Consider the following 57,671-nt stretch of genomic DNA (forward strand, 5'->3'; position numbering starts at 1 on the left):
GGGGGTTTGGGACAATGGCACAAGCTGCTACACATTTGCCTAGCATCAAGTACCTTGGCCATGCCAGCGTGAGGATCAAGACCGCTCAGAATGTAGTCATTTACATCGACCCTTTTGCCGGAGATGACTATGGCGAGCCGGCCGACCTCATATTGGTCACGCACGACCATGGTGACCATAACAGGGTTGATAAGGTCACAAAGAAACCCGGCTGCAGGGTAATCACCCACCGGGAAGCTATCAAGAACGGCGTGTACCAGGCTTTTACAGTGGCGGGCGTACATATTCGGGCGGTTGCCGCATATAACCGTAATCATAAGAAAGACGCCTCGGTCGGCTACATTTTGGAGTTTGACGGCATAAAGCTCTACCATGCTGGCGACACCTCAAAGATCAAGGAAATGGCCGATCTAGCTTCAGAAAATCTCACCTACGCCCTACTGCCCATGGATGGCGTATATAACATGGGCCCTGAGGAAGCGACTGAATGCGCGGAGCTGATTAAAGCCAAATATTACATTCCCATCCACACAGGTCCCAACGGCGTATTCAGTGAGGCCAATATCGCCAAATTCAAGGCCCCAGGCAAGGTCATCATGAAGCCGGGTGAGACGCTTGATCTAAAGGGCTGAGCCCTGAGACGGAATGTTTTGTCTCTCGGTGAGGACAATCACTGCGCGGGCCTCTCGATGCTCGAAAAGACCCATTATGGCGGATATCGAACGAAGGGAGATGATGTACCCGTGACTTTCGCTGGCAAAGTCGTTATAGTCACAGGAGCCGGTAGAGGAATCGGGAAATGTATTGCCATGACATATGCATCCCATGGGGCAAAGGTCGCTATAGCGGAGAAAGATTCATCACTCGGTGAAGGAACCCTTAAATCGATAAGAGAATCCGGTGGAGAGGCCATTTTCTGTCCGACGGATGTGACAAAGCCTGGGGATATTCAGCAGTTGGTGAAAAAAGCCGATGAGGCTTATCAGGGAATTGATATTCTCATCAACAATGCCGGCATTTCTATACCAAAATCTCCCTACGAATTAACCATCGAGGAATGGGATCTTGTGCTGAATACCAACCTGCGCAGTATCTTTCTCTGCTCTCGCGAGGCGGCAAAGGTCATGCGAAGACGGGGTAGGGGAGCGATCGTAAATATCGCTTCTACGCGGGCTTTCATGTCTGAACCGAATACAGAGGCCTATGCAGCTTCAAAAGGCGGGATTATCGCATTGACCCATGCTTTGGCAGTCTCGCTCGGGCCGGATCATATTCAGGTGAATGCCATCAGTCCGGGCTGGATTGAAACAGGAGATTACAGTCAGTTACGCGAGATCGATCACCTTCAGCACCCAGCCGGGCGGGTTGGAAAACCTGAAGATATAGCCAGGGCCTGCCTCTATCTCACTGATGAAGAAAATGATTTCATCACCGGAGCCAATATCGTGATCGATGGGGGAATGACACGCAAGATGATCTATGTCCCTTGAGTCTTTCATTCATTGATATACAAGCTCGACCTTGGAAGTTGCGCCCGGCACGGAAGATATACGCAAGGAGAGTGACGGCAGCATGCCTAAGCACGGAAGAGGCGCAGATTCTCTGCTAACTGCCTTATTCCATATAATGGGGGCTCTATACTAGCTGAAGGCGTGGAGAAGGGGATCAGGAAGGGTGGAATCTCAGCGCAAAATGCCATATTAGGCGCGCTGGAGGAGCGATTTGGTCTTGCGGGAGAAGATGCTCAGGGACAGGTTCAGGCGATCAAAGACCTAGAAACCTTATGCTAGAGGATGCAATTCCCATGCCATAGACTAGGCAATAAGCATGTGTTCTATGTCGCGGCTAGGAATCATGGATATGAGCGTTGTCGAGGCAATGATATAGCCGCCAGAGTTGGCGGCAAAGTAATCAACAAAATGGTGCGGCGTACTAGAATCGAACTAGTGACCTCAGCGATGTCAACGCTGCGCTCTAACCATCTGAGCTAACGCCGCACATTGAATGGAGGCGACACCCGGAATCGAACCGGGGAATAGCGGTTTTGCAGACCGCCGCCTTACCGCTTGGCTATGTCGCCAGATATATTTGGAGCGGAAGACGGGATTTGAACCCGCGACCCTCGCCTTGGCAAGGCGATGCTCTACCCCTGAGCCACTTCCGCACCGAATTTCGAAGAAGATTTTTGAGCCGACTAGATATCTCAAGTAACCATTCTTAGTGTAGCATAGAAAGGGGAGATGTGCAAGGGGGTATTGGGCAGAATGTCTATGGAATTGTGAAGGAGATATGTGCCATACGGCGAATTTCATCCTTTGGCATGAGTTGAGAGATGAACTCATGGCTGACGAAGTATTCAAGAATATGTCGATCTGTTTCTATAGATGACCAAGCTCGAATTTAGAAATATGAGCTGACCGTATGCGGCGTGACTGGCAACCGCGCGGTGACATACCGCGCGGTGACATAGCCGGGTTATCTTTCAACTCTGGACTTGGCGATCTATAGAAAAGGAATATCCCGATCTCAAAGGGGGAATATGCCGTGACCCCAAGACCATTGATCCTGGCGCACAGGGGCGCATCGCTCGAGGCGCCAGAGAATACGCTGGCTGCATTTCGGCAGGCCATAGAACTGGGGGCTGATGGGATCGAGCTGGATGTGCATCTGTCCGGGGATGGGGAGTTGGTTGTAATCCATGATGAAAGAGTTGACAGAACCACCAACGGCAAAGGGTGGGTAAAGGATCTCACTCTTTCCCAGCTCAAATCGCTAGATGCTGGTTCATGGTTCGATCCCGCATTCAAAGGAGAAAGGATACCCACCCTCAGGGAAGTCATCGACCTTGTTTCAGGCAGGTGTAAGCTGATAAATATTGAGATAAAGAGTGGAATTGTACTCTATCCAGGTATTGAGGAAAAGGTCTTGCGGGAAGTGGAGGCGGCTGATCTCTTGGGGAAGGTTATCATGTCCTCCTTCAACCATTTCTCACTGAAAACCATAAAGGAAATGAATCCTGACGTAAAGACGGGCATCCTTTACATAGAAGGGCTTGTGGACCCCTGGATTTATGCCCGTCACGTGCCTGCTGACGCGCTTCATCCGATTTTCCATGCCGTCACCCCCGAGATAGTAAATGGAGCGCATTCTGCCGGCCTTGGGGTTCATGTATGGACCGTTGACAAGCCTGAGGATATAACCCGTATGTCGGGGTATGGTGTCGATGCCGTAATCACCAATGATCCTGGGACGGCCGTTCACCTCGGAATGGATAGATGAAGGAAAAGAATGGAAGAAGGGAGTGGGGCGATTTGTCAAACTGGAAGGATATAGAGGCGATTTGGCGGCCGGCGCCATTTTGGAGCTGGAACGACAAGCTTGACGCGCAGGAGCTGCGACGTCAGATCCGGGAGATGGCAGCCAAAGGATGGGGTGGGTATTTCATGCACTCCCGGGTCGGTCTGGTGACCGGATATCTTTCGCCAGAATGGATGGAGATGGTTCGCGCCTGCGCAGAAGAGGCGCGGAAGACAGGGACCTATGCCTGGCTCTATGATGAGGACAAATGGCCTTCTGGCTTCGCGGGCGGGGAGGTACCCGAAGCTGACCCACGTTTCCGAAGCCGGGCCCTGGTTCTTCTCAAGGAAGGACAGGTAACCGAGAACGATACGGTTCTTGCTGAGACTACCGAGGGTGGAACAAAATACTTCATTTGTCGCCGCATAAGCCCCCTTGGAAACCTTTGGTTCAATGGGGCCAGCTATGTTGACCTCATGAATCCGGAAGCAGTTCGATTCTTCATTGAGTCGACCCATGAACGCTACAAGAATGCCGTGGGGGAATATTTCGGCAAGGAGATTCCCGGCATCTTCACAGATGAGCCGTGTTATCTAATGGAGGGGCATTATTCTTGCCCAGCTGTTCCATGGTCTGATTATCTGCCTGAGTATTTTGCGGACCGGAATGGCTATCGCATCGAAGACAATCTTGTGCAGCTATTTTTCGATGTTGGAGATTATCAGCGGGTGAGATTCGATTTCTATGACGCAGTGACCCGTCTCTTCCGAGAGAATTTCACCAAACAGTATTATGAATGGTGCGAAGCCAATGACCTCAAGATGACAGGGCATTTCATGGCAGAGGACAATCTTGCTTACCAGACCCAATGGATCGGCGCGGCAATGCCGCATTACGAGTTTATGCACTGGCCTGGTATTGATAAACTGGGAAGACATATTGAGCAATTGGTCACGGTGAAGCAGGTCTCGTCTGCTGTCGACCAGCTTGGCAAGGAAAGGGCCTTCTGCGAGGTTTTTGGCTGCGTAGGTCAGCAAGTCAGCTTCTACCATCGTAAATGGATCGCCGACTGGGAGGCCGCGCTTGGGATCAGCTTCGTGAACCACCATCTTTCCCTTTACTCCATGCGGGGGGAGCGCAAGCGTGATTACCCGGCTGACCTTTTCTACCAGCAACCCTGGTGGGAAGAGGAACGCGGATTTGCTGACTACATCGGGAGGCTCTGCAAAGCTGTGACAGTTGGGCAAAGAATGGTCGACATCCTGGTGATCCATCCCATAGGCAGCGTCTGGAGCGAGTATTCGCCGCTTCACAAGCAAAATGGTCTTCCTGTCGAGAATGGGATGTATAACAGGCCTTTTGAAGAATTGTCGAAGGCTCTGATGGCGGCGAAGCTGGATTTCCACTATGGAGATGAGATCATCATGGAAGACCACGCCCGCGTCGAGGGTAAAAGGCTGCGCATCGGAGTGCATACATATGGGACTGTCATCGTGCCGCCTGTCTTGACTCTGAGAAAGAATACATTGTCTCTGCTGACCCAATTTGCGGCTGCCGGCGGGAATCTCATCCTCATCAGACCTTGCCCCGTCCGATGTGATGGCAGATTGGCGCTGCCCGATCTTCCTGGTGCGGCTAAGCGCCTTGACAGTGTGCGGGAGGCAATATCTTTCCTTGATACGCTTTATCCAAAACGCGTGAAGATCATTGATCAGATGACCGGCGCTAACGCAGAGAAGGTTCTTTGCCATGGACGCCGCGCTGTAGAAGGTGTTTACTTCCTGATCGCTAATACAGATGAAAAGCGCGAAGTGAGGGCAACTCTCTCTTTCCCTGCTCTCGATGGCATTGCCATGGTTCCGGCGCTCATAGACCTGAATACAGGGGATGAATATAGCGCTCCAGGGAGGGCGCAGGATGGGATGTGGACGTTTGACGCCAAGTTCGCTCCAGCGGGGAGCCTTTTCATATTCTTCCCCAGTTTGGATCAGCCTCAGATCAATGTGATTTCTGAATCGACAATGGCGCATAGGCTACCCGCGGCTCCGCCATTCCTAGCAAGTGGTGTCACGCTCGAGGAGAAATTGGTCATGGTAGTGGATGAGGCAGAAGGGGAATGCCGCGAAAGTGTGGAAATGGCTGGTCCCAGGATCACCTCATGGATGGCGCGCTCTCTGGAGGAAAACGTCCTCCCTCTCGGCCGGGTGAGTCTCGAGCTCAACGGACAGAGGGTTCTCCAGGATGCCCCTGTAGCCAAGGCCTGGCATGAGTATTTCTATAGGGTGCCCGATGGAACCCCATTCCGGGCGGAGTATACCTTTGAGGTGGAGAATGTCCCAGAGGGTGAAGTGTCTTTCGTGATTGAAATGGCGGAAAATCTGGACCGGATTCTCTGTAACGGAACTGTCCTCCGGCCGCTTAAGACTCGGGGAGAGATGGGAGCATTTGATCCCAGGAGAAGCTGGAAGGATGTCAATTTCACCAGAGTACCAGCCGGCAACAGCCTGCGACCGGGTGTCAATATCCTTGTCTTGGAAGGGCGTAAAGTGAATAACATAACGGGCCCTGGAACGCATCGTCGAGTCAAGGATTTCCAGGCCCACCAGGCGACTGAAGTTGAGACTGTATACCTTGTTGGGGATTTCATTGTCCATGACTTTGATCACCGCAAGTTCGTCATCGATGGGCGAGTTGCGCCGCCCGATGCGCGTGACCTGACGAAGAGCGGTTATCCCTTCTATGCTGGCCTTGCCGAATTCAGCAGCCGTATCGATTTTGCAAATGCTGCGCCGCCACCGGGGAAGCGAATCTTCCTTGAGCTGGGAGCAGTATCAGCTGCGGTGGTGGAGGTGCGCATCAACGGTCAGAAGGCCGGAGTTCGCTATTGGGAACCATATGTGGTCGAGATAACAAACCTCGTCCAGCCTGGGGAGAATCTTGTTCAGGTCGTAGCGGCTACAACCCTTTTCAATCTCATGGGCCCCAATTGGATAGCCGGGATTGAAGAAGACACAGGCGTGAGCCCCTGGACCTTCGTAGATTTCCGCCGCTACACAGACAAATATGCGCTGCGTCCGTTCGGCATAGGGGAGGCGCGGATACTATTCCTCTAGGATAAGTCGATGGTTGAGCTAGGCACATTACGGGCTATGCTGGCGCCCTGCATCATTCCATCCATGCCGGAAATACTAAGATAACGGAAATAGTCTTTCCCATGGCCACACCATCAGAAGGATGGAAACGGTGGCCGTCTATTTTCGGGGTAGGTGAAATCGGCGAATGGTCAGGAAAATGCGGGGTGCCCCTGCGATATTTTATGTCATTCTCGGGATTCTCATAGGCATGGCCGGAATGATGGTATCTCCAAGGACCTATGATTCCATTCTCAGCTGGCGTTTCCTGGGAGGGTTTAGCCTTGGGAGATTCAACCCAGGATCCGAAAAAATCCATAGGGTCCCCGAGCCAGCTGATCTTGTGAAGTTATACCCTGATGTGGTGGTGAGGCAATGGGCGCCCAAAACTCCTTCCGTCGCCATCACTTTTGATGATGGGCCTGACGATAAATACACCCCAAAAATATTGGATATACTCCGGGACCACAGAGTGAGAGCTACTTTTTTCCTGATCGGTTCCAGCGCCGAAAAGTATCCTGATATAGTCAAGCGTATTATAGCTGAAGGTCACGAGATAGGGAATCATACTTATCATCATGTCAATCTCGCCAACATGGCTCCATGGCAGGTGGTCGCCGAATTGAAAAAGGCCAATACAGCCTTGTCGCGAATCGCAAATAGATGGCCGATGGCAGTGAGGCCACCTTATGGCGCTATTGACCCCCTTGCCGTTGAGGCGATAGCAAAGGAAGGCTACAGGGTGGTGCTGTGGACAATAGATTCTCTTGACTGGCATGGCCTCTCAGCGGAGAAGGTGCTAGATAATGTAATGCCGGCTCTTAAGAGCGGAACCATAGTGCTCCATCATTCAGCAGGTGGCCCCGAGGAGGATCTTTCGGGCATGCTAGAAGCCCTCCCAACTATTATCAAAACCCTTCAGTCGCAGGGTTACTCCTTCCTCACCATTCCCGAAGTCATCGAACAATATGAGGCTGAGAGAAAGGCCGTTCATGCTGGCGCGCCCGAGGAGTGACAATCCCATCTAGTAAGCATGATCGGTATTGACAGATCCTCCTTTCAAACATATATTAATATTAAACGCATGCTTAATTGATCAATATTTGAGCGAGGTGGGAGGGGCGATAACCATGAGCAAATACTCCTATGAAAATGGGGACATTTGCGATGAGTTCAATCCCTCTACGGACGCGGCATCGGGGCTCAAGGATGCGCTCCTTGAGGTGGCGGGCCTCTCGGAGCTATTCAGGGTTCTCGGGGATGAAACTCGCACAAAGATCCTGTATCTTTTATCCAGGCAAGAGCTCTGTGTATGTGATATCGCACAGATTCTGGAAATGAGCCTACCAGCCGTGTCTCATCATTTGAGGCTTCTCAAGATGATGAGACTTGTGAAATACCGGAGGGACGGGAAAGTAGTCTATTATTCCCTCGATGACGACCATATCTTGAGCCTGATCCATCAGGCCCAGGAACATTTTGCCGAGGATAGATGAAGGGAGCGGGGATGTCGAATGGAGGAACATCACAATTATGATGCGCGGCATATGGATTCGCATCCGACCCCGGAAGAAGAGCCTGGCGAAGATATGGCGCCTGATAGAGAGTCAATCAGAAGGGTGGTCACCCTCGTCGGCGCTCCGGCTTTGCTCTTCATACTAGGGATAATATTTCAGACGGATCTTCACGACACACCCCATGCCTGGGCTGAGTATGCGGTATTCCTCGCAGCGTATTTCCTCGCTGGTGGAAGCATAGTCTGGACCGCTATAAGAAACCTCCTTCGGGGAGAGTTCTTCGATGAGAACTTCCTGATGACAGTTGCAACTGCCGGAGCGATAGCTATCCATCAAATGTCCGAGGCCGTAGGAGTTATGCTCTTTTACCGTATTGGAGAATTCTTTCAGGATTTGGCCATCGGCCGCTCAAGGCGTTCCATAGAGGCATTGACGGATATCCGACCTGACTATGCCAATTTGAAGGTGGGCGACGATGTAAGGCAGGTTTTCGCGAAGGATGTTGAGGTCGGTCAGATCATCGTTGTCAAGCCCGGCGAACGAATTCCGCTTGATGGACGCATTGTACAAGGGACGTCCTTTGTAGACACATCAGCATTGACTGGCGAGTCAGTGCCAAAGAAAGTTGAAGCCAATGAGACGGTATTGAGCGGGATGGTAAACGGCGATGGGCTTCTGGAGATAAAGGTTGAAAAGGGGTATGCTGGTTCCTCCATATCTAGGATTCTCGATCTTGTCCAGAACGCCAGCGCTCGAAAAGCAAAGACCGAGCAATTCATAACGAAATTCTCGCGATATTACACACCTATAGTCACCTTTGGAGCTGTGGGGCTTGCCATCATCCCGCCTTTGATCATCCCGGGGGCGTCCTTTGAGACATGGATCTATAGAGCGCTTATACTCCTTGTCATCTCTTGCCCTTGTGCCCTTGTAGTCTCAATCCCCCTTGGATATTTCGCAGGCCTCGGCAGTATTTCACGACACGGCATTCTTGTAAAGGGCGCGAATTTCCTCGAAGCCCTCACAGAGCTCCATACAGTCGTGTTTGATAAGACTGGCACTCTCACAAAGGGCGTATTCCGGGTCATAGATGTGATGACGCGAAATGGCTTTTCGAGGGATGAGCTCCTCAGGTACGCGGCGCTGGCTGAAGTGAATTCAAATCATCCTATCGCGAAATCTATCATTGAAGCCTATGGCCGTGGAGTTGAGGCGAACAAGGTGGCTGAATACCAGGAGATCTCGGGCCACGGCATTAGAGCCAGGGTGAATGGGGATGAGGTCATAGCCGGAAATGATCGCTTGATGCACAGAGAGGATATCGAGCATGATTCATGCGATGTAGCGGGCACTGTCGTATATGTGGCTGTAAATCGCGTCTTTGCCGGGTATATCATAATCTCAGATGAAATCAAGCCTGATGCGGTGGCTGCCATTCAGGCTCTCAGGGAGTTGAGGGTCAAGAGAATAATGATGCTGACAGGCGATGACCAGGCTGTCGCTGAAAAAGTGGCAGAACGGCTCGGGCTGGATGGGTACTTTGCGGAGCTTTTACCTGAGGATAAGGTGAAGAAACTAGAAGATCTGGAGTCAACATTAAATCGCAGAGATGGACAGAAGCTCGCCTTTGTGGGCGATGGTATCAATGACGCGCCTGTTATTATGAGGGCAGATGTAGGAATCGCAATGGGCGGATTAAGTTCGGACGCTGCCATCGAGGCCGCCGATGTGGTGCTTATGGAGGGTATGCCGTCGAGGCTTGGAGCGGCCATCAAGATTGCGCGTTTCACCAAGAGGATAGTAATCCAGAATATTTCCCTTGCCCTGGCAGTCAAAATGGCTTTCATCGCTCTCGGGGCTATAGGTGTGGCTACCATGTGGGAGGCTGTATTCGCTGATGTTGGCGTTGCCATATTGGCGATTTTGAATTCTACCAGGGCTCTGGGGAAAGCGTAGAAGTTAGAATAAATAGTGGAGACCCTTTGAAGGAATTCCACATTTCATAGAGAATGAATAGTCTGAAGAGTGCCTGATCATCGATCCAGATTCTATCGATGGTCAGGCGCCTGTCGTTTCTATGAGGATTCGACAAAAGCAGCTAGGGCTCGACTGCGAATACATATTGAAAGCACGAACCTATATTTTCTGAAAATATCCTAATACTCTGCGCTCGAATTGCATTTTCCCAGACATTTTCTAATGAGAGGGGGAATAGAATATAGCATCTTTGTGTTCTAGAAGCTATGCCAACTGCATAGGCTTATGAAGTGACCAATGCTAATCAGGCCAGCGGACGATAGGGGGTGGGGTCGTAACGATGGCTCTGGAATCTTGGGCCGTGTATGGGGCGTGCACTCCCAGTAGAAAAGGGGTGCACGACCGAATGTCGTTTGAGCACATACTAGGTTCTAGTCAATTGATCATGGAAGCCAAGAGGCTTGCGCAATTTGCGTCAAGAGGCGATTCCAGCGTTCTTCTCCTTGGTGAAAGTGGCTGTGGTAAAGAGGTATTTGCAAGGACAATCCACTATGAAAGTAAGCGTGGGAACCATCCGTTCATAGCTGTGAATTGCGCTGCCATTCCAGATGCTCTTATGGAGTCTGAACTGTTTGGATACGTGGAAGGCGCTTTTACAGGGGCTGTGAGAGGAGGCAAACCAGGGAAGTTTGAGTTGGCCAATGGCGGCACTATTTTCCTTGACGAGATCGGCGACATGTCCATGCCACTTCAGGCGAAAATGTTGAGGGTCCTGCAGGAAAGGGTTGTGGAACGAGTAGGCGATACAAAAGTCATCCCTGTGGATGTTCGCGTTATTGCCGCGACCAATAAGGACCTCTTGACATTGGTGGAGCGAGGTCGTTTCAGGCAGGATCTGTTTTATCGTTTAGATGTGATCTCCATCAAGATTCCACCTTTACGGGAACGTCCGGAAGATATACCGGCGATTGCAAATGGTTTGCTCCAGCATCTCAATCGAATATGCGGCACGCATGTCCAGAAGATCGCGTCTGATGTGTTGAAGATATTCGCTCACTATGAGTGGCCGGGCAATATAAGGGAGCTCGAAAACGTGCTGGAATATGCTTTGAACTTTGTAGAGGCTGATGAGGTAAAGGTATGCCATCTGCCTCCGCGTTTCTCGCAGATCTCGCAACGGGTGGTACCGCCAAGATCTGGAGCCTCCTCCCGGAAGACACTGATGGAATTTCTCTCAGAGTTTGAGCGGGAACTCATTCGAGATGCCCTCAAGGCCTGCGGCGATAACCGCGTGCTGGCAGCAAAGCGCCTAGGAATATCTCGATCCGCGCTTTATAAGAAGATGGCGAAGTATTCAATGGAATAGTCGCGGTGCCATAGATTCGCCCATTCTCCCATATTTCATTAAGGATGAACATCTGCCCCTATTTAACGAATCCCTCCGGTGAATAGGGGCGATTTCTTTTGCATCATGTTCGTTGCGGCGGATTTCTTTGTCTCTCAGGCGCCGGCCCAGCGGGCATGACCAATGCACCGAGACGAGGCGACGAAATCCACAGCGTTCGCCTTTGATATTTCAGGAGTCCATGGATTGATACACTGATAAAAGACGTGGACATAGGGATAACTCCTTGGGATCCTGCCGCAGTCTCGGTCTCCTCTTATCATCCCTCAGTATCCCTTCATTCATATGTCTGAGATTGTTGACACCATTTTCTGCAATCCGCTTTACTCAATTCCTAAGATGCATGTCTCTCAAAGAATCCAGCCTGCAAGACCAAATGACGATTCTGGCACGGCCCTTGCACATTACTGGATGTCGAGCGCGTGAGGCAATGTCTCAGATGACTTGCGCGCTCCACAGGAATTGATGCCCCCGCATCACGAAATGTGATGCCCCATACACGGTCGGGCCGGAAATGTCACCGGCCCGTCCAAACTGGCAGATAGGTTTGGAGCTGCGCGGGGAAGTGGTTCAAAAGAAGGCGTATTCCTTGATGGTGACCTGGATCCGATGGCCCCGGAGGATTACAGGGCCAGCGCCTATGATTCAATCATTACCGGGTGATGAATGGGCCCATACCTGGCAAGAATCCCATCTTAGAGCTCGAGATGGATGTTTGGATTGAGCAAGGCTCTGATGGCCTCACAGATCCCCAGGTGATCGCCGGAAAACTCAGAAGTCTCTACCCGGGATATGGCTTCTTAAGAATGCTCCTCGTGCGGCCCTGATTAAAACAGGAGGTGCAACTACATAATGAAGAGGATCCTTATCGTTGTTCTCGCCGCTCTTGCGGCCATGATGGTGGCTCTCCCGGTAGCGGCCTCGACACAGGGTGCAATAGCTTTTCTGTATGAGCCATACAGCTGGGATTGGTATGATGTAAGATATGACCTGCTCGATGAGAATGCGTTCCAGAATGCGGCAGGCATCACGACAGTCCAGCTCTCAACTGGTAATGGTAACGTGCTTCAAGGGAACACCCGCATAGCCCTTGCCAACGCCGATGTGGATGATCTTGTCAGCACGATGGTTGAGGTAGTATATCCGGACTCGGAGGATGAATATTACGAAAGATACGATCTCGTTACCGGGAATGTGTTCCAGAATGTCGCCGGGATCACTACTGTCCAGATGAGCTCCGGCAATGGAAACGCGTTACAGGCTAATGTGAATATCGAAGTAAAGCCCTGGTATTAAAGAGGCCATCGGCAAGGCGGGAAGCATCCCGCCTTGCCATATTGGTGAGGGAAGCTTCCCTCCAGAAGGGAGGGGGTATCAATGACTATTCTGAAGAGACATGGCCCGCGACGTTTTATCTATGGCATCTCTATGGCATTTTTCCTTTTCACCCTTTCCGTATATACTGGGGCAGCCTGCGCGGGGGAAATCTCTTTTAACAGCGCTCTATCCGGAGTAAAATTCAGGACCCAGGTCGAAAGCGCGGCGGAGTTGCAGCTTAAAGACGTGGTAAGACAGAAACTTGATATAAGTTGCGGTTCCGCCGCCTTGGCCACGATACTGAGATTCTACTATGGCGACATAGTATCTGAAGATGAAATAATCAATGAAATGGTAAATGGAAGGACAAGGGAAGAGATCGTACAGGGCAAAGGATTTTCGCTGCTGGAACTCAAAAAGGCCGCTGAAAAATTGGGATATAAGGCCCATGGGCTCAAAGGAAATATCGAGGCTCTTAAGTATATTCGGGTCCCGGTCATCGTCCTGCTTGACTCTGATAAGTTCCCACATTTTGTTGTTGCGAGGGGTGTAGTTGATGGAAGGGTGGCCCTGGCAGATCCGGCTGTAGGCAATATAACCATTGGGATAGAGGATTTCCTATCGCGATGGAATGGGGTGTTCCTGGCCATAGAAGGTAATGGCAAGGGAACTCAAAACGACTTTGCGGTCGAACAGTATATGCCTCCGATCGCTCCTGGTTCCGGAACTGTCAACAGGTTCCTTGAATCCAGTCTGAAGAATTACCCGTTTGATCCGATGGAGTTTTAGAGAAAGGATATCTGTTGCATCGAGAAGAGATACTTCGCCGGGCAAGAAATTCGGCGCAATGATTTATGAAGGAGGTCGGTTAGATTGAAGAATCTCCTAATAATGGCGGTAGTCCCGATATTCCTTGTGACTATTTTTCTGATATCCCCTGTGGCGTTAGCATTCGCTTCCGGCTGTATACAAGTGTCGGAAGATGAGCTTTCCGGTATCGCGGGGATGGGCGCGAGGGATATCGCTATTGTCCCCTGCGATTCGGGAATAAGTTTTACCTATAGCGAGATATCAGGCAATGCTTTTCAGAACGCTTCGGGGATCATCATAGTCACACCTGTGCCAGGTAATGGGAATACGATTTCATACCTTATAGATTTTGATGTCACCATATATATGGTGACTATCAATGGAGATACAGTTGTCAATCTCAACATATACTGAGTCACAAAACCACCCCGATGCCATAGATGATAAGAGGAATTGGGGCTTGGGGCCCGGTCGTCGAAATTATCACTTCGATGAAACAAGTCCGAAGATTCCGGTTGAGCCAATTTTCTTGAAGGGAGAACAAGATATGAGGAGGACGGCCCCATTTTGGCTTACTGTCGTTATTTGTCTGGCATGCGCATGTTCCTTGGCGCCAGCGGTTCTTGCGGATGAGCCCGAGTCTCTGACATTGACTCCGCCAAATGAAACTGAAGTTGAGCTGGGATTCCTCTATTCACATTTCTCAAAGAATCGCCTTGTCGTGAATGGCTATAGTTTCTATGATGTGATCATCATCGGCCGTCTTCAAGTAGATGAGGTAAGAAGAGAGATCATAATCCCTTCAGTTACGCTCAGGTATGGCTTATCCCCAAAGGTCAATGTTGAGGCTATGATCCCGTTGAGGTATAGGATAGACAATACTCTCAAATATGGAAGTCAGCAGGGCCAGATGGGATTGCCCACCGAAGAGACATATAGCGCAGTCGGGCTCGGCGATATAGAACTGGCATTGAACTTTGACACGAGGCTCGGGAGTAAGGATGGCACGCCGTTCATCACCACATTCGGTGTAAAGACGGCCACTGGCATTGATCTGTACAGCGTTTCCAATGATCAGGTTCCATTGGGGACAGGACATTGGGGAGCAAGGCTCGGTTTTGCCACAATGAGAAGATTAGACCCCGTTGTTGTTTTTGGGGGAGTCAGTTATTTCTGGAACATAGCAAGAGATGTTAAGGGGTATGGCACAGTGGATCCCGGCGATACGATCCAGTATTCGCTGGGTATAGCATACGCTCTGAGTCAGAGATTTTCGTTGAACGCGAGAGTTGAGCAGTCCTTTACCGGCAAAACTATCAAAGATGGGGTGGGGCAATCAGGCTCCGATATGAACGCAGCCACTCTCTACCTTGGCGTAAGTTACGTGACTCAAAAGGGAAATGCCCTGGACTTTACGGTGGGTTCAGGACTTACAGAGGATTCCCCTGATCTGACCGTGAAAATCGGATGGCCAATAAAGTTCTAGATGAAATGACAGGAGGAGCCCTTAAGGGCTCCTCTTGTCATTTCGCCCGTCGTAACCCTAGATCTAGCTATAGAATATACGGGAATGATCCTGTCCAAGGGCGGCAGTGGGATCCTCGTAATATAGTCACTCTTTGGCCCTCCCCCTGACAGGTTGTATGCCGAAACCTCATAGGTGACCTGATTGAGATGATAGGGCGACTATCATGGCGGGGAGTTCGATGTATATTGCCGAAATAGACGTCTTGCAGCATGCAGCGAATTAAGGCTATTATATATTCAAATGGAATGTCTAGATAGGCAGGTAATTTGCGCCTATATGGATGAAAATACTGGTAAGCAGGAATCTTTGCCGCGGCTGAATGTCGCCACGCGCAAGATGAGATGCAATTTGGCAGGGGGAATCGAAATGCGTCATAGAGTGACCCTTATCCCCGGGGATGGGACAGGTCCAGAATTAATGGATGTAGCAGTTAAGGTGCTTGAGGCCACCGGAGTCGAGTTTGACTGGGATGTGCAAGAGGAAAAGGCTGCGCGACGGCGGGCGCGGAAGGCTGTGATGTGTAAGCGCGACAAGATGGAGGGGAACTGAGATGGAACCTGTTCCGGCGGAGATTGTTGAGGCTACGTGGCAGGAAATAGCGGGCATGAGCGTAGAGGAGTTTGCCCCGCTGGCAGAGCGGTTCGTCCGCGAGCAGCCATATCTGCGGGATTTTCTAATGGATGATGGCCCGGGTATGCTCAATGCTGAAGAGCAGCAGCTCTTGTTGTATATGGGATTGGTCATCTGGCAGATGATGGAGAGGGTGGCAGGCAAACGTCTGCCCATGGTAACACCAGAGTCTCTTGATCATGCAGATGAAAGGAATTTTAGAGCCTTCGAAAGGTTGGTCGGCAAAAGTCCGGCTGTCCTCACGCGCGAGGCAGAGAAAATCGTGCATAAGTGCAATCAAGTGGAAGTGCTCAGGTATGTCACGGAAACCCTGGAAGAGGACTTCAATGAAGAGGACGACGGCATCACCGAAATCGGAAAAGGGTTCATCTTCATCTCCCTTAAGACTGTGATCGAGGCCCTTGATATGCTGTAGCTCGGAGGAGTCTTCGACATAACTACCACCTGGTTCCATATGCTCTCTTTAGTCTTTGGAAATGGCCATTGACAACTATTCACCATTATGGTAAGCTCCAAGCAATATCTTTTGTCTACCATGGTAATTCCTCATGCTTTCCAGAGGCGATGAAGGGGATAGTAGGCTTGTGCGGGAGATTGCAGAGAGCCGCTATCAGGTGAAAGGCGGTATTTCCTGGCGAGCTGAATCTCACCCCAGAGCTGTCGGCTGAAAGTCTTGTTCGGTTTCTGATCTCAGCGCACCTAAATTTTAGATTTGGTTTACCGATGACGGGAAATGGGTGAGCGGATGCTTGGCCAGAGACGAGTAAGCCCGACCGGGTTTTGGGCCCGTTAGCGCACAAGGGCATGATAAGTGCCCAAAGAGGTTCTTGCCGTGAGGCAGGACAAACGAAGGTGGTACCGCGAGGAATTTGCCTCTCGCCCTTCAGACTCGCATTTCGCGGGTCGGAGCGAGAGGTTTTTGATTTATCAGGCGAGGAGGAATCAGCTGTGTCTCGCAGGATTTATATATTTGACACGACGCTGAGAGATGGCGAGCAGTCGCCGGGCGCGAGCTTGAATGTCAAGGAGAAGGTAGAGATCGGCCGGCAGCTTGCGCGCCTCAATGTGGATGTAATCGAGGCCGGATTTCCGGTGGCATCACCCGGGGATTTTGAGGCGGTAAAGAGAGTCGCGGAAGAAGTCCATGGCCCCTGTATCGCGGCTCTTGCAAGGGCAGTCGAAGGGGACATTGTGAGGGCGGCAGAGGCTATCAAGGCTGCGGCGCGCCCACGTATTCACACCTTCATTGCTACTTCCGATATACACATGAAGTATAAGCTGAAAAAGGACCCGCAGAAAGTCCTTGAGATGGCCGTTGAGGCAGTGCGCCTCGCCAAGTCGTATGTTGACGATGTTGAATTCTCTGCTGAAGATGCTACACGGAGCGATCCTGAGTTCCTGAGAAAGATATTTGAAGAGGTCATCAGGGCGGGAGCCATCGTGCTCAATGTCCCAGATACGGTAGGCTATGCAACTCCTCCGGAATTCGCTGGCTTGATTCGGTACCTCAAGGAAAATGTGAAGGGAATAGACGATGTCATCTTAAGCGTTCATTGCCACAATGATCTCGGGCTTGCTGTGGCAAACTCCCTTGCGGCTATTGAAAATGGCGCCGACCAGGTTGAATGCACAATAAATGGAATTGGTGAGCGGGCGGGGAATGCCGCTCTTGAGGAAATAGTCATGGCTCTCTCCACCAGGCGGGATTATTACAAGGCGGAAACCGGTATCACAACTGAGCAGATATATCGAACAAGCCGGATGGTGAGCACATTCACGGGGATCACTGTCCAGGTAAACAAGGCGATAGTCGGGGATAATGCATTTGCCCATGAAGCTGGAATTCACCAGGACGGAATCCTGAAAGAGAGAACCACATATGAGATCATGACACCAGAATCTATAGGCCTTGCCAGGAGCAGGCTTGTCCTCGGGAAGCATTCAGGCCGGCACGCTTTCAAGAAGAAGCTGGAGGAGCTGGGATATGAATTAAAAGAGGAAGAGATCAACAAAGCCTTTGAAGAGTTCATCGCCCTGGCTGATAAGAAAAAGGAAGTTTCCGACAAGGACATCGAAGCCATCGTGGAAGGGCATCACGTTCCGGCTGAGGATAGATTTTCACTCGAATATCTGAATGTTGTAAGTGGCAACAAGACGATACCAACGGCTACCGTCAGACTGCATAAAGATGGCGAATTGATCCAGGAGGCGGCGTGCGGAGATGGCCCGGTGGATGCTACTTACAGGGCTATAGACAGAATAACCGGCGAGAAGACCCATCTTGTGGATTATTCTATCCGCGCCGCAACTGGCGGCAAGGATGCTTTGGGCGAGGTCACGGTACGGATACGCGACAATGGGGCGATTTTCACGGGCCGAGGCGTCAGCACCGATATAATCGAGGCCAGCGCAATCGCGTATCTGAATGCTGTGAATAAGATGGTCGCCAGCAGGCGAGAAGAGAAGAAGCCAGAACAAAAAGAAGCAGGGCCTGCTGTATCTTCATGAGCGGACCACATTTTCATGCTAGTAGGTGAGAAGGAGATGGAGAAAAGGAGTTTTCAAATGGCAGGACCTCCAGCCGCCCGCGAAGTCAAGATCTATGATACGACCTTGAGGGATGGCGCCCAGATGGAAGGGATATCATTTTCTGTGGAAGATAAGCTCCTTATAGCCCGCCACCTGGATGCTTTGGGAGTGGATTATATAGAGGGCGGGTGGCCTGGGTCAAATCCCAAGGATGCGGAGTTCTTTGAGCGGGTGAAGTCCCTCCAGCTCAGCAAAGCGACGATAACGGCCTTCTGCAGTACACGGAAGGCAGAGTTAGATGCCTCAGATGATCCGAATCTATTGGCAGTCATAAATTCTGGGGTGAAGGCGGCCGCCATTTTCGGCAAGACATGGGATTTTCATGTAATTCATGCCCTCAGGACCACGCTGGACGAGAACCTCCGGATGATAGAAGAGTCCGTGAGATTTCTCAAGGGGCACGGTATCGAAGTGATCTATGACGCTGAGCATTTTTTCGATGGTTATAAGGCCAATCGCGATTATACCATGAAGACTCTGGCTGCTGCGAAAGAAGCAGGAGCTGATGTTATCGTTCTTTGTGACACCAATGGGGGCACCTTGCCTATGGAGGTCGGTTCAATCTTCCAGGATGTCGTCGCGACTCTGAATTGCCCAGTCGGGATGCATGCGCACAATGACTCTGGTGTCGCTGTCGCAAATACTCTCATAGCGGTTCAACTGGGAGCGACTCATGTCCAGGGCACAATCAATGGATATGGAGAACGCTGCGGCAATGCTGACCTGTGCTCGGTGATACCGTCCCTCAAACTTAAGATGGGAATAGACTGCGTGACGGATGAACAATTGGCTGAACTCACCAGTATCTCCCGGCTGGTGGATGAAACGGCGAACTTGAGGCCAAATCTATACAGGCCATTTGTGGGGCGGAGCGCTTTTACCCATAAGGGCGGGATCCATGTGAGCGCGCTCATGAGGCACCCTGAGACCTATGAGCATACAAAACCCGAGCTTGTTGGAAATAGCAGGCGGGTAGTGATTTCTGAACTTGCAGGCGCAAGCAATGTTCTATACAAGGCCCAAGAATTCTCTATACCCGTTGAACGTTCCTCGACTGGCACGAAGGCGATAATCAATATGGTCAAAGAGTTGGAGTATCAGGGATACCAATTTGAAGGGGCGGAGGCTTCTTTTGAGCTTCTCTTGCGACGTGCCATGGAAATGCACAAGAGCTTGTTTGAGCTCGAGGGCTTCAGGCTCATTGTCGAGAAGCGGGAATCCAACGGCCAGCCGGTGGCAGAAGCAAGCATCAAGCTCAGGGTAGGTGACCGGGTGCTGCATACTGTCTCCGAGGGGAATGGCCCGGTCAATGCCCTGGACGGAGCGTTGCGAAAGGCGCTTGAGGACGTATATCCCGAGCTCAAGAAGATCCGGCTGACCGACTACAAGGTCCGTGTCATAGATGAAGCTTCAGGCACCTCTGCCAAGGTCAGGGTCCTGATCGAATCCGCTAATGACCACCGCACCTGGGGAACTGTGGGGGTGTCTACCAACATAATCGAGGCCAGCTGGCGAGCGCTTGTGGATAGTATCGAATATGGCCTTTTATATGCTTCCGTGCCGTCAGACCTTGAGCCTCCGTCTGTCCGGAGCATGTAGCAGGAAAGTCAACGTGCCAAGAAGCGTAATGGCAGCGCCTATGCATTCCGTCATGCTCGGAAATTCTCTGAGCAAAAGGGAAGCTATGATAATGGCCGCCACAGGCTCTGAAAGCGAAATCATAGAGACAAGGACAACGGCGCTCGCCACGCTGGTATACTTGACAGATAGAACCCAGGTCATGAAATGAATGGCCAGGATCAGTCCTGTCATCAGGCAAAGGATCCAATCCTTTCGCCCGATTTTCGTGAAGATCTCCCTGTTTCGTCCAAATGAAACGGGCCCGAGGATCAAAGAGGCAATGAGCAGGCGATATGCCGCTATGATCACGGCTGGCGCCATCGATAATCTTATCAATGTCGCAGCGCTGGATGCCGCCAATATGCCCACAAAGAACACCAAATACGGAACGGCATTTCCGGTCAGGGGAGACTGCAGCGCGTTGCGCGAGGATAGGTGGCGTTCAGTGCTGCCGCATGTCGCGATGCCAGTTGTTGAATCGTTCAATTGTGAGGTCTTCCTTTCCAGGGGATTGCCGTGTGGGGCCAAAGCCGGGCCTGCATTTTCGTTGGCGCGACCACGCGCTGCGCGCCAGGTTTGCCACGAAGCATCAATGCCCCTAGGAGTGAGACAGCGGCAGTAAAGACAAATACATAGCGAAGGCCAAGCAAGCCTCCGATCATGCCTCCTGCAAGGGGAGCGACGAACCCACCCATGGTCCCAGCAGCTTGTTGTATGCCATAGGCACGTCCGCGGAAAGATTCATCCACCTTGGTGGCGATAAGAGCCGCAGCGCATGGCGCAATGGCAGCCATAAACACTCCGCTCACAAAATAAAAGATCGCAAATTGCCATATATTTGTGACCAGAGCTAATGCGAAAACTGAGAGGCCGGTCCCAATAAGGCCCCGAAGGAGCGCTCCATAATAGGATATTCGCTCGCCGAGACAGCTCCATCTGTAGGCTGTGAGAAGGAAACCCAGCCCCGGGAGGGAAAACACTATTCCGCTCAACCAGTGCGCTTCCACTGAAGAAAGTTGTTCGAGGTAGATTGTCAGGATGGGTTGAATAGCCCCTGAGACGATCCACGCTATCATCGTAGTCCCCATAACTACCAGGAGAACCGGGTTCCTAACCGCGATTCTGAAATCCTCCAGCAAGGAAGTCTCTACATTGATGCTCGCCTTGTTAGGCTCCTTTACGATCCAGATGACGAGAAGAGTAGAAAACAGGACTACGACGCCGGAAATCTGCATCGCGCCTCGAAATCCAAATAGACCTGCCAGCGCCCCGCCAATAGCCGGGCCAATTATCCCGCCCGTCGCTGACGCCGTCTGAGCTATGGCTACATAGCGGCCTGATAATAGCTCTGGAGTATTTGTGGCGATCAAGGCGATGGAACCGGGGATGAAACCCGTGAGGGCGCCATTTAAGAAGCGAAAGATGGCGAGCTGCCATGCTGTCTTGCATATGCTCATCCCCATATAAATGAGCACAAGGCAGATTCCCGCCCTCACTACCATGGGTTTTCTGCCGAAGCGGTCGGCGAGCTTTCCCCAAAGTGGCTGCATCACTATTCCTGAGACTGACTGCATGGCGAAAATGATGCCGGACCATTGCGCCAGGTCGCTATCAGGCACTCCGAGGTCGCGGAGGAATATGGGCAGGAAAGGGACGACCTGGTTCCAACTTACCGCAGCCAAGAAAATGGTAAAGGACAATACGTAGAGATTTCGCTTGTAGTAGGGCAGATGATAGGGTACCGATCTTCCTTCCAATTCGCTCGATTTCGCCTTTCTAATATTTTACTCATTCGATGAGGGAACTAGTTTTTTATTCGTGAGAAGAGCTGGTTTTCCTGCCTTGTGCCAGGTATTCTTCCTTGATGATTCCCATGATGATTTCATCCCAGTATTTGCCATTGTAGTACCTCTGATCGCGGATTCTGCCCTCTTCCTTAAAGCCGCATGCGGCATAGCAGTGCCTTGCCCGTTCATTGTATTCATAGACTCGCAAATTTACCTTGTGCATGTTGAGGAAATTGAAGGCAAATCCCAGGACCATCTGGATTGCTTCCCTTCCAATGCCCTTTCCAAGGAGATCTTCGCGACCAATGACGATACCGAGTTCACAATGACGGTTGCGATAGTCTATACGATGCAGCCCAATGGAACCTATATATTCAGACTTCGGGTCGTCCTTCAATGCTATGACGAAAATTCCTTCGTTCGGCGCTCCCTTTTTATGAAGTTGTCGCTCTACAAATTCCGTTGTTTCCTCGAGGGTTTGAGGAAAGAGCGGAAAGGCCAGATATTTGATGATATTCTCATTATTGACCCACCGCTGAATAGGCTCGATGTCATCACGCCGAAATTCTCTCAATACGATCTTTTCCCCCTGGAGCATGTCAGCCCCCTGCCTTTCGCCTGAATATTAAGCGACATGATATCATAGTTACAGGCTGCAGGCAAGGGAAAGTGAAAGAGAAATTTCACCCATGGCAGGTGGGCTTGTGGTGTTCTGGACATGAAAATGGATCGCGGAGTATAATGCCAGGGGAACCATGGAGTGGCGATTTTTCGATCTCAGAAGCCCTGCGCAGCTCTGCTGCGCCCAAATAAAGCAGGTATTGCTACGGATCTGTGGAATAATCCCACAAGAATAAGAAGGCAATTCGCGACGGACCGGAGAGGGGAGAAAGAGTTCTATAATGGGAGGGGGCGGGATGCAGATGCAGGTTGCGGTGATTCTAGCTGGGGGCAGGGGGACTAAGATGTGGCCGTATTCTGAGGTGAGGCCCAAAGCCTTGATCCCGATCTTGAATCAACCTGTCCTCGGAATGCTTCTCAAAAGTCTCAGAAATCTGAACACCAGCACGATAATCGTCACAGGCGGCTATCTTGGCAGCCAAGTTGAGGCGTATGTTTCGGGGCAAAGCGGGGTCACCTATGTGGACACCGCAAATTGCCTTGGGACAGCTTACGCATTGAAAAAGGCTCTTGCAGGCGTCACATGGGATGAATGCCTTGTGGTCTATGGAGATATAGTCGTAGATGAGGCTGATCTCAAACGTCTCGTGCAATTCAGGCGAGATTCCGGCGTCGCTGCCGCTGCCCTGGTGACCCCCATAGACGGGGAAAGACCCGGTGATTGGATCTGCGCTTCGGTTCAAGGTTCCAGCCTCAAGGAGGTCATTGGGCATCCAAGGGGCGCCAGTCACCGGATGTGCGGTATTTATGCAATTACAAAGGAAGTGTCCCAATATATCTGGTCCGCGTCAGGATCATTCAGAAATGTCCCGGTAGGCATGATGCCGCCGGTTGAATCTGAAATTGGAGATTCAATCCAGGCGATGATCGAGGCGGGCGTGGACGTGGGCGCGGTTGAGACGCAAGGTTATTTCGTTGACCTTGATAAGCCATGGCATATCCTCGAGGCGACAATGGCCCTAGGCAGGTATAGGTCAGCAGCCTTGAAAGAGAGTTCTATCCACCCGACAGCTCGTATATCTGATAAGGCGGAAATCAAGGGCCATGTGGTGATAGGCGAGAATAGCGTAATTGGTCCGCGCACCGTGATAAACGGCAATTTGTGGGTCGGTAAGGATACGATCATCGATAATGGTCCGATCCTTGGCGGTGGGGTGGTGATCGGAGATGGGTGCATCATCGATGATTACTGCAAGATCAATGATGGAAGTGTCGTCGGGAATCGGTGTAAGGTGCGTCATGGTGCGGAACTATCCGGGGTGATCATGGATAATGTTTACCTTTACCATTACATGATCATCTCTGGCGTTGTGGGCGTGTCCACCGATATAGGCGGGGGAACCATGTGTGGTGGGCTGAGGTTTGATGATGGGGAGACGGTCCATGTGGTGAAGGGCCGAAAGGAAATCCCGAAAGAGTTCGCAAATGCCGTATATATCGGTGATTATTGCCGCACCGGCATAGGCGCCATGATCATGCCGGGATGTAAGATCGGCTCATACAGTATAGTCGGTTCAGGGGTAATTCTTTATGACGATCTGCCATCAAGGACAATGGTGCTGGCTAAGCAGGAGATCGTGACAAAGCCATGGGGCCCGGAGAAATATGGATGGTAACTCAGGCGCGCTTAACCACGTAACAGGGTTTTTACATTGCCGGTTTATTCTGGTGAAGTATTGAGGCCTGGTTGGACGTCAAAGGTGTTGAAACAGATATGGTCAGGCTCAATGATGTTGGAAAGTGGGGGATGGTCGTTTGAAATCACGATTGGCGGTGTTCTTCATTTTGGTTTTGGGGATGATGTTTTCCATGGCAGTACCAGCATTTGGCGTCAGGCCCGGTTCTCCGCTCATTCCATATACAAAGGTGGTCCTGGAGAATGGGCTCACCGTGGTTGTGAAAGAAGTCCACTCGGCCCCAATAGCTGCGGTGGATATCTGGGTCGGGACAGGAGCTAAAAATGAGGATCCGGCGGACTCGGGCATATCCCATTTCTTTGAACATATGCTTTTCAAGGGCACGGAAAAGCGCAAAGTCGGGCAGATAGCGCGCGAGATCGAGTCTATGGGTGGATACCTCAATGCTATGACATCGCTTGATACTACCCACTATTTCGTCGTAGTTCCCAGCGAGGAGATAGACTTCGCCCTCGACGTGCAGGCTGACGCGATCATGAATTCAACTTTCGACCCAACTGAAATAGAACGCGAGAGAAAGGTGATACTCGAGGAACGAAGCCTTCAAGAGGATAATCCGCAGAGTAAATTGGGATGGATGGCTTATCAAAAGGTATTCGCTGGAACCCCGTATGCTAATGATGTGCTGGGGACTGTTGAGTCTCTCAATAGCATCAATCGCGATACCTTCCTAAAGTATCATCAGAAGTATTACGTCCCAAACAACATGGCCGTAATAGTAGTCGGGGACGTTGATACGCAAAAGGTGATAAGCAAGGTCAGGTCCTTGTTTAGGGATTTTAAGCCCAGGGAAATAGAGCCTGTGGCTCATTTTGAGATTCCCAGGCTCAAAGAGATACAGCGGGTCGAGGCGGAAAAGCATGTAGACCAGACATATCTTTATTTCGGCTTCCCCGGCCCTTCAAAGACTGCAAAGGATACGCCCGCCCTTACGGTGCTTGGGGTAATACTCGGTGGCGGCAGGAGTTCGAGGCTTTACCAGAGCCTCAGGGAAGACAAGAAGCTGGTTAACGCTGTTTCCGCAGGGTACCAGCCTCTCCAGGATATTGGGATGTTCGCGATCTATATGCAGACCAAGGATACCGACATCTCGACCCTGGAGGAGGAAGTTCGTCGTGAGCTTAAAAGCATAAGAGATAAAGGAGTAACGCCAGAGGAGCTTTCCCGCGCGAAGGCCATTGTCAGAAGTAGTTTCGCTTTTGCTTCTGAGACGAATGCGGGCATAGCCTCTCTGTTAGGCGAGTTTGAAGTGAGCGGTAGCGCTGAAGATGCTACTGAATATGAGGCGAGAATTCAGCAAGTCACAGCCCAGGATGTCCAGCGAGTCGCCAGGGAATATCTCGATCCGGCGGGGTATGTTCTCTCAATAGTAAAACCTCAGGGGGTGAAATAGATGATGAACGCGGTTAGGGTCCTTGGAAGTAATGTAAAACCCCGCCCCATGGTTTTCCTCCTGTGTGCCATGATATTAGGTTTGGGGGTATTGATTTTGGCTTTGCCTTCCTGTGCGAAGGATTCCGCGGATTCTGCCCGAACTCATGCCTCTATCTCTAAAACAGTCTTCGATAATGGTTTGACCCTGCTCGTCAAGCCAAATCCGGCAAATGAAGTGGTGGCAGTCAATGTCTTTGTGAGAATGGGTCTTATGTATGAGCCCCTCCAGAAGGCAGGATTATCGACGCTGACTCAGAGAGTGTTGACAATGGGAACCACTTCCCGAAGCGCGCAAGAGATCGCAAACGAGACGGAATCAGTGGGCGCTCATATTGGAGCAAGCGCCAGCCATGATTATGGAAATGTAGTATTGCTCACCACCCGCGAGGGGTTCGAGCGATCCATGAAGGTATTTCTCGATGTTCTCCAAAATCCTACCTTCCCCCAGGAAGAGGTGGAGAAGGAGAAGAGTATGCTTTTGCAACAAATTGCTACCATGGAGGATCAGCCATTCAATGCTGCATTGATAGTCTTCCTGAAAAGTTTCTATGGAGACCATCCATATGCATACCTCCCGACAGGGACTTTGGAGACTGTGTCAGCTCTGAAACGAGAGGATCTTGTGGATTGGTTCCGGAAGGTATATGTGCCCAATAATATGGTGATCACAGTGGTGGGGAATGTAGACCCCGCGGAGGTCTCGAGGCTATTCGCCGATAGCCTTGGCAAACTCCCCCGGGGGAATCCCCTGGAGCCTGCCAGGGTCGCGCTTTCCACCAAGGCGGGGAATATAGAGTCATATAAGCAAAAGAATACTCAGGCCCTATTCTTTGTCCTTGGATATCCTGGACCTGACATTCTCAACGAAGACGCCCCGGCAATGGATGTGCTCAATACTATCTTGGGCGCGGGCATGAGTTCCAGGCTTTTTGTGGAGCTTCGGGACAAGAAGGGGCTTGCCTATGCTGTGAGCTCTGGATATTTACGGCAAGCTGGGCCCTCGTGCATTTTCGCCTTCATGGCGACTGCTCCCGCAAATTATAAGGCCGCAAGGGATGGGATGATAGCTGAGTTCGAAAAGCTCATGAAGGAGGAAGTGAGCCCCGATGAGCTTATGTCGGCGAAGAAGTTCGTGAAAGGCATCTATATCATGAGCCACGAAACCAATTCTGCCCAGGGCTCTTTCTTGGGCAGATATGAGATGTTGGGACTCGGATATGAATATGATCAGAAATATCCTGAGCTCATTGAAAAGGTTACAGCAGCGGACATAAAGCGGGTGGCCAAAGAATACTTCGATTACTTCACCATCGGGGCTTTGTCCCCAGTTCCTTTGGGAGAATGAGCGACACAGAAAGAGCGGGCAACTGGCAATATACAAAACGTCAAGCAATAAGCTAGTGTATCTAGGGAAATCGTCCGGCGTTAGCTCACCGGACGATTTCCTTTTGGAGGAAATATCGCGTCAGCGAAAGTCTTTCCATTGCCGGGATGCGTCTTGATTTCGGGTATCTTGATTATCAAAGCCACCTCATCACAGTTAGGGAATCTCGGGCAATTTATGCAATCCTTCCAGACCTTTTGCGGGAGCTGTTCCTTTTCGATGCGTGTAAAACCGCATTTTTCGAAGAAGACAGGCTGGTAGGTCAGGGCAAAGACATATGGTATCCCAAGATCTCTGGCCTCTGCTAAGAGGCTCTCAACGAGCCTTCTTCCTATCCCCGTCCCGGTCTTATGCGGGGCTACTGCCAGAGCGCGTATCTCAGCAAGATCGCTCCAGATAACATGGAGCGCTCCTGTGCCCAATATCTCTGGCTTTCGCGATCCATCAGCGTTTTCCGATATATTAATATCCTCGGCGACCATAAATTCCCTAAGACTCTCATAAAGCATGCTGAGCGATCGCGGCAGCATAAGTCCCTTGTCTGCATAATTATTCACTAATTGTTGAATATTTTCTACATCAGTAATTCTAGCCTTTCGAATCGTCACCAATGCGAGAAGCCTCCTTTTCAGGGATAATTCGCTCTTTCTCCTTGATCTCCTTCAATCCATGGGCCGCATTTTAATGAAATTTTATGAGAGGTTTAATTTCCTGCTGGACTATGCTAAAATACAGACTGGTAATCTTGGGGGCCGGCTTAAATCGCTTCGATTGTTTATCGGGTTTCTAGAAAAGTAGGAGGACCGTTTCATGAGGAAGATGTGGGGCATTATTCTTTTCATGGGGCTATGCTTTGTGGCCCTTAGCCTCGTTCTGTCCGGTTGTAAGGGCAAAAATCCAGCTCCGGCAGGATCGACTGGAACATCCCATAAGGTTCTCACCATTGCAGGCTCCACCTCCGTTCAGCCCTTTGCAGAACTCCTGGCAGAAGATTATATGAAACTCAATAGCGGAGTTGTGATCAATGTTCAGGGCGGAGGGTCGAGCGCGGGGGCTCGGGCTGCCATGAATGGGGTGGCCGACATTGGAGCCATGTCGCGTGATCTTGCGCCGGAGGAAAGGACTTTGCAGGAAATCGTGATCGCCCGTGATGGTATAGCTATCATAGTGAATCCCAAAAACCCCCTGAGTGATCTCTCTCTTGAACAGGTGAGAGGAATATTCTCCGGCAGGTTCACCAGATGGAGCCAAGTTGGGGGAATGGACAAGCCAATTCATGTGGTCACCAGGGAAGAGGGGTCCGGCACAAGGGGCTCATTCGATGAGATGGTCATGCATGGCGAGGACGTCACACCAGCTGCGGTAGTTCAGGATTCTAACGGCGCTGTCAGGGAAACGGTAGCTGGCGATGTGGCTGCCATCGGATACATCTCCCTCGGCCTTGTGAACGCGAGGGTGAAGGGGCTCGCCATTGATGGGGTTGAACCCACGGTGGAGGCGGTCACGGAGGGGCGGTATTCCATAGCAAGGCCGTTCCTGTTTGTGTCGAAGGAGAAGCCTGCGGGACTTGCGAAGGATTTCATCGATTTCGTCCTCAGCAAGGAGGCCCAGGCGAAGCTCGCACGGGAAGGACTTGTGCCAGTCAGATAGGGTAGGAGGCGGGTACGACTGATGAGACCCTTGGAGAAGGTGATTGAGAAGATCCTGCTAGTGACAGCGCTGTCTGCTATTGCGGTGCTTGCCTTGATCACGATCTTCATCTTTAAAGAAGGATGTCCCATTATGTTCAAGATAGGAATCCCGGAGTTCATATTTGGCGGAAAATGGTCGCCTAGCAAGGGAATCTTTGGGATATTCCCCATGATCATAGGGTCATTATGGGTTACATCCGGTGCATTGGTGGTAGGGCTTCCGCTGGGATTGGCTTGCGCGATCTTCCTTTCCGAGATGTCACCTGAAGGGCTGAGCGCCATACTAAAGCCCGCTGTCGAACTGCTCGCCGGTATTCCGTCAGTAGTATATGGATTCATAGGACTTGTGGTATTGGTGCCATTTATTCGCGATTTCCTCGGCGGCCCCGGATTTTCTGTGTTGGCGGGCGCCCTAGTTCTCGGGATCATGATTCTTCCCACCGTGACCAGTGTATCATATGATGCCATAAAATCCGTTCCGAAAGCATATCGGGATGGGATGCTTGCCCTAGGAGCGACCAGGTGGCAGACTATCAAGATGGTCCTGCTGCCGGCTGCAAAGCCTGGTATAGTTGCAGGTGTGATTCTTGGCATGGGACGAGCTGTGGGTGAGACAATGGCTGTCATAATGGTTGCAGGGAATGCCACGATAATTCCAAAATCGATCCTATCACCAGTTAGAACTCTCACCAGCAATATCGCGCTTGAGATGGGCTATGCCGCGGGTGATCATCGCCAGGCGCTATTTGCGACAGGTGTCGTTCTGTTTGTTATAATCGCTGTTCTGAATCTTCTTGCGAGGTGGATCGCTGTGGGGAGGACCGCCCGATGAGCGTCTTATCTTCTAATGAGAAGCTTAGAGATTCAATCATGACAAAGATATTCTTCTTTGCTACCATGTTGACCATTGGTCTGCTCGTGTTTATCGTTTTTTACGTGTTGAAGAATGGCCTTCATGTGGTGACGCTGCGTTTTCTACTGGAGTCACCCGCGGAAATGGGGCGTTCAGGCGGCATCTACCCGGCTATCATTGGCACCATAGCTGTAACCGGGCTCAGCATTTTGATCGCAGGGCCGATAGGCGTAGCTACCGCCATATACCTTACCGAATATACACATGAGGGCGCTATCTCCAAGGTCGTTCGTTTTGGCACCGAGAATCTTGCGGGGATACCTTCGATAATCTTCGGGCTTTTTGGATTTCTCTTCTTTGTAGTTTACCTGGGTCTTGGGTGGTCTATATTATCAGGCGCGCTCACTCTATCAGCGATGATTTTGCCCACCATAGTGCGAACATCTGAGGAATCCATAAACGCGGTCCCAAAGGCTTACCGGGAGATTAGCTATGCGCTGGGAGCGACACGCTGGCAAACGGTGACAGGAGCGGTCCTGCCTTCAGCGCTTCCGGGAATTGTCACCGGGATCGTGCTGGCCATAGGCAGGGGGATTGGTGAGACCGCGGCGGTGATCTTCACTGCCGGGGCATCTCTTGGGGTGCCTTCCTCGATTTTCGATCCAGTGAGGACGCTTCCGGTTCATTTCTATATTCTGGCGCGCGAAGGAATTTCCATGGAGAACGCGTACGGCACCGCGGCAGTCTTGATAGTGGTGATCCTTGTTATCAATATCCTGGCATACTGGGCGATGCGTAGATTTTCGGCCAAGAGCACTGTTTGACGCCCCTTTGTCCGGTAGCCGTCGTGATGGGAGTGGCTTATTTGGTGCAAAGAACAGATGACTCCTCTCAACAGGTAAAGGTTTCGGTAAAGAACCTGGAATTTTATTATGGTAATCTCCAGGCCCTGAAGGGTATCAGCACTGAAATAAAATGTAATGAGCTCTTTGTAATCATGGGCCCGTCCGGAAGTGGCAAAACTACCTTTTTGCGGACGCTCAATCGCCTTGGGGACATAATCCCCGGGACTTCGGTCAAAGGGAAGATCTTGATAGATGGCAAGGATATTTACGGGCCACAGGTGGATGTTGCAGATCTCAGGCGAAGGGTTGGTATGGTCTTTGCCCTGCCGATCGCTCTTCCTATGAGCATCTTTGATAATGTAGCTTATGGACCACGAAAAAGGGGGATCCGCAGGCATTCTGCGCTGCAGGAGATAGTGGAGCGGGCTCTAAAGGCGGCTATTCTATGGGATGAAGTGAAGGATAGGTTGCATGATCATGCAGGACGCCTTTCCGGGGGACAGCAGCAGCGACTTTCCATCGCCCGCGTGTTAGCTGTTGAGCCCGAAATCATTTTGTTGGATGAACCCACATCCGGGCTTGACCCTATTTCAACCCTGCGTATCGAGGAATTATTGCATGAGCTTGTCAAACAATACACTGTCGTCTTGGTGACCCATAATCCCTTGCAAGCGGCCCGCGTGGGAGGGGAAGTCGCTTTCTTCTTCATGGGTGAGCTGGTTGAACGGGGCCCGGCAGGACGGATTTTCACTTCCCCTTCGGATAAGAGAACTGAGGATTATATAACGGGGAAATTCGGTTGATCATATCCTGCCTTGCAGCGTAAAATCTTTGTAACTTTTGAGAGGAATATATATGGAAAGCGGTAATAAGATAGACATCGATCATCTTAACTTGTATTATGGTAATATGAAGGCCTTGAAAGATATATCTCTTGGTTTTCCCAAGAACGCCATTACTGCCTTGATAGGGCCGTCAGGATGTGGCAAGTCCACCCTTCTGCGGTGTTTGAACCGCATGAATGATGTAATCCCAGGAGTCCGAATCGAAGGACGTGTCTTCTTGGACGGGTCAGACATCTACGATCCCGATACAGATGTTACCGTGCTGCGAAAGAGGGTGGGGATGGTATTTCAGCGACCTGCGGCTTTTCCGCTCAGCATATATGAGAATGTGGCATGTGCCCCTCGTGTGCATGGCGTCAATGATAGGGCAACCCTTGATGAGCTTGTAGAGAAAAGTTTGCGCGGGGTGGGGTTATGGGATGAGGTGAAGGACCACCTGAGGAAATCCGCTCTGGGGCTTTCACTGGGGCAGCAGCAGCAGCTGTGCATCGCCAGAGTGATAGCTACGAGCCCTGAGGTTATTCTGCTGGATGAACCTTGCTCTGCGCTCGACCCGGCATCTACTTTGCGAATCGAGGATCTCATGCGACAGCTCCAGCAGCGCTATACGATAATCATCGTTACGCATAATATGCAGCAGGCGGCGAGGGCGTCAGACAATACCGCGTTCATGTTGGATGGAGAGCTTGTAGAGTTTGGAAAGACAGGAGATATCTTCACCATGCCGTCAGATAAACGCACTGAAAGCTATGTCACCGGACGACTTGGGTGACTATGTAGGAGTTTTTGATGGAGGGGATATGCTATGTCGAGTCCGAGGAAAAAGTTTGACGCCGAACTCGCCGAGCTTGATGATTCGCTTCTCCGGATGGGAACCATCGCTGAGGAGATGCTTGGCAAGGCGCTCATCGCCCTTGCCAACCGCGATCTGGCTTTGGCTGATGAAACGATCGATATGGATGACCTGGTCGACCAGCTGAACCTAGATATCGAGACTACCTGCCTTCGTCTGATTGCGACTCAACAGCCTGCGGCGCGCGATCTCAGGATCATCTTTGCTGCGCTGAAGATCGCCGGAGATGTGGAGCGCGTTGGGGACTATACCGTGGATATTGCCAAGACAGCGAAGAAACTTGCTGATAGGCCTCTTTTTAAGCCATTGGAAGATATTCCACGTCTCCAGCAGTATGTCCGCCAGATGCTACGGGAGACTCTCGATGCTTTTGTAAGCCGCGATCTGAGTTTGGTTCATAAGATGATAGAAGATGATGATCAAGTAGATCATCTTTACAAAAGTCTCCATGACGAACTCATCGAATTCATGAAGAGAGATCCCAAGACCGTGGATCAGGCAGTGGATCTCCTTCTCATCGCGCGGTACCTGGAGCGCATCGCAGACCATATCACAAATATTGGCGAGAGGGTATTCTATGTAGAGACAGGGGAGCTAAAGGAGTTGCACTAAATCTGGCAATAATGCCGCCAGGCTCCCGGCGCCTTGCGGCATAGATCCGAGGCCATACTACCCGAGGGCCTCGGATCACAGAGCGACTTGCAGCAAGGTCGCGTCCATTGGAGGGACATCGCCGGCCCGGTGCCACGTTCGCTGGCGGAGGATGACATCATCGCATCGATGGGCGCATATAGATCTCCTGTAGCGCCGGGTCACCGGTTGCCCGCGCGCAGGAGCATCTCATGGCGGGGAGAATGAATTCATGCGCCCTGAATCAGTGGCCAGAGGGACACTCATTTTGACTGCAAGTGGTGTAATTACAAGGTTTATTGGCTTTGCAGTGAGGATCATATTGGTGAGGATCATGGGACCCGAGGGGATTGGCTTATTCTCTCGGGTCTCTGCTATGTATATGCTCATCCTGTCCATGGCAAGCGCGGGCATACCTGTCGCTGTGGCGAAGCTCTCGGCGGAAGAACTCGGCCGGCACAGCGAGTCCTCTGCAAGGCGGATCGCGCATGTTGCCGTGTTGGTCAATATAGCCACGGGCATCCTGGCAATGTCGGCATTTATTTTATTTGCCCGCCCCCTATCATCTGCTATCCTCAGGGATATCAGATTATACCCCATCATGCTGGCCATCTCCCCTGCACTTGCTGTCGTTCCTGTCTCATCTGTTCTCAGAGGATTGCTGCAGGCATATCAGTGGATGACCCCGATTGCCGCCAGTCAGATAGCAGAACGCATCGCTTCAGGTATGGCAAATGTGGTTCTCGCAAGCACGCTTATATCCCATGGGGTTGAATATTCCGCTGCTGGATTGGCCTTGGGAATGGCCATAGGTGAGGTCGTCGGGTTGGCAGTGATGGCATGGGCATGGCATGTTTATGGCAGATATCCCGGGGACCGGCGAAAATCAATAAAGCGCGAAGCGGGGACCAGGCCTGGGGAAAATATGGGGACGCTCCCCATCATGACGCGCCTCTTTGGTATAGGGATACCCGTGGCGGGCGCTAGAGCCGCCGGATCTTTCTCCGGCGCGGTGATGGCTGTCTTGATTCCTGAGCGTCTTATGATGGCCGGATTGGATATAGGGAAGGCTACGGCCGTCTATGGAAGCTTCCAGGGTATAGCAATGGCCGTTGTCTTCTTCCCTACGGTATTTACCTTTTCCCTCAGTTCGAACCTGGTCCCTGCCATATCCCGAGCTGGGGGGGCAGGTGATTGGACCCGCATTCGGGAGCGCATCAAGGATTCCATTCTGATAACCATATTGACCGGTCTCATATCCACAATTTTCTTCGTATCAGCTGGCGATTTCATCTGCAAACGCCTTTTTGATACGCCGGACGCTACACCCGTTCTCATCGCCTTGAGCATTGGCTCGACCATGATCTATCTCAGAATAACCACTGGCGGCATCATGCAGGGGCTTGGACTTATAGGGCTTGCCACATCGAATTACATCGTCGGGATCCTCCTGACTCTTCTTCTCACATATCTCCTTGTCCCAAACCCCGCCCTCCACATATATGGCGCTGTTATGGCTACTCTTGCAGGGAACATGGTAAATGCATGCTTGAATTGGGCCGCCATCAACCGGTATCTTCATCGATTCCCCATGATGAAAGGGACCTCATTGAATAGATTCCCTGTATCGAAAGGGACTTCGTTTGATCTTTTCTTTAATAGGATCATGCAGGAATTCGGCAGAATCTGGCGAATCTTTTTCCATGTGTAGTCAGGGTGTGGAAAATTTTGCTTTAAAAAATGGAAAGGGGATAACCGCGCATGTGGCATTGCCCGCGGAGAAGGGCTATGTCGCGGTAACAGCATGACAGGGGAGATAGAGAGGTCTATTTCTGCCATTCCTTCAGTGCGCTCCTGTAAGGTCGTGTTCAATGCTGATAAGGAGATCGATCAGGTATTCGTCTGGGCGGGTTTCGAGCCGGGGCTAGATGAGAAAGCCAAACTGCGACAGATCAAGTCACTTGTCAGATCCGTTGTTGGAACCGTGGCTCTCAAGCATAATCATGAGCTTGATTATCGCAAGGTCAAGATACTCGAATATGAGGAGCATGGTTCAGGTGATTCTGAAGACTCTGCCGCCTCAACCGAGGGACCTGATTTCTTGGTGAATCTTGGTAATGGTGCCTGTACTGGTGAGGATACTGCCAGCATACCTGGGTCTGGCGATGCCACGGAAGATATGGCGAAGAATGAACAGGGTACCCCACCCCCGGATGGAATCGTGATGGTGAAGGTTCGTCCGAGGATAAAGCTGGTGGCTGCTTATATTCGCTATCACACGGTCCCCGAAGTTGTGGTGGAATTCCGATACCTTGGGAAGGACTTTTCCGGGAAAGCACCTGTTGAGGACAAGCTCGACGATAGTACTTTTGAAGCCTTTAAGCAGGCATTTGAAGCTACCGGTCTCGGCAAGGTGAAATTGATCCATATCGCCGAGGTGAGTCTGGCTCTCTCTCAACCTAAGGTTGTGTTGGTCAAGCTTCTACTCACATTACCCAATAATGAGAAATTTGAACTTGTAGGGGCTGCGGAAGAGAAGGGCGATAGGATTTTGAGTGTGGTGAAAGCTTGCCTGGATGCCATAAACCGTAAGGTTACAAATCCAGTCTGATTGCACCGTAGATAACGATAATGATATAGTCTGCCCGGCTGACCGGACCGGACAGCCAACCGAACCGAACCTGTTCTAAATTCTTGAATGGGGGAGGTTTGGACGATGAAGAAGCTGTGGGCGGTTATCATCACCCTGGCTCTTACATTGAGCTACGCCGCGACAGCATTGGCTGACATGGTCATCATCAAGCCGATGCACTAAACGATGTTTCTTGAGTGAGCCCCTTGCCGGGCAGGCTTTATTCCTTGTCGGTCCTTGCCGGTGCCCACGAAAGCAGACTGGTTATCGAGTGAAGAGGGGGGAGACATGTGACTTGCCGTAAATTGCTGTCGTTCCTTGTGTGGGTCGTTGGACTTGGAGGACTTGCATCTGTAGCATTGGCTGGTAAATTTTGGTTTACGAAACCAGATCTTGACCTTGTGATATTCTTGATCCTGATGTTACATAACTCAGCGAATGGCGTAGATGCTTCAAATGCGATCTTTCTCCTGACTCTCCCCATACTCATGCCTATTGCATATGCTTTCGGGCCTTTCTGGGCTGGGCTCGTTGCCTGCCTTGGCACTGTGGATCGTGAACAAATGAAATTCCCCCTGCCATTTTTTATTCTAAATCGCGGGATTTCGTCCGCTGCAGCGGTAGCGAGCGCTTTAACCCTACACCTCGCCATGGGGAAGATGCCCGAGGTCTTTACCTTTATGCTTTCAGCCACGGCTCAGGTTTTGACCATCGGAATTCTCTATATTGCCATCCAATCACTTCAGTGTGCATGCACCGGAAGTGAGGACAACTACCTCAGTCATGCCCTGGCCCTGACCAAGACTATCATTCCAGGTGCTGCCTTTGGGGCGTTGTTCACCTATTTATATCTAAATTATTCGGTCCTCGGGGTTGTGGCCGGATATATTGTCCTTTGCGCTGTGCGATCTCAGACTCTCTTCGGCCATATAGATGCCCGCTACAGACTGAATCTTATCAAGGCGCTGCTCAGAACCTCATATTCAAAGGACCCTGATCTCATGCTCCACTTGGAGAGGGTGGCCTATTTCAGCAGAAGGATAGCAAGACGTTGCGGATATTCATGGTCTAAGATGCATATCTTCGACGAAGCATGTTACCTGCACGATATCGGGAAATTGGAGATAAGCGACGATATCCTGAAAAGCCCCCGGGTTTTATCTGCTCAGGAATTTGAGGAAATAAAGAAACATCCTGAGCGTGGCGCGAAGTTCATTGATGACATACCGATGGACGATGGCACTCGTTCTATGATAAGGAACATTATACTGCATCATCACGAAAGATATGATGGGAAGGGATATCCAAGAGGTCTCGCCGGGGACGCGATTCCACTGGAAGCCCGGATTGTGGCAGTGGCAGATGCATGGGATGCCATGACTGGCAGGCGTCCATATCGACGGCCCGCGAGCCGGATGGACGCCATGGATGAACTCAGGAAAAATGCAGGGACACAGTTCGACCCATACGTCGTAGAAGTTTTCTTAGATGTGCTAGAAAACGATCCTGATATCCTTGGGAATGATCCGGCGGTTGGATATCCCGAGGTCGGCCATTCCCTTAACCTCGAGGCGGCCCGGACTTCCTAGAGGAGAGAGCAGGGAAATTGGCTATAGAGGAAGCGAAAAGAGATGTCCATGGCAGGGCAGACATAGAGGTTCAAGACAGGGCGGGCGAAGAATGTTGCAGCGGGGATGGGGCTTTTCTTCAGTGCGACGAAAAGCTATTTTCTGACTTGGTGGCAGCCCTGTCAATGGTAATGGACGTAGAGGAGGAAAGGAAGCTCTATCACGGATGGAGGGTAGCTGCCCTCACTGGCTTTGCATCTAGGGCCGTTGCCCATGACTCGGAAGAGTTGCTGCCTATAGCTTTCTATGCGGCGTTATTGCACGACATCGGAGCCGCAGGTTTGAGTGACCACATGATCCATTATCCGACTTTAGCCTCCCAATTAGCGGTTCCGGAAATAATCGCGCATCCAGCAAGAGGAGCAGAGATCATCTTGGAGCTTCCTGGTATGGAAGCGGCCTCCAGGATGATTTTGGAACATCATGAGTATTGGAATGGAATCGGATACCCTGCGGGGAAGGCGGGGGATGAGATTTCACTAGGCGCCCAGATTATACGGGCTGCCGATGTTTTTGATCTCATTGTGCGTGAGAAAATCTCCGGAGATCCGCGTGATTTGAGATCAGAGGTCTTGCGTAGATTTGAAGCGCGTTCAGGCGAAGAGCTTTCTCCTCTCGTTGTCAGGGCCATAGCTGACATCGTATCCTCTGATTCAGATGGGCGGTTTTCTGCGCTCGTGAACCCGGAAGGGCTCCAAGATCTCGTCAATCAGATGCGCCATCAGATGCCTTCAATAGAGCCTACTTGTAGGCGTGGACCCCTGAAGACCATTCTCACCATCTTTGCGAAGATCATCGATGCGAAACATCAATACACCGCGGGCCATTCCGAACGCGTCGCCCGCTATTCCCTCATTATCGGGATGCAGATGGGGCTCAAGGAGAGAGAGCTACAGCTGCTCGAGGCCAGCGCTTTGCTCCATGATACCGGCAAGGTTTCAGTGCCGAGGTCTGTCCTAGATAAGAAAGGCTCGTTGGCTGCTGAGGAGATCTCATTGATCAGGCGTCATGCCTCGTTGACCATTGAGATATTGAGTCTTATAACCAGATTTGAAGATGTAGCCTGGATTGCCGGTCATCATCATGAACGTTATGATGGCAAAGGGTATCCGCACGGGCTCAAAGGCGATGAAATCCCCCTATGTTCACGCATAATCGCCGTAGCTGATGCATACGATGCCATGACTTCGACGAGACCATACCAAAAGACATTATCCCCTTCAGAAGCTGTCGGCATCCTATTAAAAGAATCCGGCAGACAATTCGACCCCAGCGTGGTGGATGCCGCCGTGCATTCACTCCCCTCCCTTTAATCTCGATATATTTGCCATAGGTATGAATTGAATGAACTGGTAATAATAATATCGGCAGGTCCATGCCATGTAATGCTACATGAATCGGCCTTTATAGCCCAAATCTCTTTTCGGGATAGACCCCCATGCCGCATAGGTGGCACCAACAGAGGATGAAAATGGTAGCCATCCATTTTCGGGGTAGTCGGTCATACCGGGCGTCGCCCAGCACCATCGAAAGGACGAAAATGGTGCTCGGCTGTCTTCAAAGTAGACATAAGGGAGGCATTTAGAATGCATGTGATCTTATTGGCAGGTGGAAGAGGGACAAGATTACACCCTCTGACTCAGGACCTGCCAAAACCCATGGTGCCGGTGGTCAACAGACCGTGGTTGCACCATCTACTCGAGATAGTAGGAAGACTGCCCATCGTTGATATAAGGTGCGCGGTCCACTACCGGTGGGAAGCCATAAGAAATATCAAATGGTCTAGCATAAGGGGAAATGTGCCGGTGGAGCTTGTCGTGGAACGTGAGGCGCTTGGCACGGGTGGGGCAATTAGGAATGCAGCTAATGGCGTCACGATGACCTTCATGGTATTGAACGCTGATATTGTACCAGGAATGGACCTTTGTGAATTATTGGAAAGGCATAGAAAAATAGGGGCAGACTGTACTATCGCCCTGACGCAGGTTGAGGATCCAAGCGCCTATGGAGTTGTAGAGCTGTCACCGGATGGCAGAATCTTGAGATTTGTGGAAAAACCAGCCCCTGGCACGGCCCCCAGCAACCTTATCAATGCAGGCGTCTATGTTATGGAACCCTATATATTAGATTCTATTCCGCAAGGCAGGCCGATATCAGTGGAGAGAGAGATATTTCCGCAGCTAATTGAGCAGGGAGCAAGGATATATAGCTATATTTCGCCTGCGTATTGGAATGATATAGGGACTCCAAAAGGATACCTTTCAACTCACTGGGATATCCTACAAGACAGGATGCCCATCAGATTCCCGGATGGCCTTTCTCTGCATAATGGAAAGGAAGACATTAGGGTTGGGCGCAGGGTGCGGATTGACAGCGGGGCCAGACTCATTGGGCCTGTGCTTCTTGGGGACGGGTGTGTCATCAGGTCAGGCGCGGTGGTAGGGCCCAATGCTGTACTTGGGCCAGATGTCAAGATAGGCAACAGGAGCATAGTTCAAAATAGCGTGATATGGGCAGGAGCTCAGATAGGCGATAATTCCATGGTGGAAGAGTGCATCATTGGATATAACACGATAGTTGAAGACCGTTCCACCGCAAGGGCGGAACTCATTCCCAGCCGCGGGCTATGGAGAGATACTGCAAGACCGGCCATTGTGTGAAGGTCTGAAGGGCGAAGAAGGAGGCGAAGTTTTGTGAAGTCTGCTAACAGCTTGCGGCTGAGTATTATATTTCTTTCCACCTATCCTCCGAGGCAATGTGGCATAGCGACCTTCACATCCAACTTGGTCCAAAGTGTCAGTATGGCGCCGGGGCGGCCACGACTCAACATAATAGCCGTAACTGATAGGGCAGGAAGCTACCGCTATGGTGAGTATGTAGTCATGGAGATTGAGCGAGATAATAGGAGAGGTTATGAAAGAGCGGCGGATTCTATAAACAATTCCCCATATGACATAGTCTGTGTCCAGCATGAATTCGGGATCTTTGGAGGTGAGGATGGGGATTATTTGCTAGATTTCCTTGGGCGAGTCAGAAAACCCGTGGTGACTACCCTTCATACAATCTTGGCTGAGCCTGATATGCATAAGGTAGAATTGATGAGGGCTGTAGCTCGGAAGAGCGCATTACTTGTGGCCATGCTCCGCAAGGGCATTGACATCCTTGAGGAAGGCTATGGTATTCCCAGACGCAAAAGCGTGTTCATTCCCCATGGCATTCCTGCTATAAGGGCCAGGTCCCGCCAGGAAATACGACGCAGCCTTGCTCTAGGAGAGAGACCGACCATTGCCACTTTCGGTTTGATCAACCCTGGGAAGGGAATTGAATACATGATCATGGCCATGCCACAGATTGTAAATTATATTCCAGATGCCCTTTACCTTGTACTGGGGAAAACCCATCCCGAAGTGAAGAAGAGGTACGGGGAAAGCTACCGTGAGAGTCTTGTCAAGCTGGCGCATGATCTCGGTGTCGGGAATAATGTGAGGTTTGTAGATGAATACCTCACGGAGAGGGAGCTTGTGGAATATCTTCTTGCTTGCGATGTGTATGTGACCCCCTATGTCAGCCGCGAGCAGATAACCAGTGGTACCCTGGCTTATGCCATTGGGCTTGGAAAGGCCATAGTCTCCACCCGGTACTATTACGCGGAGGAGATGCTGGCCGGAGGGCGGGGACTTCTTGTGGATTTCAGGAACCCTGGCGATCTGGCGGAGGCAGTGGTCACGATACTTACATCAAACGACCTTCGTATGCGCCTGGAGAGGTCCACCTCACTCTTGGGATCTAATATGTCATGGCCCAAGGTGGGTCAAATTTATGCCAAGCTTTTTGCTGATGTGGCAGCCCGAAGCGGGCGGGTCACCAGGGTGGGGGAGCAGACCTTGACTCTGGGGCAAAAGTCCAGCGTGAGGTGAATTTCCAGTGCAGCTCTGCAAAGATTTCCCTCCATTGCCCCAGGGCAATTTGACGAACAGCTTAGCGTCGTATTTGACCATGATGGATCTGGCAAGGGCTATAGAGGCATCGCAGCAAATGCATGATTCCAGCAAGGGTTATAGGGGCATCGCAGCAATTCGCGTGATTTAGGATTACATGAGTATCCCCTCCCAGGAGGTTTTTGAGAAAAGATGGCGAAGACGAAGACAGAGATGGCGAAGACCATCTACGCCATTGACCGATCCTCAATGGCTGATTTCAAGATATCCGGAGGTGTGAGCTATGCGGTTAGGATTCTTTACTGCCTGTTTCCGGCGCAAGCCGATAGCAGAGGTGGCGGACTGGGCATCCGCCCAGGGGTTTACTGCTCTGGAAGTTGCATGCTGGCCATATGACAATACACGGGATTATTCATCTACCACTATTGATGTTGAGGCACTCACTCCAGAGGAAGCCCATGAGATCAATGAAATGCTCAAGAGTAAAAACCTCATCATCTCTTCCCTGGGTTATTATGATAACATGCTTCATTCTGATCCCAGGCAGCGCGAGGCACATCTGCGACACTTGACCAAGGTCATGGATGCCGCGCATATGTTGGGTGTCGGCTTAGTGGGCACCTTTATAGGCCGGAATATCGAGCTATCTGTCGCAGATAATCTCAAGGAAGCGGAAAGAGTCTTCTCAGACATTATGAAATACGCTGAAGACCGAAATCTCCGCGTCATGATCGAGAATTGTCCCATGGTTGGCTGGCAGCAGCCTGGTATCCCTGGGAATCTGGCCTATTCCCCCGAGCTTTGGGATGAGCTCTTCAAAAGGATCCCCTCAGAATCTTTTGGGCTTAATTTTGACCCCTCCCATCTCTACTGGCTCGGAATAGACTATATCCAAGCGGCAAAAGACTATCGCGACCGGATTTTCCATGCCCATGCCAAGGATGTTGAACTCCTGGACGAAGGATACTATCGCTATGGCATCTTCGGCAGTCAGCTCGGCTCAGGACATGGAAAAACATTCTGGAGATATCGCCTGCCAGGCCTCGGCGAAATAGACTGGGCTCGATTCATATCAATTTTGTATGAGATTGGGCTTGAATCCGGCACTCTGAGCATAGAACATGAAGACCCCATATGGGAAGGGACAGAAGAGAAACTCAAGGCCGGTCTGATCATGGGCAGAAGGCATCTTGCTCAATACATGCCTTAATCCTGGATATAGAAGATAGGTGCGTCCATGCAGGTGATGATGATATGGTGGCCCCATTGGAGATTGAGCTGGCTAGATTCTCGTCACTTGAGGGCAGAGACTGGTAGGATTTTCGCTACCTCCACGCTCGGGCTGGCTAGAACATCGCTACCCTGAGCCAATATATCATACGAAATTCCTTATTATGGGTAACCATAGCATATAATTTTCCAGTTCAAAGGCGAGGTGGCAGGATTTTCGGCACTTGAGGGCAGAGGGTGACGAGATTTCAGCCACTTCTGCGTCCAAGCCGGCTTAAATCTCGCCACCCCCAGCCAAGATATACCACAAAGTTCCTCTTTATGGATAATTATAACCTATAATATTCCAGTTTGAGGGCAGGGTGGCGAGAAATTCCCCACTCTGGGCCAGGGGCTGGCGAAATCTTGGCCACCCTTGAGCAAAACCTGCCTAAATTCTAGCCAGCTCAAGACGGGATAAACCCAGACTTTTCCAAAATCATCCCAACCTGACGGGAATGTCGCCACCCTGGCGGGGAAGCTGACAGATTCTTAGCCACTTCCGTGCGGGACCTGCCTACAGTCTCGTCACCCTCGACCTAAGCTGACAAATTCTCAGTCACTTCCGCGCACAACCTGCCTAAAAACCCGCCAACCATCGTCCAGGCTAACTAGAGACTCGTAACTATAGATAACCAGGCTCGAATCTAAAAAAGGAGGCCTGGACGGGGCTCCGGAGGCCCTATGAACTCCGCCTGCAAGAGGCTATTGCAAGATCTATGAGTATATCTTTATAGGGCCCGCCCGGGAGCTTCTGTAGCGCTTCGATAGCTTTTTCAGAATATGACCTGGCAACATCCTGAGCATACTGGATCCCGCCGGACTTTTCCACCATGTCCACGGCAGCATAGAGGGCTTCTGGCGTGTTCCTGCCTTCCAGGAGCAGTTCTTTCAACTCATGGCCATTTCCATGGTCCAGGGCAAATATTACCGGAAGCGAATAGACTCCCTGCCTTATATCATTTAGTACAGGCTTCCCTGTCTCATTTTCTGACGACAAGAAATCCATGAGGTCATCCGCAATTTGAAAGGCCACTCCTAAAGAATCACCGTAATCTGTGAGGGCGGATATCAGCCTGGGAGAAAGCCTGGCAAGCCTGGCCCCGGCCCAGCAGCTCAAAGCCGTGAGGGAAGATGTCTTTTGTCTTACCCACTGGAGGTAAAGCTCTTCTGTAATTTCTGGGCTATACCTGAGCTCATGTTGCAATATCTCGCCATTACAGAGGCCCTCCACTATACTGCCGATATGAAAAAGATCCCTTGGGCTGAAGACTGATGACAGGAGCTTGACAGCCCTGGCGAGCATATAGTCTCCGGCAAATATCGCGCTCTTGGCCCCATGGGAAGCATTTATGGTGGGGACTCCCCTCCTGATCGGAGATTCATCTATTATATCATCATGGATCAGGGAGGCAAGGTGAATGGCTTCAATCGCCTCGGCGGCCAAAATGTGCGAATTTGAATCATATTTCCCAAACCTGCCTGAAATGATCACAAGGCCCGCCCGTAGGCGTTTCGCTGGAGCCTCGACGAGTGTTGCCAGAGATGGCCTGAGGAGCCTTGGCGCTTCCCGGGCTAAGGCTTGAAGTCCCTCATTGACCGCGCTGATGTCGTCTTTGATAAGGGGGTTATTGAGAAGTCTTCTTATATCCTGCACGATTTCCATGTGACCAGATTACCTCATCTCTTAGGCCGCTCGATATCAGGACTCTCTTATCACTGGTTATCAGGACACCTTCGATCCCCGGGAGGCTTTCTATCAGCTTCATGCCCTTATCTGGCCCCAGAAGGAAGACGGTAGTAGATAGCGCATCACCGTCGATGGACTTGTCTGAGACAATACTGGCGCTAATAAGTCCGCTACGTGAAGGCGATCCTGTTTTGGGGTCAAGAATATGGTGGTATCTCACCCCATCTTTTTCAAAATACCGCTCATAGTCGCCAGATGTCACAATGCTTTTGTCTATGACCGGGATCGCAAGCACGTAATTGCCACGTTCCCCGCGCGGATCCTGTATCCCGACCCTCCAAGGGCCACCTTCTGGTTTCGAGCCCAGGACTACAACATTTCCTCCGAGGTCAATGTAGCCGCTTGATATTCCAAATTCCTGGAAAATTCTAATGACTTCATCCCCGGCATAGCCTTTAGCTACGGCGCCGAGGTCAACCGCCATCCCGGGCCTCTTTAGAAAAGCAGTGCCGTCCTTTTCATTAATGACGAGATCTCTATACCCAATGAGGGCACGGGCCTTCTCTATGTCTTTTGCCTGCGGGACATGGGCCTTTTCCGTACCGATACCCCAGAGCTTCACCAGAGGACCAACAGTCGGGTCAAACTCACCCTGGCTTATTTCCGCGAAACGGTAAGCCTCTTTAAGCAGTATAAGCGTATCCCTTGATATACGAACAGGGGTCTTGCCCGCCGCCCTGTTGAGGGCGGATATCTCACTATCCTCCAGGTTTGCACTGACCTCCTGCTCAATCTGCCTTATTCTGTCAAATGCCTTATCCACAGCCCGACGAGCATTTGGGCCATAAGCTTTGGCGGTCACCAGAGTCCCCATGAGGAATTCAGACTTGGTGGCTGACTGGGGCAAGCCAGCCCCGCCTCCCTTGGCCGCCAATAATTGAAACGCATCAGGGGCGTACACGACGCCCATGGCAACTAGTATACATATTGCAAGGATCAAGCCGGTGAGTCTGAGCCATAAAAGATTCCGGCCTGACTTGCGCATCGTCTCCCTATTGATCAAGAGCAGATCTCCTCTCCAATCTGATTGCGCCGCAGGCCATTCGATCTTCAATCATAGAGGAATAAGGATTTTTCTCCGCACCCACAAAATGGAGAGATCATTCAGCCTGTTTAAGCGCACCGCGTACTGCATCCATGTATTTCTTGCTGCTGCTGGTGGCTCCGGTATAAATGTCTACGTCAGGAGATTGAGCCTTGAGTATTCTGGCAGGAATCTCCTTATACGCTTCTTTGCCAGGCGCATATTTATAATCGGCCATCTGTTTCGCGGTCGGGGAGATCACGTTGACCTCAGCCATCTTAGAATTCCTGATCACCACTTCTACGATGACATCCCCGTGCTTGGGGTCTCTCACAACCCCCACATAGTTTCCGTCATGCCATTTTGCCCCACCCTTGAGAGGGCCTTTGGCTTCGGCATTAGCGAGGGCCATTGTGACGGCCTGGATGTAGCTCTTGGAGCTCCCTGTTGCCTTTGAAACAACATCTACATTAGGAGATTGCTTCTCCACAATAGCCTTGGGGATCTTAGTATAAGCTTCAAGAGCAGGGGCATATTTTTCACCCTTGACATATTCCTCTGTGGGCATGATAACATTGACATCGGTTATTTTCCCGCCCTTTATCACAACCTCGACGACTGTATCGGAATGGGCGGGGTCTTTAGTTACCCCATACCAGGAGCCGTCGCGATATTTGGCGCTAGCGGATGAACTGATGATGGCCGCTCCAACCAAGGCCAACGCCGCCAGAATGACTCCTAGGAGAAGAAGCAGACGATTTTGCGATTTTAGCACCCTCAAGACGCCTCCCTTGTGCGCGCACGTTTTTGAATATATGCTCAAGACCACCGGCTTGTATCCTTTTGAGATTTTACATCAAAAATCCTCATTTGCGAAGCCATGAATTTAAAATCCGGTATGGCACATTATACCAAAAGCGTGAGAATAAGCTTTGAGTTTGTTGGGGTTGCGCGAATGGCACAACGAATGATATATTTTCTGTTAGGTGTTTTGTTGGTAGAATCACATATGCTCCTACAAACCATGCTCCTACAAAGCACCGGTCCCAACCAGTCTGGGTTCGCTTCAAATATCGGGTAGAAGGGAGGGGAAAAGATTTGGGTGAGGAAGATGCAAAGAGAGGTCCAAGGAAGATACTCATTGTCGGGGGCGGATATGCTGGAGTGCATGTTGCTCAGAGGCTGGCAAGGACCCTGAGAGGCGACGAGTCTATAGATATCACCTTGATAAACCGCGGCCCAAATCATACGCTTCTGACAGATTTACATGAGGTGGCGGGCAACAGGATTTCTCCTGAGGGTGTGGAGGTTCCTCTGCGAAAGGTATTTGCCAAAAGCCCTGTAAATGTGGTGGAAGACCATATAATCAGGATTGATCCGCAGAAAAAGATCCTCTATTCTGAGACTCGTGAATATCCATATGACTACGCCATCCTCGCGTGTGGCAGTGAGCCGGCATATTACAATATCCCGGGCATGAAGGAAAATGCCCTGTCGCTATGGTCATATGCAGACGCTGTCAGGGTCAGACAGCATATTGTGGAGATGTTCAGAACCGCGGCTAAGGAGAATGATGCAATCAAACGTCAAGAGCTCCTCACATTTGTGGTTGGCGGAGGCGGATTTACCGGGGTGGAAATGATAGGTGAATTGGCCGATTGGGTTCCTGAACTCTGCCGCGAATACGGGCTGTCTGAATTCGATGTTACCCTTGTCCTGATAGAGGCCTTGCCCACCATATTGCCTAATTTGCGCCGGAGCCTTGCCGAGAGGGCGCAACGGTATATGCGGGCGAGAGGGATAACTGTGCTCACGAATTCTCCTATTACAGGAGTGACGCAGGAGGAGGTTATCTTAAAATCCGGGACAAGGATTAAGACACATACGGTCATTTGGACTGGCGGGGTACAGGCGAATCATGACGCGCAGGAATTTGGATTCACCTGTCACAAGCGTGGCAGGATCAAGGTAGATGAGTTCCTCAAAGTGCAGGGCTTCCCGGATATATACGCGATAGGAGACAATGCTTGTTTCATGGATGAGAAAGGGGAACTGCCTGCTCTTGTCGAGGCATGCCTGCAAGGGGCTGATCACGTAGCTGAGAGCATTGCCTCCGAGATCAAAGGTCGCCCGGTACGTAGGTTCAGACCCAGGCTTCATGGGGTCATGGTATCCATTGGGGCCACCTATGCTGTGGCAGATATAGCAGGCGTCCCGCTTTGGGGTATACCCGCCATGATCATGAAGCATTTGGTAAACATTCATTACCTCCTGGGCGTTGGAGGATTATGGCTCGTGAGCCGGTACCTCAGGCTGGAATTCCTGAATGAAAGGGGAACCTTATCGCCTGTGTATAGTCATCTGAATGTCAAGACTAGTGCCATATGGCTTGTCATCCTGCGTCTCTTCCTGGGCTATCAGTGGCTCATGTCCGGCATCGACAAGGTAAGGGCTGGTTTTTTGGTCTCTGGTGACAAGCTTGTATCAGGGTCGTCTCTTGTGCCGCTTGGGCCCGGAACTCCGCAGTTCTATGCGACTTTCATGGAGAAAGTCGTTTTCCCACATGCATTGTTTTTCCAGGTTATGGTCACCCTGGGTGAGCTTGCAATTGGAATTGCGCTGATTTTCGGACTCTTTACGGCGCTTGCTGGCCTGGGTTCAATATTCATGAACCTCAACTTCATGCTTTCTGGGGCGGGAAACATCTGGTTCCTCATTAGCTCCATCCCCATGCTGGGCGGGGCAGGGCGGGCCTTTGGGCTTGACCATTATATAATGCCTATCCTAGAAAGTATCTGGAGGGAAAGGATCTCTACGACAGCTTCAAAAAAGGCTGCAGCTTAGTATAGTGGGGCAGCTTAGTTTAGTGGGGCGGAAAGGCATCTAAAAACGACGGCGAGGGTAAAGGCGGGATCATATACTTCGCTCGCCGTCGTTCTTTCTATCTTTTAGCTGTTACTGTGACCTAGGGCCGGTTACTGTGCCTTGATCCCACTTAGGTTAGCCTGCGTGCCCTGGACAGTCTGTACTGTGCCTGGGCGTTGGGCTAACCCGCTCTGAAAACCAGCCTGAACGCTTGCCACAGTGCCTTCTACTAGCGCCCTCTCAGCCGCCTCTATCATCCTGCGGACCATATGTCCGCCTACGGCACCGCACTGGGCGGAGGAGAGATTACCCCAATAGTGGCCCTGAATGAGATTCGTAGGGATATTCAATTCATTGGCTATCTCGTACTTGAGTTTATCCAGGGCTGCGCCGGCCTGAGGCAGTAAAGAACGGTTCCTCCTAGGCATTAAATTCACCCCCCTCGATAATTCTGAGTATAGTTTCTCACTGGTGGAAAGTCATATGCTGGAAAGTAGAGAAAGACAGGATCATGTACTCCTGTCTTTCCATATCGAAGGGGTGAGTTATGGATGTTAGTATAATTGCCTTATTTATCACGTTTCGGCTGGTCTTCCTTGTTTGATTTCAAAGCCTTCGTCGAGTTCGCCGTGGAATTCGGCACCCAATCTCCTGACAGGCCTTGTCGAAAACCAGCCTTTACGCTGGCCGCAACCTGTTCCGCCAGGGCTGCTTCAGCCGCCTCTATCATTCGCTTTACCATGTGCCCACCCACCGCGCCACATTGGGCAGCGGTGAGGTTGCCCCAATAGTCCTTTTCTACCACTTCCCGTGGAAGATTGAGTTCATTTGCCACTTCATATTTTAGGTTCTGAAGCCATGTCTTGGAATTAGAAAGAGCAGATTTCCTTTTACCTTTCGGCACATTCTCGCCCCCCCGACTGAAACACTGCTTATATAATCCCCCGTTGCACGGCATAGTATGATGGTTTTTTCAGTTATGCATGCTAAATGGCTCTATAAATGGATTGAAATTCTATTGAAGCAAAATTCTTTGCCACCCCCCTTGACTCGACTGAAGTAGGGAGAGTATAATCATGCTAGGCCCACCCCAGGGGGTGGGGATCAGGTTCGTCCATCGCCGGGGAAAAGAACAGATACGTAGGAAATGACATATATGAAAAGGCAGGGATAAGCCGAAGAGGGACATGAATCCAAGAGGAGATACAGGAAAAGAAGAGCTTCTGAAAAGGCTCAAGGTAATAAAGGGGCATGTCTGTGGTATTGAGAGGATGATCGAGGAAGAAAAGGGCTGCCCGGAGGTCTTGACGCAGCTGGCTGCAATCAAGGCATCCATACGAAAGGTTGAGGAACAGTTACTCGAGCATTATGCTTTTCAATGTCTTTCAGAAGCGGCCAAACGGAAGGCGTCAGCGCCTGAAGCTGATGATCTTCAGCGGGAAGTCCGAGAGGTTATCAATACCATAATGCGTTTCGTGAGGTGAATCATGTGCAATTGCGCGTAAGAGTGGGGCTCTTACTGGCTATCCTATTGATTGTGGTGTCGTTTCTTGCCATTAACATCTATACATCATACGGAAGTAAATCCAGTGGAGCGAACTCAGGTCAAGAAAAGGGGGACAAAGAATCTATGGCTCATCCAATCACTCTGACGGATGCTAATTTTGAGGCGGAAATCACAAATTATAAGGGCGTAGCTCTTGTGGACTTCTGGGCAGAATGGTGCGGGCCCTGTAGGATGATGGCCCCTACCGTTGACGAATTGGCCTCGGACTTCCAGGGGAGAGCTAAGATAGCAAAGCTCAATGTCGATGACAATGGCGAAATTGCTGCAGCCTTTGGTATAATGAGCATCCCTACGCTGATCATATTCAAGGATGGACAGCCTGTAGATAAGCTCATAGGTGTGCAGCCAAAGGCAGAACTGAGCCGGAGGATCGAAAGGTGGCTTAGATAAGGCCTCGATGACTAGAGCCGAGTCAGCGAGGTATGGTCATTATGCAGAAAAATGCCGCCCACGTGCGAACGTGAGCGGCATTTTTTAATGCGCCGCCGAACTAGTGGCACTCTCAGACTTGCTAGAATAGCTGCTTGAGCCATTATCCTGCTTTTCCTTTTCCTTATACTCCTTGCTGCGATGATCTGTGGTGTAAAACCCGGAGCCTTTGAATATAATCCCGATATTGGAGGAAATCAAACGCTTTACCGGTCCTCCGCACTTCGGACAGCTCTTGAGGGGTTCATCACTCATCTTTTGAAACTCCTCAAATCGCCCGCATTTCTCGCATTTATACTCATAAGTGGGCATGTTGTATCGCCTCCCAAGAATTTATAAGAAACTGCTCAAACTCTATTTCGATATGCCGGCAATTTGAAGTCTGGCAGGCCCGGGGTATGGCCTCGGCAGATGGCCTGATAGCCTAGGTAGCCAGTATGAGAATGCTCGAAAAATAATATAGAAAAGAAGGCTCATCCTGTCAAGTACATAGAAAGCCAGTATTAGAACCCCCGGGCACTGGATAGAATCATACTAGAACCCGGGGGTGTCCTGCATTGTCTGACCTTGCGCGAACTCTTTATGACACAGTCATACGCTATGGTTACCTGGCGCTTTTCGTCGCTACTCTCCTGGAAGGCACGGGCCTTCCAGGGCCCATTCAAATTGCACTTTTTGCGTCTGGCTATTTGATCATAAGGGGCGATATGGATCCGGCGGCCGCGATCATGGTTGCGGCAATGGGAAATGTGTCAGGCAATGCCATAGGATATCTCCTGGGGGCGAGTGGCGGTAGGGCCTTTGTGCGGAGATGGGGGAGATACTTGAGAATAACAGAGAACCACCTGGAATGGATCGACAGGTGGTTCTGCCGCTATGGCAGTCTGACAGCCTTCATTGCTCGCATCTTCGGCATCATCAGGACTCCCGTCATAATAGGCGCCGGGGTGGCCAGGATGCCCATCGGGCCTTTCCTCCTGTTTTCCGGCATCGGCGATCTCATATGGGCCACCTTCTGGATCTATGCCAGCATGCTGCTGGGCGGGAGACTTCTCGGATGAGCTGATCTCCCCTCGAATGAGCTATTGTTCACCCAAATACGCGGCCCTTACAGAATCATTTTCCAGAAGTTCCTGGCCGGTCCCCTTGATGGGGATAGTCCCTGTTTCTATTACGTAGGCGTAGTCCGCCAGTTTAAGTGCCGCTTTGGCATTTTGCTCCACCAAGAGTATTGTCTTGCCCTGATCGTGGATTTGCTTCAGTATCTCAAAGACTTCCTGAACCAATAAGGGCGCAAGTCCCAAAGAAGGCTCATCAAGTGCCAACACTGTGGGGGAAGACATAAGGGCCCTGCCAATGGCGAGCATCTGCTGCTCTCCTCCAGAGAGGGTGCCTCCTTTCTGCTTCCTCCTTTCCTTGAGGCGAGGGAACAGGGAGAATACCCATTCAAGGTCTTCTGCTACGGCCTTGCGATCCTTCCTCTGATACGCTCCCATCATAAGGTTCTCGAGCACGCTGAGATTACGAAAGATTCGCCTTCCCTCTGGCACCAGCGCGATCCCCTTGTTCACTATCTTTTGAGCCGGTTCTCCGGTAATGTCTTCGCCATGAAGCTTGATCGCGCCGCTCTTAGGGCGAACGAGACCGGATATCGTCTTCAACATGGTAGTCTTGCCAGCCCCATTGGCGCCGATCAATGTCACCACCGAACCTGCTGGCACCCGTATGGAGACGCCTTTTAAGGCGTGAATTCCTCCGTAATATACATGGAGATCAGAAAGTTCAAGCATATGCGTTGGCCTCCTCTCCTAAATATGCCTGAATAACTCTGGCGTTGCTTTGGATTTCACTAGGAGACCCTTCGGCAATAGATATACCGTAATCAATCACCCGTATCCTCTCGCAAATGCCCATTACAACTTTCATATCATGCTCGATGAGTAAAATGGTAAGGCCAAACTCATCTTTGATTTCCCTGATGAAATCCATGAGTTGGAGAGTCTCTGCAGGGTTCATTCCTGCTGCCGGTTCATCGAGGAGCAATAACTTCGGTGATGTGGCCAGAGCCCTTGCTATTTCAAGGCGCCTTTGCTGCCCGTAAGGTAGATTGCCCGCCCGTTCGCGGGCGAGATGGTCCAGGCCAATCCGCCTGAGGAGTTCCATTGCATGATCCCTCATGTTTGTCTCCTCGCGAAGATACCGCGGCGAACGTAAAATAGCTTCAAAGAATGACGACCTGATATGAGGGTGATACGAAACAAGCACGTTATCGATCACCGGGAGGCCGCCAAAAAGCCTCACATTTTGGAAAGTCCGCGCGATTCCGAGGGTAGTTATAATATGAGGTGGAAGTCCTGTTATATCCTTTCCCTCGAAGAATATCCTGCCGCTGGTCGGCGGGAATTGGCCGGTTATGGCGTTGAAGACAGTCGTCTTACCTGCCCCGTTGGGGCCGATGAGGCCTACAAGCTCCCCTTCTTTAATGGACATCTGCAAGTCGTTTACTGCTATGAGCCCCCCAAACCTTACGGTTACATGGTCAAGCTCTAGCTTGCTCATGTTTCCCCCTCCTTCCCCGGAGGTTCTGAACAAAGGAAATCAGGCCATCCCATGACAGCTCTTCCTGACCGAAAAGCCCACGCCTGTAGAATAGCATTGCCAAAATCAGCATGACGGAGAAGACTATCATTCGCATTCCTGTGATTCCGGGGATATGGATCGGTCCAATGTTCATGGGGGCCTCCACGCTCCGGAGAATTTCCTGCAAGAAAGCGAAGATTATGGCCGTGATGGTAGATCCCGTCACACTGCCGAGCCCTCCCAGGACGATGATGATAAGGAGATTGAACGTCATCGTAAACATGAATAGACTCGGCGAAACCGTGGTTATCAGGGTGACAAGCAGGCCGCCTGACACTCCTGCAAAAAAGGCACTTACGCAGAAAGCCAGCATCTTCACGCGGAAGACATCTATTCCCATGGCCTCGGCTGCAATCTCGTCTTCTCGTATGGCTTTCATCGCGCGGCCATAGGAAGAATTTACTAGATTCCGCATGATGATCACCGTCGCCACGGCCCATCCGGCTGTCCAGGGTAATGTTGAATATTCAGGAATGCCCTTTATGCCCAGCGCTCCATTGGTCAATGATATGGCATTATTAGCTAAGACGATCACTATCTCCCCAAAGCCAAATGTGGCGATAGCGAGGTAATCGCCCCGCAACCTCAGGCATGGTGTGCCGATTATCAAAGCGCCGATTACTGCAATGAGGCCGGCGGCTATTAGCGATAACATAAACATAGAAGGCGGGAGCGAAAATGCGCTAAACGGCCACATGAGTGGCTGCAGGAAGTAGACCATCTCTTTCTGGGGTAGGGGCAACATCAATAGGGCTACCATGAATCCGCCCAATGCCATGAATGCATTAGGGCCCAATGAGAATTGTCCTGTCACGCCATTTATCAGGTTGTAGCTTACAGCAGCCACCACATAAATAGCAGCCGTATTCAAGACCCTGAGGAAATATGGGTTTAGATGCCCCTGCGCCCACCATACGAATAGGGCTATGCATATAATCAATGCCGTATTAAGCGCGATATCACGATTTCTCACAGGCACCTACACCTTCTCTTTTAGGGATTCCCCCAGAAGACCCGTAGGTCTAAACAGGAGGAAAGCTATCAGGATCACAAAGATAAAGGCATCTCTATAGCCGGAAAGCCATGGCAGAAATGCAACGACCATGATCTCAGCGATCCCTATGACAAGCCCCCCGATCATAGCCCCCGTGATATTGCCTATGCCGCCCACGACTGCCGCGGTAAAGGCTTTCCAGCCAGGCAATATGCCCATCAAAGGATTGATCTGGGGGAACTTAAATGCCCACATAATGCCGCCTGCTGCTGCCAGGGCTGACCCGATGGCGAATGTGAACGAGATGACCTGATCTACATTCACCCCCATCAATCTGGCTGTATCAATGTCGGTAGATACGGCACGCATGGCGGTCCCGATCTTCGTTCGATATACGATGAACATCAAAGCGCCAAGGATGAGAATAGTCAAAATTGGAACCCAGACAGACACCCCGATGATATGTGCACCGGCGATGCTATACACCTTCCCCATTATTTCAGGCCTCGGGAATCCCTTAGGCCTCGCGCCCAGCACGACTATGCCCCCGTTTTCGATGAGAAAGGAGACACCAACTGCGGTAATCAATGCCGATATCCTTGGGGCGTTCCTAAGAGGCCTGTATGCAACTCTATCTATGCTGACGCCCACCAGGGCAGTCAAGAGTATAGTCAGGGCTATGCCGAGCCACCATGGCAACATGTAGATTCCCACAAGATAATAAGCAAAATATGTAGCAAGCATAAAGACGTCCCCGTGGGCGAAGTTTATCAGCCTTAGAATTCCATATACCATGGTATAACCGATCGCAATGAGGCCGTAAAGACCGCCCAGAGAGATCCCATTCAGAAGTTGTTGAACAAATATTGATAAGGTCATAGCATGAGCTTCCTTCATGGTACTGTTTTAGATATTTGATAAAAGAGGCCAGACCGCTCTCCCGGCGTGAATCCCGCGCGGTTTCAGCGTCTGGCTCTCCTCCGACTTACGGATTGACTGTGTCGAGATACTGGAAGTCGCCGTTATGGACCTTCCGTATGACTGCGGGTTTGATGACATCGCCTTTCTCAATGGTTATACGTCCTGTCACAACATCAAGACCCTTGGTAGCCTCGATGGCATCGCGAATCTTCTTGGGATCGGTAGAGCCGGCCCGTTTGATGGCGTCCAGTAAGATCAGATACGCATCCGCGGCCAGCGCGCCAAAGGCATTAGGTGCTTTGCCGTACTTTTCCTTGTATTTCGCGATATACTTCTTGCCTATATCAGTCATCGCAGCTTTCTCATGCCAGTGTGCTGTATGCATGAGTCCCTCGACAGCTGAACCGCCGATTTGAATCAATTCAGGTGCATCAGCGCCATCACCTGACAGAACGGGCTGCGTGATGCCGAGGTCGCGAGCCTGTCTGACGGCCAGGGCGATTTCCGTATAATAGTTGGGCATATAGATGATATCGGGGTTCAGAGTCTTGATCTGTGTGAGCTGCGCAGAGAAATCCTGATCTCCTTGCCTTATGTAAAGAGTTGTCAGGATCTTACCGCCCAGGCGAGTGAATTCTTTCTCGAAATATTTTCCAAGGGCGACACAGTAGTCATTAGACACATCAGACAATATAGCCGCTGAACGTGCCTTAAGTTTATCGTGAGCGAATTTCGCCGCGATCGTTCCCTGGAAAGGATCAATGAAGCATGCCCTGAAGACGTATTGCTTACCCTGGGTCGTCAGAGGATTAGTTGTGCTTGGCCCAATTATGGGGATCTTATACTTTTCCGCGATTGGACCCGCTGCCAGCATGTTGCCGCTGATCATAGGCCCTATGATCGCAACGACCTTATCCTTTTCGATGAGCCGGCTCGTGGCATTAGCAGCCTCGACCCTATCGGTCTTGTTATCGACGCAAATGAACCCTATGGGTCTTCCAAGCACTTCGGGCTTGACCAACTCCTGGATGACTTCTATGCCTTCCCAGCCCATTTGTCCATATGAGGCCGTTCCCCCGGTCATCTCCAGGTTGCAGCCGATCTTGATAGGTTGGGCTCCGAGAGCGGGTAGCGCAAGTGAAAGCAATATCACAAGCGCGACAACAAGGTTAAGAACTCTTCTCACTTCTAGTTCCTCCTCTTATCTTGTGTCGCCAAGATTTGATGGTTGTCAAATTGAGGGAAGTACGGAAAAACATGAAAACATAGCAACTGCGGTAAATGGTCTTGCTTCTTTGTCGCCCACCACCCCCTGATCATCATGGAAGGATCGATGAAGAATCTATAAGCTTGGAAGCTTGAATTAAATGAAATTATACTATAGTCCCGCCAGGAAGGTCAATACAAATTCTGGAACGAATTTGGCAATTGTATGGCTTTGGCTGCACAGAGAGAGGGATTGAACTATTTGTTACGGTTTGGATAGGAGGATCAAGCCGAGTTTGAGAAGAAAGTATATTATAGATAGAATAAATAATTGGAGGCGGCTAAAGATGAAGACCATCTATTTGGCCATCATAAGCTACTTCCTGGGGTCAATTCCGTCGGCTTACATCTTCGGGCGGCTCTTTAAAGGCATTGACATAAGACGCGTGGGAACCGGCAATGTAGGGACAGTGAATACAATAAGGCAGGTCGGAGTTATCCCGGGTCTTTTGACCGGCATATGTGATGCCGCCAAAGGCACATTTGCGGTATTTATCGCGAGAGTTATGTCGTCAGATTTTCCACAGGCTGCTCTTCTTGCCCTCTTGTTTGCGATGATAGGCCATAACTGGTCTATCTGGCTTAGATTTCAAGGAGGTGGCGGACTCGCCACTTGCATTGGAGGCTTGGCTTTCATCGCGGTTACTCCCATGTTGATCGTAGGGATCCTCTGGTTCACGGCGTTTGTGCTGACGCGCCACAAATATGCAAGTTCTTTATTTGCATGCATGTCGCTGCCAGTTATGTTAGGGATTGCTGATAGCTCCTGGACAAGTTTCGGTTACGGGGCGAGCCTCGGCCTGACCATGGGTATAAAGCAGGCCATTGCCTGGATCAAGTATGGAGTCAAAAAGGGGATAGAAGGGGCGGAAAAGGGATTTGGAGCACAGGTCTAGTCCGGCGCCCCAATAGTTCATGTTATTTGCCCCCGATTTTTGGCATGCGGAAGGAAATTGTAGAACAAAGTCGAAGCCTGTAAGGGGTAGGAGAAATTCTAGGAGGCTTCTGACCCCATGTACAGGCGAGTCCTAAGCATAAATGGCAAATCGTGGCATGCCAGGTTAATTGTTCTATCGACTATACTGATAGCTGTCTTTATTCCCTTGACAAAGGCGCATGCTGCAGGCGGCAGTGGCGAAAAATGCCGTATCATGTCGGTATCCTTTCAACATGTCGAGGGGCGTGGACAAGCTGTTATCGAAGCATCCGGTCCCCTGAGCTACAAGAGCTTTTCCCTGTCGAATCCGGATAGACTGGTTTTGGATCTTGATAAATGTCAGTTGGGCCAGCCGGGCATGATTCCAAAGAGCATCCCGGTGGCCGATGGGATCGTGAAAAGCCTGAGGATTGCGCAATTTACGCCTCAAGCCGTAAGGATAGTATTTGACCTGGAGAGCTCAGCAGGCTACCAGATCCAGCCCGCAGGTGAACATGGCGAAAGACTTCATGTGATCTTCAACCGCAGGCTTACCGGAATCAGATGGGATGGATCCGATGGGCGCCAAAGGGTGACGATAGAGGGAGACGGGCAGCTAGAATACAAAACGACAGTTCTCGCAGGGCCTGATCGGATTGCATTAGATTTTCCGGATACCACTCTGATCGGGATAGATAAGGTCATCCCTGACGATCAGACAATAATCAAGCAAATAAGAGCCGGGCAGAATTCACCAGGGGTTGCCCGTGTCGTGATTGACCTTCAAAAGGATACCAGGTTCAGGGTATATTCATCAGAGGATGAACCAGGTAAAGTCGTCGTAGATTTTGGCTTCCGGCTGGTGGGCGTTACCGCTATGCGATTGGATGATTTCACTCAGGTTCGGGTGAAGTATACTGGGAGAGCGCCAAGCAATGTCGAGTACCTCCCTTCACCACATCGCCTGATCATGGATTTCGATGACACTGTGGTGGACATGCCTTCCAGGAAGATGACAGTGGAAGATGGGGTCATCAATAGAATAGATGTTGAAGAATTAGATCAGATGAAGGCCAGGGTGACTCTCTATCTGCCTTATTATCTGGCTCATTCCATTCGTTATGCAGAGGATACTGAGGAAATCGTCCTGGATATGATGAAATCATTTTGCTGGAATAAAAAGATCGTCGTCGACCCCGGTCACGGGGGCGAGGATCCTGGCGCCATTGGCCTGACTGGGCTAAGAGAAAAGGATGTAAATCTTGATATAGCGCTCAGGCTCGCGAAGCTGCTGGAAAAGGCGGGAGCAGT

At 50.9% G+C, this 57,671-nt stretch carries 53 protein-coding genes, 3 tRNA genes and 1 other annotated feature (1 of these 57 running past the window's edge); of the genes, 38 read left to right on the forward strand and 18 right to left on the reverse strand.

Annotated features, from left to right (window positions below; genetic code table 11):
• Positions 1-14 precede the first annotated feature (14 nt).
• On the forward strand, positions 15-632 hold the full coding sequence (locus HPY52_11780) for an MBL fold metallo-hydrolase (protein ID NPV80934.1): 618 nt from the start codon (positions 15-17) through the stop codon (positions 630-632).
• Between the two features lie 111 nt (positions 633-743).
• Positions 744-1,490 (forward strand): glucose 1-dehydrogenase, encoded by a 747-nt coding sequence (locus tag HPY52_11785; GenBank protein ID NPV80935.1) that lies wholly within the window; start codon positions 744-746, stop codon positions 1,488-1,490.
• 430 nt (positions 1,491-1,920) lie between these two features.
• On the opposite strand, the gene HPY52_11790 is transcribed toward HPY52_11785, so the two are convergent.
• From HPY52_11790 to HPY52_11800, 3 genes are all read right to left on the reverse strand, one after another.
• Positions 1,921-1,997, reverse strand: a tRNA-Val gene (locus tag HPY52_11790).
• 8 nt (positions 1,998-2,005) lie between these two features.
• Positions 2,006-2,080, reverse strand: a tRNA-Cys gene (locus tag HPY52_11795).
• 9 nt (positions 2,081-2,089) lie between these two features.
• Positions 2,090-2,164, reverse strand: a tRNA-Gly gene (locus HPY52_11800).
• 380 nt (positions 2,165-2,544) lie between these two features.
• Here HPY52_11800 and HPY52_11805 point away from each other — a divergent pair.
• The 14 genes from HPY52_11805 to HPY52_11870 all read left to right on the forward strand — a co-directional run bounded on the left by HPY52_11805 (position 2,545) and on the right by HPY52_11870 (position 19,800).
• Positions 2,545-3,279: a glycerophosphodiester phosphodiesterase gene (locus tag HPY52_11805; protein ID NPV80936.1), complete on the forward strand. Its 735-nt coding sequence runs from the start codon at positions 2,545-2,547 to the stop codon at positions 3,277-3,279.
• On the forward strand, positions 3,276-6,410 hold the full coding sequence (locus HPY52_11810; protein NPV80937.1) for a glycoside hydrolase: 3,135 nt from the start codon (positions 3,276-3,278) through the stop codon (positions 6,408-6,410). The genes HPY52_11805 and HPY52_11810 overlap by 4 nt, the downstream gene beginning before the upstream one ends.
• A 166-nt stretch (positions 6,411-6,576) precedes the next feature.
• Positions 6,577-7,443 (forward strand): polysaccharide deacetylase family protein, encoded by an 867-nt coding sequence (locus HPY52_11815; protein NPV80938.1) that lies wholly within the window; start codon positions 6,577-6,579, stop codon positions 7,441-7,443.
• A gap of 115 nt (positions 7,444-7,558) precedes the next feature.
• Positions 7,559-7,924 carry a helix-turn-helix transcriptional regulator gene (locus HPY52_11820; protein ID NPV80939.1) on the forward strand — a complete coding sequence of 122 codons (366 nt, stop codon included), beginning with the start codon at positions 7,559-7,561 and terminating at the stop codon, positions 7,922-7,924.
• A gap of 18 nt (positions 7,925-7,942) precedes the next feature.
• Positions 7,943-9,901 (forward strand): cadmium-translocating P-type ATPase, encoded by a 1,959-nt coding sequence (cadA, locus tag HPY52_11825; GenBank protein ID NPV80940.1) that lies wholly within the window; start codon positions 7,943-7,945, stop codon positions 9,899-9,901.
• A gap of 427 nt (positions 9,902-10,328) precedes the next feature.
• A complete protein-coding gene (locus tag HPY52_11830; protein ID NPV80941.1) occupies positions 10,329-11,288 on the forward strand; it encodes a sigma 54-interacting transcriptional regulator in 960 nt (319 codons plus the stop codon).
• An 891-nt stretch (positions 11,289-12,179) separates the two neighbouring features.
• Positions 12,180-12,623, forward strand: a complete 444-nt coding sequence (locus tag HPY52_11835) for a hypothetical protein (GenBank protein ID NPV80942.1) — start codon at positions 12,180-12,182, stop codon at positions 12,621-12,623.
• An 81-nt stretch (positions 12,624-12,704) separates the two neighbouring features.
• On the forward strand, positions 12,705-13,433 hold the full coding sequence (locus HPY52_11840; protein NPV80943.1) for a C39 family peptidase: 729 nt from the start codon (positions 12,705-12,707) through the stop codon (positions 13,431-13,433).
• An 84-nt stretch (positions 13,434-13,517) separates the two neighbouring features.
• The gene (locus tag HPY52_11845) at positions 13,518-13,868 is read left to right on the forward strand and encodes a hypothetical protein (protein ID NPV80944.1); all 351 of its coding nucleotides are present in this window, start codon (positions 13,518-13,520) and stop codon (positions 13,866-13,868) included.
• A 133-nt stretch (positions 13,869-14,001) separates the two neighbouring features.
• Positions 14,002-14,940: a hypothetical protein gene (locus HPY52_11850; protein NPV80945.1), complete on the forward strand. Its 939-nt coding sequence runs from the start codon at positions 14,002-14,004 to the stop codon at positions 14,938-14,940.
• Positions 14,941-15,348: 408 nt separating this feature from the next.
• Positions 15,349-15,531, forward strand: coding sequence for a hypothetical protein (locus tag HPY52_11855; protein NPV80946.1), 183 nt, complete (start codon positions 15,349-15,351; stop codon positions 15,529-15,531).
• Position 15,532: 1 nt separating this feature from the next.
• Positions 15,533-16,027, forward strand: coding sequence for a hypothetical protein (locus tag HPY52_11860; protein ID NPV80947.1), 495 nt, complete (start codon positions 15,533-15,535; stop codon positions 16,025-16,027).
• A gap of 140 nt (positions 16,028-16,167) precedes the next feature.
• Positions 16,168-16,499, forward strand: a binding site (T-box leader).
• Between the two features lie 61 nt (positions 16,500-16,560).
• Positions 16,561-18,120 (forward strand): 2-isopropylmalate synthase, encoded by a 1,560-nt coding sequence (locus tag HPY52_11865; protein NPV80948.1) that lies wholly within the window; start codon positions 16,561-16,563, stop codon positions 18,118-18,120.
• Positions 18,121-18,177: 57 nt separating this feature from the next.
• On the forward strand, positions 18,178-19,800 hold the full coding sequence (locus tag HPY52_11870; protein ID NPV80949.1) for a citramalate synthase: 1,623 nt from the start codon (positions 18,178-18,180) through the stop codon (positions 19,798-19,800).
• Here the strand turns inward: HPY52_11870 and HPY52_11875 are convergent.
• From HPY52_11875 to HPY52_11885, 3 genes are read right to left on the reverse strand one after another with little or no spacing between them, the layout of a single operon-like run.
• The gene (locus HPY52_11875) at positions 19,765-20,307 is read right to left on the reverse strand and encodes a DMT family transporter (protein ID NPV80950.1); all 543 of its coding nucleotides are present in this window, start codon (positions 20,305-20,307) and stop codon (positions 19,765-19,767) included. The two genes, HPY52_11870 and HPY52_11875, sit on opposite strands and share 36 nt — an antisense overlap.
• Positions 20,304-21,578, reverse strand: coding sequence for an MFS transporter (locus HPY52_11880; GenBank protein ID NPV80951.1), 1,275 nt, complete (start codon positions 21,576-21,578; stop codon positions 20,304-20,306). The genes HPY52_11875 and HPY52_11880 overlap by 4 nt, the downstream gene beginning before the upstream one ends.
• A 55-nt stretch (positions 21,579-21,633) precedes the next feature.
• Positions 21,634-22,206: a GNAT family N-acetyltransferase gene (locus tag HPY52_11885; GenBank protein ID NPV80952.1), complete on the reverse strand. Its 573-nt coding sequence runs from the start codon at positions 22,204-22,206 to the stop codon at positions 21,634-21,636.
• A gap of 319 nt (positions 22,207-22,525) precedes the next feature.
• Between HPY52_11885 and HPY52_11890 the strand changes: the two genes are divergently transcribed.
• From HPY52_11890 to HPY52_11900, 3 genes are all read left to right on the forward strand, one after another.
• Positions 22,526-23,905, forward strand: a complete 1,380-nt coding sequence (locus HPY52_11890; GenBank protein NPV80953.1) for an NTP transferase domain-containing protein — start codon at positions 22,526-22,528, stop codon at positions 23,903-23,905.
• Between the two features lie 139 nt (positions 23,906-24,044).
• Positions 24,045-25,379, forward strand: a complete 1,335-nt coding sequence (locus tag HPY52_11895) for an insulinase family protein (GenBank protein ID NPV80954.1) — start codon at positions 24,045-24,047, stop codon at positions 25,377-25,379.
• Entirely contained in the window at positions 25,380-26,765 is a 1,386-nt protein-coding gene (locus HPY52_11900; GenBank protein ID NPV80955.1) for an insulinase family protein, read from the forward strand.
• An 80-nt stretch (positions 26,766-26,845) separates the two neighbouring features.
• Here HPY52_11900 and HPY52_11905 read toward each other — a convergent pair whose 3' ends face one another.
• On the reverse strand, positions 26,846-27,412 hold the full coding sequence (locus tag HPY52_11905) for an N-acetyltransferase (GenBank protein ID NPV80956.1): 567 nt from the start codon (positions 27,410-27,412) through the stop codon (positions 26,846-26,848).
• 202 nt (positions 27,413-27,614) lie between these two features.
• Between HPY52_11905 and HPY52_11910 the strand changes: the two genes are divergently transcribed.
• From HPY52_11910 to HPY52_11970, 13 genes are all read left to right on the forward strand, one after another.
• Positions 27,615-28,454 (forward strand): phosphate ABC transporter substrate-binding protein, encoded by an 840-nt coding sequence (locus HPY52_11910; protein ID NPV80957.1) that lies wholly within the window; start codon positions 27,615-27,617, stop codon positions 28,452-28,454.
• A 21-nt stretch (positions 28,455-28,475) separates the two neighbouring features.
• Positions 28,476-29,327 (forward strand): phosphate ABC transporter permease subunit PstC, encoded by an 852-nt coding sequence (pstC, locus tag HPY52_11915; GenBank protein NPV80958.1) that lies wholly within the window; start codon positions 28,476-28,478, stop codon positions 29,325-29,327.
• 38 nt (positions 29,328-29,365) lie between these two features.
• Positions 29,366-30,172, forward strand: a complete 807-nt coding sequence (gene pstA / locus HPY52_11920) for a phosphate ABC transporter permease PstA (protein ID NPV80959.1) — start codon at positions 29,366-29,368, stop codon at positions 30,170-30,172.
• 26 nt (positions 30,173-30,198) lie between these two features.
• On the forward strand, positions 30,199-30,996 hold the full coding sequence (pstB, locus tag HPY52_11925; protein NPV80960.1) for a phosphate ABC transporter ATP-binding protein: 798 nt from the start codon (positions 30,199-30,201) through the stop codon (positions 30,994-30,996).
• Positions 30,997-31,048: 52 nt separating this feature from the next.
• Positions 31,049-31,810 carry a phosphate ABC transporter ATP-binding protein gene (gene pstB / locus HPY52_11930; GenBank protein NPV80961.1) on the forward strand — a complete coding sequence of 254 codons (762 nt, stop codon included), beginning with the start codon at positions 31,049-31,051 and terminating at the stop codon, positions 31,808-31,810.
• A gap of 33 nt (positions 31,811-31,843) precedes the next feature.
• The gene (gene phoU / locus HPY52_11935; protein NPV80962.1) at positions 31,844-32,503 is read left to right on the forward strand and encodes a phosphate signaling complex protein PhoU; all 660 of its coding nucleotides are present in this window, start codon (positions 31,844-31,846) and stop codon (positions 32,501-32,503) included.
• Between the two features lie 250 nt (positions 32,504-32,753).
• Positions 32,754-34,232, forward strand: a complete 1,479-nt coding sequence (locus HPY52_11940; protein NPV80963.1) for a polysaccharide biosynthesis protein — start codon at positions 32,754-32,756, stop codon at positions 34,230-34,232.
• A gap of 93 nt (positions 34,233-34,325) precedes the next feature.
• On the forward strand, positions 34,326-35,132 hold the full coding sequence (locus HPY52_11945) for a hypothetical protein (protein ID NPV80964.1): 807 nt from the start codon (positions 34,326-34,328) through the stop codon (positions 35,130-35,132).
• 311 nt (positions 35,133-35,443) lie between these two features.
• A complete protein-coding gene (locus HPY52_11950; GenBank protein ID NPV80965.1) occupies positions 35,444-36,742 on the forward strand; it encodes an HD-GYP domain-containing protein in 1,299 nt (432 codons plus the stop codon).
• Between the two features lie 17 nt (positions 36,743-36,759).
• The gene (locus HPY52_11955; protein ID NPV80966.1) at positions 36,760-38,094 is read left to right on the forward strand and encodes an HD domain-containing protein; all 1,335 of its coding nucleotides are present in this window, start codon (positions 36,760-36,762) and stop codon (positions 38,092-38,094) included.
• Between the two features lie 273 nt (positions 38,095-38,367).
• A complete protein-coding gene (locus HPY52_11960; GenBank protein NPV80967.1) occupies positions 38,368-39,441 on the forward strand; it encodes an NDP-sugar synthase in 1,074 nt (357 codons plus the stop codon).
• Between the two features lie 33 nt (positions 39,442-39,474).
• Complete coding sequence (locus HPY52_11965) at positions 39,475-40,698, forward strand: glycosyltransferase (protein NPV80968.1); 1,224 nt, start codon at positions 39,475-39,477, stop codon at positions 40,696-40,698.
• 304 nt (positions 40,699-41,002) lie between these two features.
• On the forward strand, positions 41,003-41,929 hold the full coding sequence (locus tag HPY52_11970) for a sugar phosphate isomerase/epimerase (protein ID NPV80969.1): 927 nt from the start codon (positions 41,003-41,005) through the stop codon (positions 41,927-41,929).
• Between the two features lie 741 nt (positions 41,930-42,670).
• Here the strand turns inward: HPY52_11970 and HPY52_11975 are convergent.
• From HPY52_11975 to HPY52_11985, 3 genes are all read right to left on the reverse strand, one after another.
• Positions 42,671-43,645 carry a polyprenyl synthetase family protein gene (locus tag HPY52_11975; GenBank protein NPV80970.1) on the reverse strand — a complete coding sequence of 325 codons (975 nt, stop codon included), beginning with the start codon at positions 43,643-43,645 and terminating at the stop codon, positions 42,671-42,673.
• A complete protein-coding gene (locus tag HPY52_11980) occupies positions 43,617-44,648 on the reverse strand; it encodes an FAD:protein FMN transferase (GenBank protein NPV80971.1) in 1,032 nt (343 codons plus the stop codon). Before HPY52_11980 ends, HPY52_11975 begins: the two co-directional genes overlap by 29 nt.
• Positions 44,649-44,838: 190 nt before the next feature.
• Positions 44,839-45,537 carry an FMN-binding protein gene (locus HPY52_11985; GenBank protein ID NPV80972.1) on the reverse strand — a complete coding sequence of 233 codons (699 nt, stop codon included), beginning with the start codon at positions 45,535-45,537 and terminating at the stop codon, positions 44,839-44,841.
• A gap of 323 nt (positions 45,538-45,860) precedes the next feature.
• Between HPY52_11985 and HPY52_11990 the strand changes: the two genes are divergently transcribed.
• Positions 45,861-47,606: an FAD-dependent oxidoreductase gene (locus HPY52_11990; GenBank protein ID NPV80973.1), complete on the forward strand. Its 1,746-nt coding sequence runs from the start codon at positions 45,861-45,863 to the stop codon at positions 47,604-47,606.
• 131 nt (positions 47,607-47,737) lie between these two features.
• On the opposite strand, the gene HPY52_11995 is transcribed toward HPY52_11990, so the two are convergent.
• Positions 47,738-48,055, reverse strand: a complete 318-nt coding sequence (locus tag HPY52_11995; GenBank protein NPV80974.1) for an alpha/beta-type small acid-soluble spore protein — start codon at positions 48,053-48,055, stop codon at positions 47,738-47,740.
• Between the two features lie 140 nt (positions 48,056-48,195).
• Positions 48,196-48,585, reverse strand: coding sequence for an alpha/beta-type small acid-soluble spore protein (locus HPY52_12000; GenBank protein NPV80975.1), 390 nt, complete (start codon positions 48,583-48,585; stop codon positions 48,196-48,198).
• Between the two features lie 229 nt (positions 48,586-48,814).
• On the opposite strand from HPY52_12000, the gene HPY52_12005 reads away from it, so the two are divergent.
• Positions 48,815-49,111, forward strand: coding sequence for a metal-sensitive transcriptional regulator (locus tag HPY52_12005; GenBank protein NPV80976.1), 297 nt, complete (start codon positions 48,815-48,817; stop codon positions 49,109-49,111).
• A 146-nt stretch (positions 49,112-49,257) separates the two neighbouring features.
• Entirely contained in the window at positions 49,258-49,584 is a 327-nt protein-coding gene (gene trxA, locus HPY52_12010; protein ID NPV80977.1) for a thioredoxin, read from the forward strand.
• An 84-nt stretch (positions 49,585-49,668) separates the two neighbouring features.
• Here trxA and HPY52_12015 read toward each other — a convergent pair whose 3' ends face one another.
• Complete coding sequence (locus HPY52_12015; GenBank protein ID NPV80978.1) at positions 49,669-49,935, reverse strand: zinc ribbon domain-containing protein; 267 nt, start codon at positions 49,933-49,935, stop codon at positions 49,669-49,671.
• Between the two features lie 245 nt (positions 49,936-50,180).
• On the opposite strand from HPY52_12015, the gene HPY52_12020 reads away from it, so the two are divergent.
• Positions 50,181-50,684, forward strand: a complete 504-nt coding sequence (locus HPY52_12020; protein ID NPV80979.1) for a DedA family protein — start codon at positions 50,181-50,183, stop codon at positions 50,682-50,684.
• Between the two features lie 21 nt (positions 50,685-50,705).
• On the opposite strand, the gene HPY52_12025 is transcribed toward HPY52_12020, so the two are convergent.
• From HPY52_12025 to HPY52_12045, 5 genes are all read right to left on the reverse strand, one after another.
• On the reverse strand, positions 50,706-51,413 hold the full coding sequence (locus HPY52_12025) for an ABC transporter ATP-binding protein (protein NPV80980.1): 708 nt from the start codon (positions 51,411-51,413) through the stop codon (positions 50,706-50,708).
• Complete coding sequence (locus HPY52_12030) at positions 51,406-52,182, reverse strand: ABC transporter ATP-binding protein (protein ID NPV80981.1); 777 nt, start codon at positions 52,180-52,182, stop codon at positions 51,406-51,408. The genes HPY52_12025 and HPY52_12030 overlap by 8 nt, the downstream gene beginning before the upstream one ends.
• Positions 52,163-53,242, reverse strand: a complete 1,080-nt coding sequence (locus HPY52_12035; GenBank protein NPV80982.1) for a branched-chain amino acid ABC transporter permease — start codon at positions 53,240-53,242, stop codon at positions 52,163-52,165. The genes HPY52_12030 and HPY52_12035 overlap by 20 nt, the downstream gene beginning before the upstream one ends.
• Positions 53,243-54,136 carry a branched-chain amino acid ABC transporter permease gene (locus HPY52_12040; protein NPV80983.1) on the reverse strand — a complete coding sequence of 298 codons (894 nt, stop codon included), beginning with the start codon at positions 54,134-54,136 and terminating at the stop codon, positions 53,243-53,245.
• A gap of 106 nt (positions 54,137-54,242) precedes the next feature.
• Positions 54,243-55,364 carry an ABC transporter substrate-binding protein gene (locus HPY52_12045; GenBank protein NPV80984.1) on the reverse strand — a complete coding sequence of 374 codons (1,122 nt, stop codon included), beginning with the start codon at positions 55,362-55,364 and terminating at the stop codon, positions 54,243-54,245.
• Between the two features lie 367 nt (positions 55,365-55,731).
• Between HPY52_12045 and HPY52_12050 the strand changes: the two genes are divergently transcribed.
• Positions 55,732-56,340 carry a glycerol-3-phosphate acyltransferase gene (locus HPY52_12050; GenBank protein NPV80985.1) on the forward strand — a complete coding sequence of 203 codons (609 nt, stop codon included), beginning with the start codon at positions 55,732-55,734 and terminating at the stop codon, positions 56,338-56,340.
• A 117-nt stretch (positions 56,341-56,457) separates the two neighbouring features.
• A protein-coding gene (locus HPY52_12055; protein ID NPV80986.1) for an AMIN domain-containing protein crosses the window boundary here: on the forward strand, positions 56,458-57,671 show its 5' portion. It continues 478 nt past the right edge of the window; only the first 1,214 of its 1,692 coding nucleotides appear in the window; its start codon is at positions 56,458-56,460; its stop codon lies off the right edge, out of view.

The organism is Bacillota bacterium (assembly GCA_013178415.1).
Classification (GTDB): domain Bacteria; phylum Bacillota; class SHA-98; order Ch115; family Ch115; genus Ch115.

Coding starts and splice junctions, on each gene's coding strand:
- HPY52_11855 (NPV80946.1), top strand. CDS start 15,349: ATGCGTCATAGAGTGACCCTTATCCCCGGGGATGGGACAGGTCCAGAA.
- pstB (NPV80961.1), top strand. CDS start 31,049: ATGGAAAGCGGTAATAAGATAGACATCGATCATCTTAACTTGTATTAT.
- HPY52_11900 (NPV80955.1), top strand. CDS start 25,380: ATGATGAACGCGGTTAGGGTCCTTGGAAGTAATGTAAAACCCCGCCCC.
- HPY52_11815 (NPV80938.1), top strand. CDS start 6,577: ATGGTCAGGAAAATGCGGGGTGCCCCTGCGATATTTTATGTCATTCTC.
- HPY52_11980 (NPV80971.1), bottom strand. CDS start 44,648: ATGGGCGTCGTGTACGCCCCTGATGCGTTTCAATTATTGGCGGCCAAG.
- pstA (NPV80959.1), top strand. CDS start 29,366: ATGACAAAGATATTCTTCTTTGCTACCATGTTGACCATTGGTCTGCTC.
- HPY52_11830 (NPV80941.1), top strand. CDS start 10,329: ATGTCGTTTGAGCACATACTAGGTTCTAGTCAATTGATCATGGAAGCC.
- HPY52_12025 (NPV80980.1), bottom strand. CDS start 51,413: ATGCTTGAACTTTCTGATCTCCATGTATATTACGGAGGAATTCACGCC.
- HPY52_11940 (NPV80963.1), top strand. CDS start 32,754: ATGCGCCCTGAATCAGTGGCCAGAGGGACACTCATTTTGACTGCAAGT.
- HPY52_11870 (NPV80949.1), top strand. CDS start 18,178: ATGGCAGGACCTCCAGCCGCCCGCGAAGTCAAGATCTATGATACGACC.
- phoU (NPV80962.1), top strand. CDS start 31,844: ATGTCGAGTCCGAGGAAAAAGTTTGACGCCGAACTCGCCGAGCTTGAT.
- pstC (NPV80958.1), top strand. CDS start 28,476: ATGAGACCCTTGGAGAAGGTGATTGAGAAGATCCTGCTAGTGACAGCG.
- HPY52_12050 (NPV80985.1), top strand. CDS start 55,732: ATGAAGACCATCTATTTGGCCATCATAAGCTACTTCCTGGGGTCAATT.
- HPY52_12015 (NPV80978.1), bottom strand. CDS start 49,935: ATGCCCACTTATGAGTATAAATGCGAGAAATGCGGGCGATTTGAGGAG.
- HPY52_12005 (NPV80976.1), top strand. CDS start 48,815: ATGAATCCAAGAGGAGATACAGGAAAAGAAGAGCTTCTGAAAAGGCTC.
- HPY52_12040 (NPV80983.1), bottom strand. CDS start 54,136: ATGACCTTATCAATATTTGTTCAACAACTTCTGAATGGGATCTCTCTG.
- trxA (NPV80977.1), top strand. CDS start 49,258: ATGGCTCATCCAATCACTCTGACGGATGCTAATTTTGAGGCGGAAATC.
- HPY52_11860 (NPV80947.1), top strand. CDS start 15,533: ATGGAACCTGTTCCGGCGGAGATTGTTGAGGCTACGTGGCAGGAAATA.
- HPY52_11850 (NPV80945.1), top strand. CDS start 14,002: ATGAGGAGGACGGCCCCATTTTGGCTTACTGTCGTTATTTGTCTGGCA.
- HPY52_11945 (NPV80964.1), top strand. CDS start 34,326: ATGACAGGGGAGATAGAGAGGTCTATTTCTGCCATTCCTTCAGTGCGC.
- HPY52_11780 (NPV80934.1), top strand. CDS start 15: ATGGCACAAGCTGCTACACATTTGCCTAGCATCAAGTACCTTGGCCAT.
- HPY52_11910 (NPV80957.1), top strand. CDS start 27,615: ATGAGGAAGATGTGGGGCATTATTCTTTTCATGGGGCTATGCTTTGTG.
- HPY52_11885 (NPV80952.1), bottom strand. CDS start 22,206: ATGCTCCAGGGGGAAAAGATCGTATTGAGAGAATTTCGGCGTGATGAC.
- HPY52_11840 (NPV80943.1), top strand. CDS start 12,705: ATGACTATTCTGAAGAGACATGGCCCGCGACGTTTTATCTATGGCATC.
- HPY52_11810 (NPV80937.1), top strand. CDS start 3,276: ATGAAGGAAAAGAATGGAAGAAGGGAGTGGGGCGATTTGTCAAACTGG.
- HPY52_12000 (NPV80975.1), bottom strand. CDS start 48,585: ATGCCGTGCAACGGGGGATTATATAAGCAGTGTTTCAGTCGGGGGGGC.
- HPY52_11960 (NPV80967.1), top strand. CDS start 38,368: ATGCATGTGATCTTATTGGCAGGTGGAAGAGGGACAAGATTACACCCT.
- HPY52_11835 (NPV80942.1), top strand. CDS start 12,180: ATGAAGAGGATCCTTATCGTTGTTCTCGCCGCTCTTGCGGCCATGATG.
- pstB (NPV80960.1), top strand. CDS start 30,199: ATGGGAGTGGCTTATTTGGTGCAAAGAACAGATGACTCCTCTCAACAG.
- HPY52_11995 (NPV80974.1), bottom strand. CDS start 48,055: ATGCCTAGGAGGAACCGTTCTTTACTGCCTCAGGCCGGCGCAGCCCTG.
- HPY52_11890 (NPV80953.1), top strand. CDS start 22,526: ATGCAGATGCAGGTTGCGGTGATTCTAGCTGGGGGCAGGGGGACTAAG.
- HPY52_12030 (NPV80981.1), bottom strand. CDS start 52,182: ATGAGCAAGCTAGAGCTTGACCATGTAACCGTAAGGTTTGGGGGGCTC.
- cadA (NPV80940.1), top strand. CDS start 7,943: ATGGAGGAACATCACAATTATGATGCGCGGCATATGGATTCGCATCCG.
- HPY52_11820 (NPV80939.1), top strand. CDS start 7,559: ATGAGCAAATACTCCTATGAAAATGGGGACATTTGCGATGAGTTCAAT.
- HPY52_11970 (NPV80969.1), top strand. CDS start 41,003: ATGCGGTTAGGATTCTTTACTGCCTGTTTCCGGCGCAAGCCGATAGCA.